The organism is Sphingomonas sp. BK235 (genome assembly GCF_004345855.1).
Taxonomy (GTDB): domain Bacteria; phylum Pseudomonadota; class Alphaproteobacteria; order Sphingomonadales; family Sphingomonadaceae; genus Sphingomonas.
In genome coordinates, this window is sequence record NZ_SLXN01000001.1 from 54243 (window position 1) to 110792 (window position 56550).

52 protein-coding genes (2 of these 52 running past the window's edge) are annotated in these 56550 nt (G+C 69.8%); 19 read left to right on the plus strand and 33 right to left on the minus strand.

From position 1 onward, the window contains the following. A protein-coding gene (locus EV292_RS00305; protein WP_165926980.1) for a hypothetical protein crosses the window boundary here: on the minus strand, positions 1 to 184 show its 5' portion. 89 nt of this gene lie to the left of the window's left edge; only the first 184 of its 273 coding nucleotides appear in the window; it begins with the start codon at positions 182 to 184; its stop codon lies off the left edge, out of view. A gap of 112 nt (positions 185 to 296) precedes the next feature. Here EV292_RS00305 and EV292_RS00310 point away from each other — a divergent pair, with 112 nt between their 5' ends. Then, complete coding sequence (locus EV292_RS00310; protein ID WP_132907212.1) at positions 297 to 758, plus strand: hypothetical protein; 462 nt, start codon at positions 297 to 299, stop codon at positions 756 to 758. A 35-nt stretch (positions 759 to 793) separates the two neighbouring features. On the opposite strand, the gene EV292_RS00315 is transcribed toward EV292_RS00310, so the two are convergent. Together EV292_RS00315 and EV292_RS00320 are read right to left on the minus strand one after the other, a co-directional pair. Then, a complete protein-coding gene (locus EV292_RS00315; RefSeq protein ID WP_132907213.1) occupies positions 794 to 1435 on the minus strand; it encodes a hypothetical protein in 642 nt (213 codons plus the stop codon). Beyond that, positions 1435 to 1674, minus strand: a complete 240-nt coding sequence (locus EV292_RS00320; RefSeq protein ID WP_132907214.1) for a hypothetical protein — start codon at positions 1672 to 1674, stop codon at positions 1435 to 1437. Before EV292_RS00320 ends, EV292_RS00315 begins: the two co-directional genes overlap by 1 nt. 396 nt (positions 1675 to 2070) lie before the next feature. Here EV292_RS00320 and EV292_RS00325 point away from each other — a divergent pair, with 396 nt between their 5' ends. Then, positions 2071 to 2709 carry a helix-turn-helix domain-containing protein gene (locus tag EV292_RS00325; RefSeq protein ID WP_132907215.1) on the plus strand — a complete coding sequence of 213 codons (639 nt, stop codon included), beginning with the start codon at positions 2071 to 2073 and terminating at the stop codon, positions 2707 to 2709. 325 nt (positions 2710 to 3034) lie between these two features. Here EV292_RS00325 and EV292_RS00330 read toward each other — a convergent pair whose 3' ends face one another. The 5 genes from EV292_RS00330 to EV292_RS00350 form a co-directional block, all read right to left on the minus strand. Further along, positions 3035 to 3490 carry a carboxymuconolactone decarboxylase family protein gene (locus tag EV292_RS00330; RefSeq protein WP_132908096.1) on the minus strand — a complete coding sequence of 152 codons (456 nt, stop codon included), beginning with the start codon at positions 3488 to 3490 and terminating at the stop codon, positions 3035 to 3037. A 129-nt stretch (positions 3491 to 3619) separates the two neighbouring features. Then, a complete protein-coding gene (gene sigJ / locus EV292_RS00335) occupies positions 3620 to 4513 on the minus strand; it encodes an RNA polymerase sigma factor SigJ (RefSeq protein WP_132907216.1) in 894 nt (297 codons plus the stop codon). Then, the gene (locus EV292_RS00340) at positions 4510 to 4935 is read right to left on the minus strand and encodes a hypothetical protein (protein WP_132907217.1); all 426 of its coding nucleotides are present in this window, start codon (positions 4933 to 4935) and stop codon (positions 4510 to 4512) included. Before EV292_RS00340 ends, sigJ begins: the two co-directional genes overlap by 4 nt. Beyond that, complete coding sequence (locus EV292_RS00345; protein ID WP_132907218.1) at positions 4935 to 5696, minus strand: NAD(P)H-binding protein; 762 nt, start codon at positions 5694 to 5696, stop codon at positions 4935 to 4937. Before EV292_RS00345 ends, EV292_RS00340 begins: the two co-directional genes overlap by 1 nt. A 167-nt stretch (positions 5697 to 5863) precedes the next feature. Further along, positions 5864 to 6748 (minus strand): LysR family transcriptional regulator, encoded by an 885-nt coding sequence (locus tag EV292_RS00350; protein ID WP_132907219.1) that lies wholly within the window; start codon positions 6746 to 6748, stop codon positions 5864 to 5866. Positions 6749 to 6843: 95 nt separating this feature from the next. Between EV292_RS00350 and EV292_RS00355 the strand changes: the two genes are divergently transcribed. Then, positions 6844 to 7980 carry an aldo/keto reductase gene (locus EV292_RS00355; protein ID WP_132907220.1) on the plus strand — a complete coding sequence of 379 codons (1137 nt, stop codon included), beginning with the start codon at positions 6844 to 6846 and terminating at the stop codon, positions 7978 to 7980. A 129-nt stretch (positions 7981 to 8109) separates the two neighbouring features. On the opposite strand, the gene EV292_RS00360 is transcribed toward EV292_RS00355, so the two are convergent. The 5 genes from EV292_RS00360 to EV292_RS00380 form a co-directional block, all read right to left on the minus strand. Further along, the gene (locus EV292_RS00360) at positions 8110 to 9630 is read right to left on the minus strand and encodes an alpha/beta hydrolase (protein ID WP_132907221.1); all 1521 of its coding nucleotides are present in this window, start codon (positions 9628 to 9630) and stop codon (positions 8110 to 8112) included. A 112-nt stretch (positions 9631 to 9742) separates the two neighbouring features. Then, complete coding sequence (locus EV292_RS00365) at positions 9743 to 10390, minus strand: hypothetical protein (protein ID WP_132907222.1); 648 nt, start codon at positions 10388 to 10390, stop codon at positions 9743 to 9745. Continuing rightward, on the minus strand, positions 10387 to 10704 hold the full coding sequence (locus EV292_RS00370) for a PadR family transcriptional regulator (protein ID WP_347812568.1): 318 nt from the start codon (positions 10702 to 10704) through the stop codon (positions 10387 to 10389). Before EV292_RS00370 ends, EV292_RS00365 begins: the two co-directional genes overlap by 4 nt. Positions 10705 to 10712: 8 nt before the next feature. Beyond that, the gene (locus EV292_RS00375; RefSeq protein WP_132907224.1) at positions 10713 to 11096 is read right to left on the minus strand and encodes a hypothetical protein; all 384 of its coding nucleotides are present in this window, start codon (positions 11094 to 11096) and stop codon (positions 10713 to 10715) included. Positions 11097 to 11172: 76 nt separating this feature from the next. Further along, entirely contained in the window at positions 11173 to 11676 is a 504-nt protein-coding gene (locus tag EV292_RS00380; protein ID WP_132907225.1) for a hypothetical protein, read from the minus strand. Between the two features lie 15 nt (positions 11677 to 11691). On the opposite strand from EV292_RS00380, the gene EV292_RS00385 reads away from it, so the two are divergent. The 4 genes from EV292_RS00385 to EV292_RS00400 are packed head-to-tail and all read left to right on the plus strand — an operon-like array spanning position 11692 to position 14399. Then, complete coding sequence (locus EV292_RS00385) at positions 11692 to 12522, plus strand: hypothetical protein (RefSeq protein WP_132907226.1); 831 nt, start codon at positions 11692 to 11694, stop codon at positions 12520 to 12522. Continuing rightward, positions 12509 to 12988, plus strand: coding sequence for a hypothetical protein (locus EV292_RS00390; protein ID WP_165926981.1), 480 nt, complete (start codon positions 12509 to 12511; stop codon positions 12986 to 12988). Before EV292_RS00385 ends, EV292_RS00390 begins: the two co-directional genes overlap by 14 nt. A 35-nt stretch (positions 12989 to 13023) precedes the next feature. Next, on the plus strand, positions 13024 to 13419 hold the full coding sequence (locus tag EV292_RS00395; protein ID WP_132907228.1) for a hypothetical protein: 396 nt from the start codon (positions 13024 to 13026) through the stop codon (positions 13417 to 13419). Further along, the gene (locus EV292_RS00400) at positions 13416 to 14399 is read left to right on the plus strand and encodes a hypothetical protein (RefSeq protein WP_132907229.1); all 984 of its coding nucleotides are present in this window, start codon (positions 13416 to 13418) and stop codon (positions 14397 to 14399) included. The genes EV292_RS00395 and EV292_RS00400 overlap by 4 nt, the downstream gene beginning before the upstream one ends. 80 nt (positions 14400 to 14479) lie before the next feature. Here the strand turns inward: EV292_RS00400 and EV292_RS00405 are convergent, their stop codons facing one another. The 5 genes from EV292_RS00405 to rhmD are packed head-to-tail and all read right to left on the minus strand — an operon-like array spanning position 14480 to position 19268. Continuing rightward, positions 14480 to 15523, minus strand: coding sequence for an L-rhamnose/proton symporter RhaT (locus tag EV292_RS00405; RefSeq protein ID WP_132907230.1), 1044 nt, complete (start codon positions 15521 to 15523; stop codon positions 14480 to 14482). Between the two features lie 3 nt (positions 15524 to 15526). After that, positions 15527 to 16471, minus strand: coding sequence for an amidohydrolase family protein (locus EV292_RS00410; RefSeq protein ID WP_243693527.1), 945 nt, complete (start codon positions 16469 to 16471; stop codon positions 15527 to 15529). Positions 16472 to 16474: 3 nt separating this feature from the next. Beyond that, positions 16475 to 17224 (minus strand): SDR family oxidoreductase, encoded by a 750-nt coding sequence (locus tag EV292_RS00415; RefSeq protein ID WP_132907231.1) that lies wholly within the window; start codon positions 17222 to 17224, stop codon positions 16475 to 16477. Continuing rightward, positions 17221 to 18069: a fumarylacetoacetate hydrolase family protein gene (locus tag EV292_RS00420; protein WP_132907232.1), complete on the minus strand. Its 849-nt coding sequence runs from the start codon at positions 18067 to 18069 to the stop codon at positions 17221 to 17223. The genes EV292_RS00415 and EV292_RS00420 overlap by 4 nt, the downstream gene beginning before the upstream one ends. Before the next feature lie 11 nt (positions 18070 to 18080). After that, entirely contained in the window at positions 18081 to 19268 is a 1188-nt protein-coding gene (gene rhmD / locus EV292_RS00425; protein WP_132907233.1) for an L-rhamnonate dehydratase, read from the minus strand. Between the two features lie 113 nt (positions 19269 to 19381). Here rhmD and EV292_RS00430 point away from each other — a divergent pair, with 113 nt between their 5' ends. The 4 genes from EV292_RS00430 to EV292_RS00445 all read left to right on the plus strand — a co-directional run bounded on the left by EV292_RS00430 (position 19382) and on the right by EV292_RS00445 (position 26925). Then, positions 19382 to 20149 (plus strand): SDR family NAD(P)-dependent oxidoreductase, encoded by a 768-nt coding sequence (locus EV292_RS00430; RefSeq protein ID WP_132907234.1) that lies wholly within the window; start codon positions 19382 to 19384, stop codon positions 20147 to 20149. Between the two features lie 77 nt (positions 20150 to 20226). Next, positions 20227 to 21081 (plus strand): IclR family transcriptional regulator, encoded by an 855-nt coding sequence (locus EV292_RS00435; protein WP_132907235.1) that lies wholly within the window; start codon positions 20227 to 20229, stop codon positions 21079 to 21081. Positions 21082 to 21178: 97 nt separating this feature from the next. Then, positions 21179 to 23833 (plus strand): TonB-dependent receptor, encoded by a 2655-nt coding sequence (locus tag EV292_RS00440; RefSeq protein WP_165926982.1) that lies wholly within the window; start codon positions 21179 to 21181, stop codon positions 23831 to 23833. Positions 23834 to 23853: 20 nt separating this feature from the next. Beyond that, a complete protein-coding gene (locus EV292_RS00445; RefSeq protein ID WP_132907237.1) occupies positions 23854 to 26925 on the plus strand; it encodes an alpha-L-rhamnosidase in 3072 nt (1023 codons plus the stop codon). Positions 26926 to 27081: 156 nt separating this feature from the next. Here the strand turns inward: EV292_RS00445 and EV292_RS00450 are convergent, their stop codons facing one another. Then, complete coding sequence (locus EV292_RS00450; RefSeq protein ID WP_132907238.1) at positions 27082 to 27480, minus strand: RidA family protein; 399 nt, start codon at positions 27478 to 27480, stop codon at positions 27082 to 27084. Positions 27481 to 27613: 133 nt separating this feature from the next. Between EV292_RS00450 and EV292_RS00455 the strand changes: the two genes are divergently transcribed. The 4 genes from EV292_RS00455 (at position 27614) to EV292_RS00470 (ending at position 33966) form a co-directional block, all read left to right on the plus strand. Then, positions 27614 to 28507: a LysR substrate-binding domain-containing protein gene (locus EV292_RS00455; protein ID WP_132907239.1), complete on the plus strand. Its 894-nt coding sequence runs from the start codon at positions 27614 to 27616 to the stop codon at positions 28505 to 28507. A 303-nt stretch (positions 28508 to 28810) separates the two neighbouring features. Beyond that, entirely contained in the window at positions 28811 to 31366 is a 2556-nt protein-coding gene (locus tag EV292_RS00460; RefSeq protein WP_207913306.1) for a TonB-dependent receptor, read from the plus strand. Beyond that, complete coding sequence (locus EV292_RS00465; protein WP_132907241.1) at positions 31366 to 32151, plus strand: hypothetical protein; 786 nt, start codon at positions 31366 to 31368, stop codon at positions 32149 to 32151. The genes EV292_RS00460 and EV292_RS00465 overlap by 1 nt, the downstream gene beginning before the upstream one ends. A gap of 207 nt (positions 32152 to 32358) precedes the next feature. Beyond that, a complete protein-coding gene (locus EV292_RS00470; protein WP_132907242.1) occupies positions 32359 to 33966 on the plus strand; it encodes an alpha-L-arabinofuranosidase C-terminal domain-containing protein in 1608 nt (535 codons plus the stop codon). 120 nt (positions 33967 to 34086) lie between these two features. Here the strand turns inward: EV292_RS00470 and EV292_RS00475 are convergent, their stop codons facing one another. Next, positions 34087 to 34521, minus strand: coding sequence for a pyridoxamine 5'-phosphate oxidase family protein (locus EV292_RS00475; protein WP_132907243.1), 435 nt, complete (start codon positions 34519 to 34521; stop codon positions 34087 to 34089). A gap of 218 nt (positions 34522 to 34739) precedes the next feature. Between EV292_RS00475 and EV292_RS22450 the strand changes: the two genes are divergently transcribed. Continuing rightward, positions 34740 to 34895, plus strand: coding sequence for a hypothetical protein (locus EV292_RS22450; RefSeq protein WP_165926983.1), 156 nt, complete (start codon positions 34740 to 34742; stop codon positions 34893 to 34895). A 143-nt stretch (positions 34896 to 35038) separates the two neighbouring features. Next, positions 35039 to 35374 (plus strand): hypothetical protein, encoded by a 336-nt coding sequence (locus EV292_RS00480; protein ID WP_132907244.1) that lies wholly within the window; start codon positions 35039 to 35041, stop codon positions 35372 to 35374. 259 nt (positions 35375 to 35633) lie between these two features. Here the strand turns inward: EV292_RS00480 and EV292_RS00485 are convergent, their stop codons facing one another. Genes EV292_RS00485 through EV292_RS00510 form a run of 6 tightly spaced genes read right to left on the minus strand, consistent with a single transcriptional unit; the run spans position 35634 to position 44390 of the window. Continuing rightward, positions 35634 to 36440 carry an SGNH/GDSL hydrolase family protein gene (locus EV292_RS00485; RefSeq protein WP_132907245.1) on the minus strand — a complete coding sequence of 269 codons (807 nt, stop codon included), beginning with the start codon at positions 36438 to 36440 and terminating at the stop codon, positions 35634 to 35636. Further along, positions 36440 to 37591 (minus strand): glycoside hydrolase family 76 protein, encoded by a 1152-nt coding sequence (locus EV292_RS00490; protein ID WP_132907246.1) that lies wholly within the window; start codon positions 37589 to 37591, stop codon positions 36440 to 36442. The genes EV292_RS00485 and EV292_RS00490 overlap by 1 nt, the downstream gene beginning before the upstream one ends. Beyond that, a complete protein-coding gene (locus EV292_RS00495; RefSeq protein ID WP_132907247.1) occupies positions 37591 to 40377 on the minus strand; it encodes a TonB-dependent receptor in 2787 nt (928 codons plus the stop codon). Before EV292_RS00495 ends, EV292_RS00490 begins: the two co-directional genes overlap by 1 nt. A 38-nt stretch (positions 40378 to 40415) precedes the next feature. Then, positions 40416 to 42140 (minus strand): class I mannose-6-phosphate isomerase, encoded by a 1725-nt coding sequence (locus EV292_RS00500; RefSeq protein ID WP_132907248.1) that lies wholly within the window; start codon positions 42138 to 42140, stop codon positions 40416 to 40418. After that, positions 42127 to 43056, minus strand: coding sequence for an ROK family protein (locus EV292_RS00505; protein ID WP_132907249.1), 930 nt, complete (start codon positions 43054 to 43056; stop codon positions 42127 to 42129). Before EV292_RS00505 ends, EV292_RS00500 begins: the two co-directional genes overlap by 14 nt. Continuing rightward, a complete protein-coding gene (locus EV292_RS00510) occupies positions 43053 to 44390 on the minus strand; it encodes a sugar porter family MFS transporter (RefSeq protein ID WP_132907250.1) in 1338 nt (445 codons plus the stop codon). Before EV292_RS00510 ends, EV292_RS00505 begins: the two co-directional genes overlap by 4 nt. 261 nt (positions 44391 to 44651) lie before the next feature. On the opposite strand from EV292_RS00510, the gene EV292_RS00515 reads away from it, so the two are divergent. Continuing rightward, positions 44652 to 45839, plus strand: coding sequence for an ROK family transcriptional regulator (locus EV292_RS00515; protein ID WP_165926984.1), 1188 nt, complete (start codon positions 44652 to 44654; stop codon positions 45837 to 45839). Positions 45840 to 46083: 244 nt separating this feature from the next. Here the strand turns inward: EV292_RS00515 and EV292_RS00520 are convergent, their stop codons facing one another. Further along, positions 46084 to 47514 carry a glycoside hydrolase family 125 protein gene (locus EV292_RS00520; protein WP_132907252.1) on the minus strand — a complete coding sequence of 477 codons (1431 nt, stop codon included), beginning with the start codon at positions 47512 to 47514 and terminating at the stop codon, positions 46084 to 46086. A 175-nt stretch (positions 47515 to 47689) separates the two neighbouring features. Between EV292_RS00520 and EV292_RS00525 the strand changes: the two genes are divergently transcribed. Next, positions 47690 to 49141, plus strand: coding sequence for a glycoside hydrolase family 125 protein (locus EV292_RS00525; protein WP_132907253.1), 1452 nt, complete (start codon positions 47690 to 47692; stop codon positions 49139 to 49141). Positions 49142 to 49259: 118 nt separating this feature from the next. Here the strand turns inward: EV292_RS00525 and rlmJ are convergent, their stop codons facing one another. The 6 genes from rlmJ to EV292_RS00560 form a co-directional block, all read right to left on the minus strand. Further along, positions 49260 to 50096: a 23S rRNA (adenine(2030)-N(6))-methyltransferase RlmJ gene (gene rlmJ / locus EV292_RS00530; RefSeq protein ID WP_132907254.1), complete on the minus strand. Its 837-nt coding sequence runs from the start codon at positions 50094 to 50096 to the stop codon at positions 49260 to 49262. Between the two features lie 6 nt (positions 50097 to 50102). Further along, the gene (locus tag EV292_RS00535; protein ID WP_132907255.1) at positions 50103 to 50663 is read right to left on the minus strand and encodes a pseudouridine synthase; all 561 of its coding nucleotides are present in this window, start codon (positions 50661 to 50663) and stop codon (positions 50103 to 50105) included. Positions 50664 to 50928: 265 nt separating this feature from the next. Beyond that, a complete protein-coding gene (locus EV292_RS00540; RefSeq protein ID WP_132907256.1) occupies positions 50929 to 52245 on the minus strand; it encodes a chloride channel protein in 1317 nt (438 codons plus the stop codon). A gap of 81 nt (positions 52246 to 52326) precedes the next feature. Next, positions 52327 to 53427, minus strand: a complete 1101-nt coding sequence (locus EV292_RS00545) for a Gfo/Idh/MocA family oxidoreductase (RefSeq protein WP_132907257.1) — start codon at positions 53425 to 53427, stop codon at positions 52327 to 52329. A 246-nt stretch (positions 53428 to 53673) separates the two neighbouring features. After that, positions 53674 to 54510 carry a 5-dehydro-4-deoxy-D-glucuronate isomerase gene (gene kduI, locus EV292_RS00555; RefSeq protein ID WP_132907259.1) on the minus strand — a complete coding sequence of 279 codons (837 nt, stop codon included), beginning with the start codon at positions 54508 to 54510 and terminating at the stop codon, positions 53674 to 53676. A gap of 43 nt (positions 54511 to 54553) precedes the next feature. Further along, positions 54554 to 56550 carry the 3' portion of a hypothetical protein gene (locus tag EV292_RS00560; RefSeq protein WP_132907260.1) on the minus strand. The gene runs 157 nt beyond the window's last position, so 1997 of the gene's 2154 nt are visible here — the last part of the coding sequence; its start codon lies off the right edge, out of view; it ends in the stop codon at positions 54554 to 54556.

A 56550-nucleotide genomic window follows, 5' to 3' on the forward strand; every position in this document is an offset into this window, starting at 1 on the left:
AGCGGCGCGCCCACTGGGTGTCGTCTTGCCGGCTCTCCCACAGCTCCTCAGCGAGCAGCTCCACCAAGCCGTCGGGATCGGTCGAGCTGCATAGCGTGCAGGCGGCCGAGTTGTGGCCGACGCTCGGCGCATGGCCGACTCGGTCGAGGTTCTCGCGGGCACTCATCGCCCCGAGATGACGCAAGCCGACGAGCGATGCCAGTCTTTTTGTTCTCGCTACGTTCCGGCATTATCGCGACATGGTCGGGCCACCCAAGACGTTACAGGATCTACGCCGAGTCGAAGGCGCAGTGCGCGTGACATGCCGCGCGTGCAAGGCGGTGAAGCAATATGACCTCGAGGAGCTGATCCTCGATCGCCGCTTCCGCCGGCTGTCGATGGAGTGGGAAGCCGTGCGGCATGGTCTGCCGTGCCGTAAGTGCGAAGCGACCGACACGCGCGTCGACGGCGTGCCATTCGGCCGGACAGATCCGGAGGTTCGCGCGATCCGATCACGTGCGCTGCTGATGAACTTGGCGCTCGCGGTGCTCGACGATGCCAGTCGACGCGCGCGTGACGAGGACGTCTGTGTGCCCGCGACCCGCCTCGCCCTGCGCGTGCTGCGGCCCTATCTACCCGACCGCGAGCTGCTGGTGACCTTCTGGACCGCGGCGGAGACCGGCCGCGGGAAGCCGCACGGGCCGGCGCTCCAGGCGATGCGGTGGATCGTCACCAAGCTGGTCGACGCTGGCCACCCGGTGTGGGCGGAGTTTCGATGAGGTAAGCTGATCGCTGCGGGTGGCAACCCTCACAATCAACTTGAGGCGGATCCTGGCGGTGCAGTATCGCCCGGCGCTGTCGCCTCCTCCTTGATTACATAACCAGCCTTTGTGACCACGCCGCGCAGCTCTGTTTGCATAGGAATTAGTTTTATCATACGATTAAATAGATGAAACTCGTCCTCGGCATAGAAATACACGCCTACATAAATTGTCTTAACATCGTCTTCTGCTCGCGTGAACATGCCCTTGCTGCTGACGCCCAGCCACTTCAATTCGAAGTTCTTTGGCTTGGACCTGAGCTCATTTAAGTAGTATTCGTCGTAATGGGCTAAAGCATTGCGAATACCGCGATCCCTAAGATTTGGAAGGTCTTCATTGCCCAATGCCGCCTTGACCTTTCGCACTCGCTCAAGGCGAGCATCTTTGTTGGCTTTGCTTTCCGTTGGACCTCTACTGCCCTCGTCAAATAGGCAGCCGTATGCTCTGGCTTGCATATTGCAGATTGTTTGCAGGGCATCTCTAATTACGTTCTCACCGTGCATGCCAAACTTATGCCCTTTCAGATCGGGCTTGTGGGCGAGAACTTCGTTAATCGCGGTGTCTAGCTCAACGAGCGCGTCGAACCCGTCCTCGACGATCCTGCTTTGATCTATAGGTTGATGGAGCATTTTCATCAGATATCCAGCCCGCGCCGCTCAACCTCGGCCGCCAGCGCATCGATCGCCGGGTCGCCCGAATTATCTCTGAAGCCAGGTAGCGGCGGATTGCGCTCGACTCGACTGTTCTCGGCGCTCGCTTGCTGTTCACGCTTGTCGGCGGCTATCCGAGCCTCAAGCAGAGCCTTGTTAGATTTCTCCATCGCTGATGATTTTTGCTGCGCGTTGGGCGTGAGCGGGGGCGAGTCGTCGGGCATGGGGCGAGGCTAGCGCGTTTGGCGCATCTGCATAGAGCTCGACGCGCTATTAGCTCAACGTGCCGCTTCGATCTGGCATGCAGCATCAGGCGATGAGACCTTGTGGGACATGGCAACCGGAGTCGGACCGCCATGACCAAAGCTGAGACTGCTGCGAGGCTCGCAGAACGACGGCGACTGTACGACAGCGGCTTATTAGATAGCGAAATATGCGCAGTCGAAGGTAAGCCACAGTCGACGATCCGGAGCTGGCGTGCGCGAGGCGGGCTGCCGACCCATCTCCCTGTCGGCCGAAATAGGCGAGCAATTAGCAGAACGCCACCTACGCCTGATATGAAGCGGCGGTGCTTAGCTTTGCTCGAGCGAGGCGTAAACGGTGCCCTAATCGCTCGTGAGATGGGTCTCGCGACATCAACAGTCGATCTGTGGCGTAACATTATGTTGGCTGAGCGTCCGAGTCTCTGCCTGCCGAAGTACAAACGCCGCCCTACCCGCCGGCACGGTAACGGCAATGCGTTTTCAAAGCTGCGCTCCGATCGGCGTCAGGCGGCCTTTCTGCTTTACGCCGACGGATCCGACGACGGCGAAATCGCACGCGCGATTGGCATAAGTAAAGAGCAGGTGTGGAAATGGCGACAGGCGCTCTACTTGCCTGCCGTACGTCCTAGAGGTGGCGTAAGTCGCGGCCTCACGCTGAAGCGCGCCAAGAAGCCCCCTGGTCCGGCCATCTCGCCGCTTACCAACCCGACCCACGCCAGGATCATGAGCGCGATCGGGCGCGCGTTGCCGCCGGACCTCACCGATGATGCAGCCTCAGACATGTGGCTGGCTATGCTCGAGGGGCGATTGTCAGTGGAGCAGATCGAAGCGCAGGCACGTCGTTTCCGCGGGCGGGTTATCGCCGATTACGCCAGCCGATACGGGCCGACCTCGATGGATGAGGATCTCACTGGTGACGGCTTCCGGCTGCTCGACGTGCTCCGCGACGATCGCTCATCGGATTGGTTGGAGCGTAGCGGCGCCACTGTCTGGTAGGGATCTACCTATCGCCTCGTTCGGGCGGTGGAGAGGGTTTGGCGGAGCGTGACGGACTCGTGTGCGTGCCAAAAGGGGAGTGGGGTATCTAGTGGGGTATCGGCGGCGGCGCCGTATGCGGAAGGCGCAGAAAAGCGCCACTTTCCTGCTATGTTGCGACGGGCTCCCGCTCCGCCAATCCCATTCCAAACGTCCCAACCAATTGCCGAGAGCCGCTGAATAGCGTGCGCTCTCTAGTGATGGTTCTTCCGACTGATCTAAGCTGATCCCATCCAAGCGGGGTCTCGGGAAGTTTCCGTGAACGCGTCGGCCGGTCGGAGGCCGATCAGGGTTGCGCCTTGACGGGCAGCCGGAACGGGGCGCCCAGGCGATTGAAGGCGTTCATCGCCGCGATCGCGATCGTGAGGTCGACCAGATCCTTCGGCGCGAACGCGGCGGCGGCAGCCGCGTAGGCCGCGTCCGAGGCATGCGTCTCGCTCACGCACGTCACTTCCTCGGCCCAGGCCAGCGCGGCGCGATATCGATCCGGGAACAGGTGCGGCACCTCGGCCCAGACCGGCAGCAGCGTGACCTTGTCGGCCGGCATGGTCTTGAGCAGGTCGCGGGTGTGCAGGTCGATGCAATGGGCGCACCCGTTGATCTGCGATACGCGCAGGAACACGAGGTGGATCATCTCCTCGGGCAGGGTCGTGCCCGTGGTGACGTAATGGTGTACGCCGAAGAGGGCCTTGGCACCCTGCGGCGCGACCTCGTGCCAGACCAGCCGCTTGTTCCCCGTCATGATGGTGTCCTTCGCTGCGGGCGCCGATCGGTGGCGCCCGCCGGATTGACGAGACGGCGGAGACAGGTGTGACACGCCACACGAGCTTCTCGTCGTATCAGGGCGCCGCCTGGCAACGGTCGACACGTCTCACGGCAGGAGCAGCGCGTCCCGCACATGGCGCAGCTTGTCGGGATTGCGGACGATATAGATCGCCGCGATGCGCCCGTCGCGCAGCTCCAGCGCGGTGGTCTGGAGCACGTCACCGCGATCGATGCTGACATAGCCGGGCAGGCCGTCGATCGTCACCGTTTGCAGCAGGCGGGGCTGATAGGCGTGCTTGCGCCGGATGCCCTGGAACAGCCGGATCGCACGATCGAGACCGCGCACGATGTTGAGGAAGGCGATGACCTTGCCGCCGCCATCCGAGTGGATCGCCACGTCCTCGGCCAGCAGCGCGGTCAAGGCGGCGGCGTCGCCGCTGGCGGCGGCGGCGAAGAAGGCGCGGGTGATCGCCTCGGCCTCCGTCGGCGGCACGGCAAAGCGCGGTCTGGCGGCCTGCACGTGGCGGCGGGCGCGCGAGGCGAGCTGGCGCACCGCGGCCGGCTCCCGGCCCAGCGTGGCGGCGACCTCCGGCAAAGGCGTGTCGAACACGTCATGGAGCAGGAAGGCGGCGCGCTCGAGCGGGGAGAGGCGCTCCATCGCCAGCATCAGCGTGAGCGTGATGTCGTCAGCGCGTGCTTCTTCCTGCTCGGTCGTGCCCACCAGCGGATCGGGCAGCCAGGCGCCGACATAGGTTTCCCGCCGCACCCGGGCGGACTTGAGCTGGTCGAGGCACAGCCGGGTCACGATCCGCGTCAGATAGGCGGCCGGGCGGTCCACACCACCGCTCACATCTTGCCAGCGCAGCCATGCGTCCTGCACCACGTCCTCGGCCTCGCTGACCGAGCCGAGCATGCGATAGCCGAGGCGCAGCAGCCGCGGCCGTTCCGTCTCGAAGTCGGCGAGGCGCAGCGCCCGCGGCGTATCGGAGCGAGGGGTCATAAGAACGCATCCTGCGCCTTGTCGCGGCGCGCGTCACGCCAGGCCCAGCAGGCGAGGGTGATCGCCAGGATCGCTGGCAGCGTCACGGCGGGGAAGTCGCGCGCTATCGCATCCGAGCCGCAGATCCCCACCGACACCTCCCAGAGATGAAACAGCGCATGTCCCGTCAGCCACAACGCCGACCCGCTCCAGAGTGTCACCCGCTGGGCCGCGAGCATCGCGCCACCCAGCATCGCGGCACCGATCAGCGCGAAGATCAGCCCGATGTCGCGAATGAAATGCTGGTTGAACGGTCCCGTGGTCGTCACGCCGGGCACCGCGAGATACCAGTTCGCGGGGTCCACGAGCATGAACACGCCGTTGGCGACGCCACCGACGCCGAGAAGGGCGGCGAGACCCAGGATGAGCGATCGGCCCTGCATCACGCCTGCTCCCCGGCGGGCTGCGCGGCGAGCCATGCCTCGAAGCGGGTCGGCAGAAGTCGGGCACCGTCGGCCGGCACGAGCGTGCGGTCGTTCGCCGGCGCGCCGAAATAGCCGGCCTTCTCGTCGGCCACGATCGCGCGCGGATCGTCGCGGTGGCCGAGCCACGTGCCGGCGAACTCGATCACCGGCGCGCGCTCCGGTCCGGCAATCTCGATGATGCCGCGCAAGGGGCTGGATAGCGCGATATCGGCCAGGGCCGCCGCAACATCCGCCGCAGCGACCGGCTGGAGCGCGAAGGTCGGCAGATGGGCGACGCCATCGCGGGTATGACCGTCCGCTATGGTGCCCAGGAACTCGAAGAACTGCGTGGCCCGAACGATGGTGAAGGCAACGCCGCTCTGCGTGTAGGCGCTTTCCTGCGCCTGCTTGCCGCGGAAGTAACCGGAGATCTGCAACCGGTCGGTGCCGACGATCGAGAGAGCGACGATATGCGCGACGCCCGCCTCCCTGGCAGCTTTGGCGATGGTGGTTGCGGAGGTCTGGAAGAAGGTGAGCACCTCGTCATCGGCGAAGGACGGTGGGTTGCTCACGTCCACGACGACCTGAGCCCCTGCGAAGGCGCCCGCGAGCCCTATGCCGGTGACGCTGTCCACGCCCCTGCTGGGCGAGGCGGCGACCACCTCATGCCCGCGATGAGCCAAATCGCTGACGAGCTGGCGGCCGATCAGCCCGGTTCCGCCGATGACGACGATCTTCATGCTTCGTCTCCCACATGATCTGCCGGTATGACGAGGTGCGAGCCGAGATGTGACATGGCGGCGCGCTTCCAGCGCGAGAGGCGGGCGGGGTTGAAGCTCGTGCTGCGACAGGAACGAACGGCAGGATGCACGGAGCGAACAGGGGCTCCCGAGCGAACGCCTCCCGGTCACACGCGAAGCGCGTCGATCAGCGCCCGCAACGCCGGAGAGACCCGACGATCGGGATAGTAGAGACGACAGCCCGGATAGCGTGGGCACCAGGACGCCAGCACCTGGACCAGCCGTCCGTCGGCGATCTCGTCGGCGACGTCGTGCTCCATCATATAGCCCAGGCCAGCCCCAGCGCGCACCGCCGCGGCTGCCAGCACCTCGTCATTGACGATCAGCTGCCCGGGCACCTTGAGTCTGACGTCGCGCTCTGCCTCCTCGAACTCCCACGGCAGCAGACCACCTCCACCGAGCAGGCGGTAGTTGACGCAGACGTGACGCTCGAGCTCGGCGAGCGTCTCGGGCGGCGAGTGACGCGCGAAATACGCGGGGGTGCCGACCACGACGGTGCGGAGGTCCGGGCCTACCGGCACCGCCACCATGTCCTTCTCGACCGCCTCGCTGAGGCGGATGCCGGCGTCGAAGCCGCCGGCGACGAGGTCGATCAGTCGATCCTCGACGATCACCTCCACCGACACGTCCGGATGGTCGAGCAGGAACTGCGGCAGGCGCGGCGCCAGGATCGTGCGCGCGGCATAGCCGAAGGTCGCCAACCGCACCGTGCCGGACGGCGCGCCGCGCCAGTCCGCCAGCGATGCGAGGCCGTGCATCACCTGCGCCAGCGCCGGATCGAGCGATTGCAGCAGCTGCTGCCCGGCGGCGGTGGGCGCCACCGAGCGTGTCGTACGGGCGAGCAGCCGCACGCCGAGCCGACGCTCGAGCGCCGCCATCGCGTGGCTCAGCGCGGAGGGAGAGAGGCCCAGCTCGGCCGCCGCGCGGGTGAAGCTGCGTGCCCTCGCGACGCTGGCGAAGGCCGCGAGATCGTCGAGGTCGCCGCGCCGCATTGATGCAATGTGCTCACAAGCCCTTGCGACGGGCAACGGCTAATCGGGCGGACGATCGCCGCTTACCTGTGTCCGGGAACGAGGAGTGACGCACCATGGACCTGACCTCTTACCGCACGCTGGGCCGCTCGGGACTGGCGGTAAGCCCGCTGGCGCTCGGCACGATGACCTTCGGCGCAGGAAGATGGGGCGCCGAGGAGGACGGATCGCGAGCCATCTTCGATGCCTATGTGGAGGCGGGCGGCAACTTCATCGATACCGCCGACGTCTATTCGGGCGGCGAGAGCGAGGCGATGATCGGCCGCTTCCTCCAGGAGCGCGGCGGCCGCGACCGTCTGGTGATCGCCACCAAGTCGGGCTTCCCGCGCGGCGAGGGCAACCCGCTGGCGGGCGGCAACTCGGCACGCAACATCCGCGACGGCCTCGAGGGCTCGTTGCGGCGGCTCGGCTGCGGCCACGTCGACATGTACTGGACGCATGTGTGGGATCGCACGACGCCGCCCGAGGAGGTGCTGCGCGCGCTGACCGATGCGGTGCGACGCGGCGACATCCTCTACTACGGCTTCTCCAACGCGCCCGCCTGGTATGCCGCACAGGTGGCGACCCTGGCCCGCGCGCACGGGCTGCCTGAGCCGATCGGGCTGCAGTACAGCTATTCGCTGATCGATCGCGGCGTCGAGCTGGACCTGGTGCCGGCGGGGCGGGCGCTCGGGCTGGGGCTCGTGGCGTGGAGCCCGCTCGCCTTCGGCATGCTGACGGGCAAGTACGGCCGCGACAAGCTCGCGGACTTCGGCCCGCCGGGTGGCGTACCGAACAAGCGGGGCGAGCCGAGCGGCGGCAGCGATGGCCGGCTGAACGGCGAGAACCCCTATGGCGGAATGCTGTTCACGGAGGCGAACTTCGGGATCGTCGACGTGTTGCGTGCGGTGGCGGAGGAAGTCGGCCGGCCGATGGCGCAGGTCGCGCTCGCCTGGGTGACGGGTCGCCCTTGTGTCTGCTCCGTCTTGCTCGGCGCGAGCCGACCCGAGCAGATCCACCAGAATGTCGCGTCGCTCGACATCCTGCTGTCGGCGGAGCAGCGGCAGCGGCTCGAGACGGTGAGCGCGCTGCCGACGCTCAACCCCTATTTCATCTTCGATCTGCCACGCGAGAGCCTGTTCGGCGGCACCGCCGTCCAACGGTGGGGTGAGGCTATCGGCGGATATGACGACGCTGTCGGCGCGGTCGCCTGATACGTGGGGCGGGCACGTGGACGCTTGTTCCCGCAGAGGAACGAGCGTCCGTTCTTGGCGGCGGCATCGAACCGCGCGGATAACGGTTGATGGGTCTGTCGTCGGCGCGGTCGCGATGCGCCGTCAACGTCACAGGTCTTTGCCACCTGCCGGTGCGAGTATCGCGCGCAACCAGTCAACGGCCAGCGACACCGCGCGGGGCGAGCCCAAGTTCGCCCCGAGCTTCGGCACTTCCTCTGCGGCGCCGGTCTGGGCACCCTCTTGGAACCAGTGGCTGAGCCCTTCCAGCACCACCACCCGTGCTCGCGGGTTGTTGGCCAGCGCGCGCTGCGCCTCCGGCGCCTCTTCGGACGCGATGACAAGCGGGTCCTTGGAGCCGAACACGGCGAGAACCGGCATATGCAGCGCGCGCAGGTCGGAGGCGGAGCGCATCTCGTCCGCGTGCCACGCTTCCTTGACGTCGATCAATGACAGCGCCTCCTGCGCTTCGCGATGCGAGAAACCTGCGGCCTCGAACCGGTCCGTCAATGCCTTGCGTAGCCGGACGATCGTCCCGGCCTCGTCACCGTCCGATCGCGCCTGAAGCAACGTGCCGGCGGCGTCCACGACCGGGGCGACCACAGTCTCCGACAACCCGGCGGCGATCATCTGATGATGGATCGCTCGGCGAAGGTAAGGGAGCCCGTCTCCGACCGATCCTGCCAGTGTGACGACCGCCGTGATGCTCGGATCGGAGGCGGCGACAGCTGGCGCGATGACGCCGCCCTGGCTGTGACCGACCAGAGCGATCCGGCGGCCATCGATCGCCGCCCGGTGGCGCATGGCGGTGACCCAGGCGGTGGCGTCGCGGGTCAGCGCGGGAAGGTCCTCGTCATATGTGCCGGTCGAGGCGCCGATCCCGCGCTTGTCGTACTCCAAGGTGGCGATGCCATACGCCAGCAGCCGGTCCGACAGCTCGGTGTAGCCGCCCCGGCCGTTGGGGCCATGTCCCTGGATCAGGATCGCGAGCGGGAAGGGGCCGGTTCCATGGCCCGTCGGTGTGCGGAGCGTGCCTGCCAGCACCACGCCGGCATCGGACGGTACCCGCACGTCCTCCGCGACGGAGCGCGCGCGAAAGCCAGCGAACACGTCCCGCACGGACGCTGCATCTGGTTGGCCCTGCAGGAAGGCGACGGGGCCGAGCGACACCGCTGCGGCGGCTCGACCCGCCTGCACCGCCAGCGACTGGGAATATGCAGCTAGGTCGCGCGGCGTCACGCCCGCGATCGTGTAGCGCCGCCAGCGGGGCGTGAGGTCGATATGGCTGACCGACAACGCGCGATAGGCCGGTGCGCCACCCTGGATGGTGGCGGTGACCCGGACTGGCCGTTCGGCGCGCGCCCAGAAGGTGGCCGAGATGCGCGCGCCCGCGCGCAAGGGCGCGGGGATCACCAGGCCGGCGCCGCTCGACCAGGTTTCGCCCGGCGTGTCCCGCGGCTCGATGCGCAGCGCGTTGTCGCCGGGCACGCGGGCATCACGCTGGTAGGTGAACCGCGCACCATAAGGCTGCCACCGCCCCACCTCGATCGCCGAGGATGGCGCCACGATGGGAGCGGGTAACGCGGCGAGCAGCGCGCAGCACAGGGTATAACGGCTGGCCGAGAAGATCATGGACGGTCCTTTCTCGATGAGGCGTGGCGGGGATCCGGGCGCGACTGCCCGATCCGGTCGATGCGCTCGGCCGGTCAGGTGGGTCGGTGGCGTGAATCTGCTCGGCCGGTCGCTAGCCGTCGGTCACCGCGGCGCGCACGTCCTCGCCGGCGTCACCGAATGCGTGCGCGAGCGCCATCACGGCGAGTGTCTCCGTCACGAGCGCCGCCAGCGGCAGCAGCATCGGCCTGACGTCGAGCCCAAGCAGCGCGCTCACGCCGGCCAAGCTGGTCAGCGCAGCGGCATTGAAGCGGCCAACAGCATGCGCGCGCGTCCAGTCGCGTTCCAGCAGGAACCAGGCCAGCGCGATCTGCCCGGCCGCCAGCCCGAGCACCAGCAGCGTCAGGGGCGGGGCCGCGCACCAAGTGCCGGCGTTGAGCAGCGGGAACTGCTCGCTGGTACCCGCCACCAGCCCACGAAGGCCCGCACGTCCCACGCCGAGATAAGGAAATCCGTACCACGCGCTCAGCAGCGACATCGCCGCCGCCGGCAGGATGACGCCAACGGCCAGGGCATGCGCAGCGAGGATGGCGCGCCCCTCATGCTCGGCAGCGAGCGTCAGCCAGGCGGTGAACAGGCATCCGAGCGCGAAACCTAGCGGCCGTCCGTCCTCGATCGCGGCGTCGAGTTCCGCTTCCATCGCCGCCGCCCATCCGCTGCGCCGTGCGCCGAGCGACCGCGCCGCCAGCGCCACGACGAGGCGGGACAGCGCGACGATCACGCCGGCAGTGCCTTGCTGTCCAGCGGGTCCCGCGCCTCCGCGACTTGCCTCGCCAGCGCAAGACCCGTCGCGGTCAGACGATAGGCGTGGCGGGCAGGTCGTCCGGGCTGCTCGGGGGCTTGCCACTCTGCCTCGACCAGCGCCTGATCGCTCATCCGCATCAGCAGCGGGTAGAGCGTGCCGGACAGGATGCCGGTCGACTTCATCAGGTCGTAACCGTGGCTCCACCGTGGCGCAGCTTCATGCAGCGCGCGAAGAAGCGCCAGCATCTGCCTGGACGGTCGCCGATCACGTGCCATGAACTTATTCAACATATGTAGACTTAAGAGTCAAGGCACATCATGTCGAGCACGCCATGGATCGCCTCGTCGCCACCGGTGCCGAGGATCGCCGCGCCGAACACGCGGCGCGTCTCCGCATCGACGACGATCTTCATGAAGCCCTGCGTCTCGCCCTTCTCGACCGCACGGCCGACGCGCGTCATCGGTCGCATCGCGCGCAGCATCGGCCTACCGGTCGCGAGTGCCTGCGCGTCGGTCAGACTGACGCGGGCGACCAGGGGATCGATGTAGAATGAATAGCCGGGCAGACGCTGGCTGACGCGCCGGCCGGCCCGCCGCCACCAGCACGTGGCTGCCGAGCGATGGCGACGCGCTGCGCCTCTCCTCCGCCATCGGTTCGGCGCCTGTGTCCTGCGCCCGATCATCGTCGATGACACGAGCGCCTATCCCGGCGTCGACGTCGCGATCCTCATCGGCACGCGCCGACGCGAGGTTGTCCGATCAGTCGGCGCAGACCGGGACCATTCCCATCGTCATCGCGCCGCCGCCGACGTTGGCGGTCGGCCGGTTCTCCAACCGCGTGTGCGTGCAGCGTTTGCCGTTCTTGTCGAGCACCGGCTTGGCGGCTCGGCGGGCGTCGCTGGCGACCCGCTTGCCGGGGGCGGGGCATTTGCCTTCGGCGACCAGCTTCGCGTGGAAACGGCGACCCTGTTCGTTGACCCAGGCGTCCGCGCTTGCCTTTCCGTCCTCCTTCAGGCGGCGCATGTACTGAACCTCCATCGCGCGACGGTCGGCGGCCGGCAGCGCATCGGCGGAACAGGCTTTCGTCGGACCCTTTCGGGATCTGATGCCGCTGGCGCGGTCTGCGTTGTCATAGGCGCTTCGCAGTGCCTGCTGGCCGAGGATGCCGTTGCTCCAGATCGGAATATCGACCATCTGCTGCGCATCGGCCGGGACCGATACGGCCAAGATCGATCCAGCGAAGATCGAAAGGCTCACACGCATAGCTTTTCTCCCGCGATGCCCGGCCATAACACCCATCCGGGGCTGAATACGCCCTGTCGCCACGCGGCGTCGGTCTCGATCGATCGTGTGAGAGGCTCGGCCTGTCCTGAAACACTTGGCAAGCGGTTCTTTCTGCGCGGCGGGCCGCGCTACCCCTCCGCGATGGATGTTCGATGGCCGGGCCAGCTGACCCTTGCGATAGCGCTGCTGCTGTCCCTAGGCTGTTCGAGAGCATCCGAAGATGCTGGTCAAACCGCCGGGGTCGCGGTCGAAGCAGCGTCGCTGTTCGAAAGCGGGTTTGCCGAAGCGCGCCGCGCCGGCATCGACGCGGCGAAAGCACGCGACACGTCTTATGAAGCGGTGGGGAGCGTTCGACGCGCGATGGGCCGGGAAACAGCCACGAATCTCCGGAGGAATCTCTCTCTCCCTTTCGCCATTCCGAACCCCGAAGAGTTCGTCCGGTCGGGTGCGGCCGCCGAGGCGGCGGATCGCAAGCTTGAAGGGCTCGGACTACCGCTCAACGATTTGGCCTCGGCTTCGGTGCTGCTGTTCGGCGTCGCCTGGGAACTCGCGAACGCGCAGCCACTCACCGAGGCGCAACAGCGGGCGCTGATCCGGCAGGTCGATGCCGACCTGAAACAATCGCGCGACCCGGGCGTCCGTAGGCGAGAGGCCGAGACCCGATTGGCGATCGCCGGGCTCTGGCTTGAAGAGAGCCGGCTGCGGCAGGGTTCTGCCGAACAGATGCGGGCGCTGTCCGACGCGGTACAGCGCGACATGAAAGGGATGAGCGGCAACGACATGCGCGCGCACGACCTGACGGAGGAGGGCTTTGTCGAACGATAGCGCGGCGATGACGGCGACTGACCGGGCGGACCTTGAAGCGGCGATCGTGCGCACGGTGGCGGGCGGTGTCACCGACGTCATGGACGGTGACTGGGGCGAGCGCGAGTGGCTGCATCTCTTCGTCGATATCGAGGTTTCCGCCCAGGGAGGCCGTTCGAGCAGCATCGCCTTCGCCTTCGCGCGGCTTCCCGGGCAGGCGGTTGAGAAAGTGGCGTTCCGGTTGCCGCAAGACGCGAAGTGCATGTTCCGGCAATTGGCCGATGCCATGGAAACCTCGCCTGCCGGCCGGTGGAGCAGCGCCCGGCTGCGGGTGTCGCGTGACGGGCGATATACGCTGGCATTCTCCTACGATCGACCGTGGCGACTCAGCGGCAAGCTGATCGACGATCGCTTCAAGGGCGCGCTCGAGCTCTGGCTGGCGAGCGACGAAGGCGCAGCGTACCGGCCTCCGCGAGCGACGAGGTAGGCTGACGCAGGACATGCCAGACAGGAGGAGCCGCAATGGTCTTCGCACTCGCTAGCCTCGCGCTGGTCGCATCGGCGGTGCAGATGGCGCCGCCGGGGCCGCTCGTCGCTACGCCGGAGGACTCGGCGGCCATGCGGATGCATGTCGGCGATACCGGGATCCGCTGCGTCAGATTGCCTTGCGCGTCGCGCGGCGTCTTCCTGCCCGACGAGACCGGGAGGGCGCGAACGGAACTGCTGTACGCCGATCGCGATGGCGCGACTCCGCCGCCACCCATGGTCGGCCGGCCAGAGGTGCAGGCCGCCGTCGCTCGGGCGTGGGAGGACCGCGCCTGCCTCGCGATCGACGCGCGATTGATCGGGGGCGTGGACGACAAACCGGTGTTGCGGGTCGACCGGATCGTCGGACCCTGCCCAGGTACCGGAGAATGAAGCGCGCCGGATGGCTGGGGGCAATATTGCCGGGACTGATCCTGTCCGGTTGTGGCGACCGACAGGGATCGATCGATGCCGCGATGGCGCTGGCCGAGGCGGTGTATCCCGGCCAGCTCGAACTGCTCGATAGCCATCTCAAGAAGGGTCAATATGCGGTCACGATGGGGATCAAGGGCGACCCGCTGACGCGCATCGGCTTCGACATCGATCCCGACCCCGCGCACTGTCGGATCGGCACGCGCTGCGAGGAACGACTTCGCCGCGCCTATGCCGCGGGGGTGGCGGCCGGGGTCAAGATGAAGGTGCTCAACGCCGTCCTGCCGGCCTGCGGCGTCAGGATGCTGGGCGTGCAGGAGTCCGAGATCACGCCGGCGTTCCGCACCATCGTCGAACTCGACCTCGATCCCGCCGACCCCCAGCCCGGGCTCAATCGCGTGACGCCGTGCATCGCCGCCTATCGCGCGGCCATGCCGGCCGATGCCAGAGACGATCACCTCGCCTTCCGGATCCTGCTGCCCAACGGCGCGCCCGCGAAAAGCGCGCCGCTCACGTTCGAGCGTCAGCTGGAAGGCGCACGCAACGACGAACCAAGTTATATGATCAGCGTCGCCCCGGACGCGGCGTCGCTCTCGGCCAGTCAGTTGCGCCTTTACGCGTGGTTTCTGTCTGCCCCGGAGCGGCGTGATCGCCTGGCCGACGCGGCACGCGCCGCGCTCGCCGCCGAGCGACGTCAAGGACACGTCCCCCGACTGGCTCAGTTCCACGGGACGCGGCTCGATCCGCGACGGCTCGATGTGGTGCGCACCTATGTGCTGGCGTGCAGCGTGCGGGAACGAGGCAAGGGGCCATGCCGGACGGACATGGCCGTCCGCCTGCGCTATGATCTGCGAACCGGCGCGACCTCCGAGCCGGCCATCCTGCACGACATCCGCGACGCCAAGGGACAGATCGTGCTGCCGGAGCTTCCCGGACGTTGAGCGGTGCCCGCCGCCGGCTTGGTCGAAGCTGACGCGCCTGCGGTGCTCGCGGGGTAGGTCGCGACGATGCCATAAGCAGATCAGCCCAGCATGTTCCCATAGCCGATGATCCCCGTGGCGAGCACCAGCGCGGCGACTCCCGCATAGGCGGTCCGGCGCACGGGCGGGGCGGCGCCGCGCCACTCGCCGAGCGACAGGCCCCAGAGAAAGCCGAAGATGATGATCGAGGCCATGTGCAGCGTCCAGGACGTGAAGCCGAAGCGACCCATCTGGCTCTCGCCCATCGAGTAGAAGAAGAATTGCAGGTACCACAAGGCGCCGCCCACCGCCGCCAGCGCATAGTTGCGCGCCAGTCCGTCGGCGCCGGCGCGCCCGAACCACTGCCCCGCCGAGCGATGCTTGGCGATCAGGATCGCGCACCAGCCCGCGTTGGTGACGAGCCCGCCCGCCATGACCAGGCACAGCACCGGCAGACCGGTCCATAGCGCATCGGTTCCCGCCGCGGCGGACAGCGCGCGCACGGGCGCGCCCGCGGCCAGCCCGAAGGCGAAGCAGGACGACATCACACCCGAGAAGATGGCGGTCGCCACGCCGCGGCCGAACCGCGCGTCACGCACCGCGTCGGCGGCGTCGACCCGCGCCGCACGGTCGCGTCGCGCCCCCGCATGGGCGACCACCACGATCCCCGCCAGCGTCACCGCGAGACCCAGCAGCACCGCGCGGCCGCCCGGCCGGTCGATCAGCGTCGCCGCGACACTCCCCGTCACGATCGGCGGCAGCAGCGTGCCGAACACGGTACACAGGCCCAGCACCACCGCCATCCCGAGCGACAGGCCGAGATAGCGCATCGTCAGCCCGTAGGTCAGCCCGCCGAAACCCCAGAGCATGCCGAACAGCACGCACAGGCCGCTCACCGCGGGCGGGGTGCGCAGCAGCACGCCGACGAGGTCGTGCGTCAGCGTGCCCGCGAACAGCCACGGCATGACCAGCCAGGAGACCAGCCCGCCGGTCAGCCAGAGGATCTCCCAATTCCACCCGCGGACGCCGCGATAGGGCACGTAGAAGCTCGCCGAGGCGGCGCCGCCGAGCCAGTGATAGATCACGCCGATGAGGGGGTTGGGCATCGGCTACTCCTGGAGATCGAGGCCGAGCCGATAGAGCCGGTCGGCGTTGCGCCCCCACAGGTCACGTTGCTCGTCGAGCGACAGCCCCGCGGTGAGGCGCTGGTACGCGTCGCGGTAGCGCTCCGGCGGGGCGAACAGCGCGTCGGTGGGCAGGTCGCTCGCGATCAGGCAGCGGCGGGTGCCGAACAGCGCGATCGCCTCCTCGAGCAGCGGGCGCACGCGCTCGAAGGTCCAGTCGCGCGCGACGAAGCCCAGCCCGGAGAGCTTGATCGCGGTGTGCGGCAGCGCGGCGAGCGCGCGCAGCCCGCGCCGCCACTCGCCCAGCCCATCGGGATCGTCGAGCACCGGCATGCCGAGATGGTTGACGATCACCGTGATCGCGGGGTGGCGCGCCGCGAGCGCGGCCAGCGCCGGCATCTGCGCGGGATAGCATTGCAGGTCGAAGGACAGGCCGTGATCGGCGAGCCGCGCGAAGCCCGCCTGCCAGCGCGCGTCACGGCTGAGGTCGACCGCGGCGTAGCGCCGCCGCGGGTCCGGATGCCAGTTGAGGATCTGGCGGACGCCGCGGACGCGCGGCAGCGCCGCCTGCGCGTGCAGCCGTGCGGCGACGTCGGGCGCGTCGAGCCGCGCGAAGGCGACGATGGCGTCGGGGCCGTCGCCCGCCTGCGCCAGCGCGTCGAGCCAGTGCGTCTCGTCCAGCGCCTGGTCGGCGCGCGCGCCCGCCTCGACATGGACGGTGGCGACGAGCCCCCAGTCCGCCACCGCGGCGCGATGGTCGCGTGGCAGGTAATCGTGCGCGATCGCGGCGACGTCGCCGTTGGGGCCGTCGTCGTCGAACGGTGGCGCGAGCCAGGGATAGACGATCGCGCCGCGCTGCCAGTGATGCACGTGCGCGTCGACGAAGCGGATCGGGGCGTCGGCTCGCTCGGACGGGGGCGCGGCGGTCACGGCTCAGAAGGTGGTGCGGCCGCCCGACGTGTCGAACGTCGCCGCGGTGGTGAAGCTGCATTCCTCCGAGGCCATGAAACAGACCATCGCGGCGGACTCGGCGACGTCGCCCAGCCGCCCCATCGGGATGCGCGCGCGCATATAGTCGACCTGGCTCGGCGGCAGCTGCGCCAGGATCGGGCTGTCGAAGGTGGCGGGTGTCAGCGCGTTGGCGATCACGCCTTTGCCGGCCAGTTCCTTGCCGAGGCTCTTGGTGAAGCCGATCACGCCGGCCTTGGAGGCGGAATAGGCCGAGGCGCTGGGATTGCCCTCCTTGCCCGCGACCGAGGCGACGTTGACGATGCGGCCATAGCCGCGCGCCAGCATCGCGGGCACCACCGCGCGGTTGCAGTAGAACAGCCCGGAGAGGTTGATCGCCAGCACGCGGTCCCAGCTGTCGAGCGGGAATTCATGGACCGGCGCGGTGGCGCCGGTGATCCCCGCGGAGCAGACGAGAACGTCGATATGGCCGAGCGCGTCGAGCGTGGCGGCGGCGGCGCGCGCCACCGCGCCCGCGTCGGCGACGTCGAGCGTCTCGACGTGATCCGCGCCCACCGACGCGGCGGCGTCGCGCAGCGCCGCGGCGTCATTGTCCCACAGGGCGACGCTGGCGCCCTCGGCGGCGAGGCGCTGCGCGGTGGCGAGCCCGAGTCCCGAGGCGCCGCCGGTGACCAGCGCGGCGCGCCCGGCGAAGCGGCCGGCGAAGACGCTCACGACAGCAGCGCCCGGTCGAAGGCGCGGACGTGCTGGCGCTGCTGCCCAAGTCCGGTGATGCCCAGCTCCATCACGTCGCCGGGACGAAGGAAGATCTTGTCCGGCCGGCGCCCCTCGCCGACGCCGGGGGGCGTGCCGGTGATCAGCAGGTCGCCGGGCAGCAACGTGACGAAGCGGCTGACATAGGCGATCAGCTCGGCCACCGTGAAGATCATCGTGCGCGTGTTGCCGGTCTGCATCCGGACTCCGTTGTGATCGAGATGGAGGTCGAGCGCCTGCGGGTCCGCGATCTCGTCGGGCGTGACCAGCCACGGACCGACCGGGCAGAAGGTGTCATGCCCCTTGCCCTTGGACCATTGCGAGCCGCGCTCCTTCTGATTGAAGCGCTCCGACACGTCGTTGACCAGCACATAGCCTGCGACATGGTCGAGCGCCGCCGCCTCCGCGACGTAGCGGCACGTGGCGCCGATCACGACGCCGAGCTCCACTTCCCAGTCGCCGTGGGTCGCGCCCTCGGGCAGGACGACGGGGTCGTCGGGGCCGTTGAGGCTGGTCACCGCCTTCATGAACATCATCGGCTCGGTCGGGATCGGCAGGTTCGACTCGATCGCATGGTCGCGGTAGTTGAGCCCGATCGCGACGATCTTGCCGATGCCCGCGACCGGCACGCCGTAGCGCGTCGCGCCGGCGACGGGCGGCAGGGCGGCGGTGTCCAGCCCGCGCAACCGGGCGAGCGCGTCGACGGTGACGTCGGCGATCACGCCGGACAGGTCGCGCAGCCCGCCGTCGCGGTCGATCATCCCGGGCTTCTCGTTGCCCTTGTCGCCCCAGCGGCACAGTCTCATCGTCGCGATCCTCAGTGGGTATAGGGCCGGCGCAGCGGCACGTCGGGGTTGAGCGTCACGCCGAAGCCGGGCGCGTCGAGCGCGGACACCGCCAGCCGCCCGCGCTCGGGCACGGGCTCGCCGAGCAGCTGGGGCGCGAACATCGGCACCACCTCGCTCGCGTCGGGGTGCATCATCAGGAATTCGGCGAAGGGCGAGTGGTGGCGCGTCGCGACGAAATGATAGCTGTACACGCTCGACCCGTGCGGGATCACCAGCACGCCGCGGCTCTCGGCATAGGCCGAGATCTTGAGCAGCTCGGTCAGCCCGCCGCACCAGCCCACGTCGGGCTGGATGATGTCGCAGCAGCCCATGTCGATCAGCAGGCGGAAGCCCCAGCGCGTCGCCTCATGCTCGCCGGTGGTGACCAGCATCCCCGGCGGCACCTTGCGCTTCAGCTCGGCATAGCCCCAGTAATCGTCGGGTGAGAGCGCTTCCTCGATCCACTTGAGCCCGCATTCGTCCCACGCGCGCCGCGCCAACCGGGTGGCATAGTCCAGGTCCAGCGACATCCAGCAATCGTACATCAGCCAGAAATCGTCGCCGCAACGCTTGCGCATGTCGGCCAGCAGCGCGAGGTTGCGCGCCATGCCTTCCTCGCCCTCGGCGGGGCCGTGATGCAGCGGCAGCTTGCCGCCGATGAAGCCGAGCGACTGGGCGATGTCGGGGCGTGCGCCGGTGGCGTAGAAGCTCAGCTCGTCGCGCACCGCGCCGCCGATCATCTGGTAGACCGGCTCGTCGCGCAATTGGCCGAGCAGGTCCCACAGCGCCAGGTCGACACCGGAGATGGCGTTCACCACCAGTCCCTTGCGGCCGTAGAACTGGCTAGCATGGTACATCTGGTCCCAGATCTTCTCGATCTCGCTGGGATCGCGGCCCTCGAGGAAACGCGCGAGATGGCGCTCGACGATATAGCAAGCCGGCTCGCCCCCGGTGGTCACCGCGAAGCCGACCGTGCCGTCCTCCGCCTCGATCTCCACCACCAGCGTCCCCAGCACGTTGATGCCGAACGACCGTCGCGACGACCGATATTCGGGGTAGCGGCTCATCGGCGTGGCGATATGATCGTCGATCCAGTGCGCACCCGCCTGATCGTGATAATCGGCGCCCGCGCCGGTGGCGGTGAAGGCGCGGACGTGACGGATACGCGGTAGCGGCAAAAGGTCCTCCCCGTGGCCATGCGTCGACACAGATGGCTTCACATTATGGGATGACATGCTAATTTGTGGGACAGGGTGCGTCAAGCGGACGTGCCACAGGAGGGGAACCGGCGATGATATCGCCACTTCTGGCGGCGAGGACGGTGCTGGTCACCGGCGGGGCGGCGGGTATCGGCCGCGCGGTGGCGCTCGGCTGCGCGCGCCACGGCGCGGATGTCGCGGTCAACGACCTCGATGCGGCCGCGGCGGAGGGGGTGGCAGCAGAGATCACCGCGATGGGGCGGCGCGCCGTCGCGATCGGCGGGGACGTGGCCGAGCCGGCGACCGCCGCGCGCTGCGTCGCCGCGGCGGTCGCGGCGCTGGGTCGGCTCGACGTGCTGGTGAGCAACGCCGGTATCTGCCCGTTCCACGCCTTCCTCGACCTGCCCGCGCCGCTGCTCGAGCGTACCACCGCGGTGAACCTGCACGGCGCCTTCTACATGGCGCAGGCCGCGGCCAATCAGATGGTGCGCCAGGGCCATGGCGGCGCGATCGTGGCGATGTCGTCGATCTCGGCGCTGGTCGGTGGGGCGATGCAGACGCATTACACCCCGACCAAGGCCGGCGTGCTGTCGTTGATGCAGTCGGCGGCGATCGCGCTCGGCCCGCACGGCATCCGCTGCAACGCGCTGCTGCCCGGCACGATCGCGACCGAGATCAACCGCGACGATCTCGCGCAGCCGGGCAAGCGCGAGCAGATGGCGGCGCGCGTGCCGCTGGGCCGGCTCGGCGAGCCGGAGGATCTCGTCGGGCCCGCGGTGTTCCTGGCGTCCGACCTGGCCGGCTATGTCACCGGTGCGGCGCTGCTGGTCGACGGCGGCGCGTTCGTGAACCTCCAGTAGCGCCGCGCTGCTGAGAACGGTATCGCAGGATGGTGCGGCGGGACGACGGATCGTCCACCGACGAGAGGAAGGATGCCATGCCGAAGGTCGCCACGCCGAGGCGAGACGAGGACGACACACCGGCGAGCGTGGGGGCGGGCAGCCAGACGCTGATGCGCGGGCTCGACCTGATCGAGGCGGTCGCGCAGGGCAGCCTGAACATCGCCGAGATCGCCGAGCGGCTCGGGCTGACGAAGAGCACCGCCTATCGACTCGCCTCCGCGCTGGTGGACCGCGGCTATCTCGGCGCGGCGCCGCGCGCGGGCTATCGGCTCGGGCCCAAGCTGCTGGAACTCGGCTTCGTGGCGCAGGGGCAGGTGGACATCATCCAGGCGGCGCGGCCGCATATCGAGGCGCTGTCGGCGCGAAGCGAGGACACGGTCCACCTCGGCGTGCTCGACGCGCACCAGGCGCTCTATCTCGACAAGGTGTCGGGGCAGCGCCGCGTCACCGTCTCCAGCCGCGTCGGCGACCGCCATCCGCTGACCTCGACCGGGCTCGGCAAGGCGCTGATGCTCGACCATGACGCCGCTTATTGGCAGCAGCGGTTCGACGCCGAGCAGATCGCGCACGCGGGTCGCGACTGGGCGGTGTGGCTCGCGCGGATGCGCGACTATGCCGCGGCGGGGCGCGCCTTCGATCTCGAGGAGAATGAGGACCAGATCCGCTGCGTCGCGGCCCCGGTGCGGGACGCGCGCGGCGTGATCGTGGGGGCGATCAGCGTCTCGAGCGCGGCGCATTACATGAGTGACGCGCGCATGGCGGACCTCGCCGAGGAGGTGGTGCGCACCGCCAGCGCGATCAGCGCCGAGATCGGCTGGACCGGGCCGCGCCGCGACAGTGACGACGCCGCCGGGTCAAACCAGCATGTGCAACAGCCTATCACTTATTGAAAAAATTTAGTCCCACAGTATGGACAGATGATCATGATGTGATACCCCTCTGTCATGGTGACCGGGCGACATGCCCCGGCCCTTGGGGAGGAATGTCATGGATCGCCGTAGCCGTCGTCTGCGTTACCTGGCCTCGGTGGCGCTGCTGCCGTTCACCTGTGCCGTCGCGCCCGCACTCGCGCAGGACGCCCCGGCCGCGCCCGCGACCGCCGAGGCGGACGTGCGGCAGAGCGAAGCCGAGGCGGCCGACGACATCGTCGTCACCGGCACGCTGGTGCGCGGGATCGCGCCGGTCGGCACCAACGTGATCGGCATCGGCAGCCGCGACGTCGAGCGCTCGGGCGCGGTGAACGCGCAGCAGCTGCTCGCGCAGGTCCCGCAGGTCAGCAACTTCTTCAACGGCACGCCCGCGCCCAACGGCGATGTCGGCTATCCCGTGGCGGTGCCGGTGATCCGCAACCTGCCGGGCTACAATTCGACGCTGACGCTGCTCAACGGCCGGCGGCTGGTGAACCTCGGGATCATCCAGGCGGCGGGCGATCCCGGCGTGCTGCCCGTCTCGGTGATCGAGCGCGTCGAGGTGGTGCCCGACGGCGGCTCGGCGACCTACGGGTCCGACGCGGTGGGCGGCACGATCAACTTCATCCCGCGCACCCGCTTCGACGGTGTGCAGGTGGACGCCAGCTACGGCCTCGCCGCGGATTACCGGCAGCGCTACGTCAGCGCGATCGCGGGCAAGGCGTGGGACGGCGGCTCGCTCTACGCCGCTTATTCCTTCGCCAACAACGACGCGCTGCTCGGCCGCGAGCGCGACTATGTCTCGCAATATCGCGTCGACGAGGGCGGTGCCGATTACCGCAGCAGCAATTGCGCGCTGCCCAACGTGATCGCGAACGGCGTGTCCTACGCGCTGCCCGGGCGGACTCCCGGCGCCAACCGCTGCGACACGTCCGACGCCGGCTCGATCTTCCCCGAGCAGCGCCGCCACAGCGCCTTCGTGTTCCTGACGCAGCAGCTCGCGCCGTGGCTGCGCTTCGAGAACCAGGTCTATTATTCGAGCATGGTGTCGCGCAGCTATCGCAGCCAGATCGGCTCGACCGTCTCGATCGACGCGACCAACCCCTTCTTCCAGCCGATCGCGGGGGAGACGTCGCAGACGGTCCAGCTCGCCTATGATCCGGTATGGGGCAGCGACCGCTACTCGCGCATCTTCACCAGCCAATGGGGCGTGTCGCCGAAGCTCACCGCGTCGCTGCCGGGCGATTTCCAGCTCGAGCTGCGCGGCAGCTACGGGCGCGGCTATATCCGGCTGACCGAGCAGACGTTCAATGCCGCGCTCGAATCGGCGGCGCTGCAGGGCACGACGCGCGACACCGCGCTCAACCCCTATGACCTGACGCAGACCAACCCCGCGCTGCTCGCCGCGATCCACGATTACGGCAATTACGCGGTCTCGGGCACCGAGATGAGCGAGGGCCGCGCGGTGATCAACGGCTCGCTGCTGACGCTGCCGGGCGGCGCGGTGCGCGTCGCGCTGGGCGGTGAGGTGCGGCACGAGCGGCAGGACGTGCGCAACACCCAGGCGCGGCTCGGCGAGGGCCAATATGGCGAGCTGTTCGTCGGCCAGCGCGACATCGGCTCGGCCTTCGCCGAGGCGGTGGTGCCGGTGTTCGGCGAGGAGAACGGCTTCGCCGGCATGCGCCGGCTGACGCTGTCGGGCGCGGTGCGCTACGACCATTACAGCGACGCCGGCAGCGCGTGGAATCCCAAGGTCGGCGTCACCTGGCTGCCGTTCGAGGCGCTGACGCTGCGCGGCAATTACGGCACCTCGTTCAGCGCGCCGCAGCTCGGCGACACCAGCGCCGCGGCGGACACGCGCGCGCAGGTGTTCAACAACAGCTTCAACATCGCGCCGGACGCGGCGATCACCGAGGCGCAGCGGCGCACCGTGCTGATCGCCGGCGGCAACCTCGACCTGCGGCCGCAGACCGCCAAGACCTTCTCGGTCGGCGCCGACCTGCGCCCCGCCGCGATCCCGGGGCTGACCGTCAGCGGCACCTATTACTGGGTCAAGTTCGAGAATCTCATCTCGATCACGCCGGTGTTCGACAGCGCGATCTATCTGCCCGCGTTCGCGCGCTACATCACGATCAACCCGACGCTGGAGCAGGCGCGCGAACTGCTCGCGGGCTTCCGGCTCGACGGCGTCGCCAGCGTCGACGCGCTCTACGCCAACGGCCAGAGCCCCTATCTGATCGCCGACGCGCGCCGCTACAATCTCGGCATCCAGCGCACGCAGGGGATCGACTATAACATCAGCTATGAGCGGACCACCGGCTTCGGCGCGATCAACGCCTCGGTGGCGGGCTCGTACACGCTGGTGCGCGACAGCCGGCCGTTCGCCGACGGGCCGCGCAGCAGCGCCTTCGACTCGGGCGCGCCGCGGCTGACGCTGGTCGGCACGCTCGGCGCCAAGGCGGGCAACGTCTCCGGGCAGGTGCAATATTTCCGCACCGACGGGTTCGACCTGGGCAACAGCACGCGCCAGACACGCGTCGCCGCCTTCGACCCGGTCAACCTGTTCCTCGCGATCGACCTGCCGAGCGTCTCGGCCAAGCGGCCGCCGCAGCTCAGCCTGACGGTGCAGAACCTGTTCGACAAGGATCCGCCCTTCTTCAACGGCGGCAGCGGCTATACCAACGGCAGCACCTACGGGCGGCTCGTCTTGCTCGGCGTGCGCGCGGGCTTCTGACGGCGGGAGACGAACGACCGATGACCGCGCGACCGACGATCGACCGCCGCACCCTGATCGCCGGCGCCGGCGCCGGCGCCGGCGCGGGCGCGCTCGCCACGCCCGCCGCCCGCGCCGCGCCGCGCTCACGCGTCAGCGCGGTGGAGCTGCGCACCGCCGGGCTGCGCGATCCGCTCGGGATCGACGACCCGCGTCCGACGCTCGCCTGGCAGCTGCGCGGGCCGGACGGGACGATGCAGCGGGCGTGGCAGGTGCGCGTCGCGCGCGATCGCGCCGCGCTCGCCGCCGGGCGCGCCGACCTGTGGGACAGCGGGCGCGTCGAAGGCGGCGACACCGCGATCGGCTATGCCGGCGCCGCGCTGGCGTCGCGCCAGACCTGCCACTGGCAGGTGCGCGTCTGGGCGGAGGACGGCGCCGCCTCGGCGTGGAGCGCGCCGGCGCGCTGGGAGATGGGGCTGCTCGCCGCGTCCGACTGGGCGGGCGACTGGCTCGCCGCCGAGAGTGCCGAGGAGCGCGACGACCGGCTGGTCGCGCCGCGCTGGTTCGGCGGGCCGAGCGACGCGGCGGCGCCGCTGACGCTGTTCCGGCTGCGCTTCGACAGCGTCGCCGGCGCGGCGCGGCTCGCGCTCCACGTCGAGGGGCGGCTGCGCCAGGTCACGCTCGACGGTGCCGCGGTGACGCTGCCCTCGCAGGCGACCGGCTACGGCGACCCGCCCGCGGTGTCGCTCGCGTTTCCGGTAGCGGCGGGCGCGCACGAGCTGATCGTCGGCGTGGCGCCGCGCGGGCAGGGCACCGCCGCTAGCGCGGCGATCGCCGCGCAGTTGCGGCTGCCGCGCGACGGCGTGACGGTGCGACGCATCGTCGACGGCTGGGAATGGCGCCGCGCCGCGCGCTGGGTGCCGGCGCCCGCGAGCGACGCCGGACGCGGCCACTTCCCCTGGCCGCCGACTCCCGCGCGGCTGTTCCGTCGCGACCTCACGCTCCCCGCCGTGCCGCGGCGCGCGCGCGTCTATGTCGCGGCGCTCGGCGGCTATCGCCTGTGGATCAACGGCCGGCGCGTAAGCGACGACGAACTCCAGTCCGAGCCGTCCGAATACCGCCGTCATATCCCCTATCGCAGCTATGACGTCACCGCGCTGCTGCGCGCCGGCGCCAACACGATCGCCGCGATCGTGGGCGACGGCTTCTACGCCAGCTATCAGGCACCCGACGGCCGTTGGGCCTATGGCCCCGCGCCGCGGCGGCTGCGCCTTATGCTCGAGGCGGACGGGACGGGCGTGGCGACCGACACTGATTGGCGCCACGCCACCGCGCCGATCACTGTGTCCGAGATCTACACGGGCGAGGACCACGACCGCCGCGCCTGGCCGAACGGGTGGGACTCGCCCGGCTTCGACGATCGCGCCTGGGACCGCGCCTGGACCGCACCCGCGCCCACGGCCGCGCTGGTCGCGCCGCTGGCGCCGCCGATCCGCGCGACCCGGACGCTCCGCGCGGCGTCGATCCGGCGGCTCGGCGCGCGCGCGCACCTGATCGACTTCGGGCAGAATTTCGCCGGTCGCGTGCGGCTGCGCCTCAGCGGCGCGCGCGGTGACGCGGTGGTCGTCCGCCACGCCGAGATCCTCACCGCGGACGGCGGGCTCGACCGCCGTAACCTGCGCGTCGCGCGCGCCGAGGATCGTTACGTGCTGGCGGGCGGCGGCGAGGAGCTGCTGGAACCCGTCTTCACCTATCAGGGCTTCCGCTACGCCCAGGTCGACGGCCCCGCCGAGCTCACCCCCGCGATGGTCGAGGGCGTGGTGATCGCGAGCGACCTGCCCGAGATCGGCACGTTCGAGATCGGTGTGCCGCTGATCCAGAAATTATGGCTCAACACCTTGTGGAGCCAGCGCTCGAACTTTCGCGGCAATCCCACCGACTGCCCGCAGCGCGACGAGCGGTTGGGCTGGACCGGGGACGCGCAGGTGTTCTGGGACACCGCCGCCTTCAACATGGACGTCGGCGGCTTCACCCGATCGTTCACGCGGATGCTGCGCGACGACCAAGCCGCCAACGGCGCCTTCCCGATGTGGTCGCCCGCGCCGCAGGGACTGGGCTGGGGCACCGACACGGCGACCCCCGGCTGGGCCGACGCCGGGGTGATGCTGCCCTATGTCGCCTATCTCCACGGCGGCGACCGCGCGGTGGTGGACGACAATTGGGCGGCGATGCACGCGTATCTGGCGGGGATCGTCGCGGCCAATCCGGACGGATCGTGGCGGGAGGGGCGCGGCGCGGATCTGGGCGACTGGCTCGCGCTCGATGCCAAGGAGCCGGGCGACGAAACCACGCCCAAGGACCTGATCGCCACCGCGATGCTGGCGCGCTCGCTCGACCAGATGGCGACGATGGCGGGCTGGACCGGGCGCGGGGGCGAGGCGGCTGTGTGGCGCCGCCACGCCGCCACCACGCGCGCCGCCTTCGCGCGCGCCTTCGTCGGCGCGGACGGTCGCGTCGGCAACGGCAGCCACAGTTCGTACATCCTCGCGCTGCGGCTCGGGCTGGTGCCGGCGGAGCGCCGCGCCGCGGCCGGGGAGCGGCTGGTGGCGGCGGTGCGCGCGCGCGGCACGCTGCTGACGACGGGTTTCCTCGGCACCCCGCTCGCGCTCGACGCCCTCGCCGACGTGGGCGCCACCGGGCTGGTCTACGACCTGCTGCTGCGCACGGCCTATCCGTCCTGGGGCTATATGGTGGCGCGGGGAGCGACCACGACCTGGGAGCGATGGAACGGCGACGTCGGCGACCCGTCGATGAACTCGTTCAATCATTATGCCTTCGGCGCGGTGTGCTCGTTTCTGTACCGCCGTGTCGCGGGGGTGGAGCCGCTCGCGCCGGGGTTCCGCCGCTTCCGCGTCGCGCCGCTGCTCGACCCGCGGGTGCCGTCGGCACGGGTCGCACTGAACAGCGCGGCGGGGCCGATCCGCTGCGAATGGCGGCAAGAGAGCGGGCGGACCGTCTATGAGCTGGAGGTACCGGCGAACGCGGAGTGCGAGCTGGTGATGAAGGGCGGCCGTCGCGTGGTCCGGCCGGGTCACCACCGATGGGTCGACTAGGTGCGATCGACAGTGGCGTGTCCCGCTTCAGGGTCGCCGACGCCGGTCATGGGTGCCATCGCCAGCCGATCGCGCCTCTCAACCGTGCCGATCCGCCACGGCGCGAAGGGGCGCGCCGCGTCAGCGCGCTTCTCGGTCAGAGCGTCGGTGCCCGAGTCACTTGACGACCGCGTCGCGGACCGCGGCGATCGCTTCGATCTCGATCATCGCCTCGGGGGAATAGAGCGCCCGGACCTCGGCGATCGTGTCAGCGGGATAGGGCGCCGAGAAGAATTGGCGGCGTAGTTCCACGACGTCCTGGAAGTTGGCCATATCGGTGACGAAGATGGTCACCTTGATGACGTCGGCGAGGCTCGAGCCGCCGGCCTCCAGCACGCGCCGGAGATTGGCGAACGCCTGATCACCCTGGCTCCGGAAACCGCCCTCGACGATCCTGCCCTGTCGATCATAACCCGCCTGACCGGAAACGAAGAGCAAGTTGCCGAACCTGATGCCCTGCGAGAGCAGGAACGGCTCATAGATGTCGGGGGTGGTGTGGACGCGCTCCAGGGGCATCGTCTTGCTCCTTCGATGATGCGAGCGACGCCAGAAAGCCAAAATATGCCCGCGTTGACGGCCGCTAGATCGCGCTTGAAGCGGCACGCGACAAACGCCAAATCGTCACCCGACAGATGAGCGGAGATCATCCATGCACCGGCGCCTGCCACCGCTCTCCGCGATCCGCGCGTTCGAGGCGGCGGCGCGGCATGGCAGCTTCAAACAGGCTGCGCAGGAGCTCGGCGTCACCCCCACCGCGATCAGCCACCAGGTCCGCGCCCTGGAAGCGCATACCGGACTCCAATTGTTCGAACGCCGCACCCGGAAGGTCGTCCTCACCGAGGCGGGCGAACAGCTTTATCCCGTGCTGCGCGAGGGCTTCGACAGCTTGGCGGCCGTGCTCGAGCGGCTGACGCGTCGCCGACGCCGCGCGCAGGTGACGATATCCGCCACGATCGCCTTCACCGCGCGCTGGCTCATCCCCCGCGTCGCCGCCTTTCGCGCGGTGCATCCCACCGTCGATCTCCAGCTTCAGGCAACGGATGACGTGGTCGATCTGACCACGAGCGACGTCGACATCGCCATCCGCTACGGCGATGGCCCCTACCCGGATCTCGACGTCACGCCCTTGCTGGCGGACCGTTTCGCCCCCGTGTTCAACCCGATCATGGCGGTGACGTTTCCCGCCGACCTGCTGGATCGGCCGCGCATCGAATTCCAGTGGCGCAGTCGATTGGCCAACATCCCGACCTGGTCGCGCTGGTTCGCCGCAGCGGGTCTGGCGGAACCAGAGGAGGCACCGCTGTTGCGCTTCTCGGACGAGAGCCACGCCATCCAGGCCGCCGTCGCCGGACAGGGCGTGGCCCTCGTCAGCCTCGCCTTGGTGAAGGGCGAACTGGAGGCGGGACAGCTTGTTGCGCCGTTCGGCGTGTCGATCCCAGGGTATCAGCATCACCTGCTGAGGCGCAGAGGGGAGGTGGACGCGTCAGTGACCGCCGTCTCGCGATGGCTGCTTTCCGAGGCCGCGGGTCGACCGGTCCGCTGAGGCAGCCGCGCCGGTCGCCGGTAGCCCAACATCGCGTCATTGATCCGCCAGACGCGTTGTACGCCGCGATGAGGGAACGACCGCGTCCCGGTCCTCGCCGTGAGAGAGGAGGGGGCGTGCATGCGCCGGCCCGCGCCGGCAGTCCTGCGGCGCGATCATCTGATCGTCATCATCTCGTAAGAAGACCGACGCCAAGCGGTCATCAGGCCGCCCTAGCTGCCCCGTGCGATCGGGGGAGCAACGATGGGAATGTCAACGAGCGGCGTCAGGCCCGTGGCTCTGCTACTGTGCGGTGTCGCCACGATGCCGGCCGCCGCTGCGCAGGATCTGACCTCGCGCGACGCGACACCGGGCGAACCGCAGCTCGGCGCCGACGCCGAGATCGTCGTGACCGGACAACGGCGCGCGCAGCGGGAATCCATCGCGACGAAGCGCGACTCGTTCGCGGTGGTCGATGCGATCTCGTCGGACGACATCGGCAAGCTGCCCGATCACAATACCGCCGCGGCGCTTCGCCGGATCCCCGGCGTGTCGGTGCAGGAGGATCAGGGCGAACCGCGCTTCCCGGTGCTGCGCGGACTGCGCTCGACGTATAACCGCACGACGGTGGATGGTGCGATCGTCGCGGGCGTGGATGAGGAGGGGCGCACCGTGCCACTCGACATCATCCCCTCGGTGATGGCGGGGCGTGTCGAGGTCATCAAGACGGTGACGCCGGAGAATGATGCCAACGCGATCGGTGGCATCATCAACATCGAGACACGCAGCGCCTTTCAGGCCAAGCGCCCCTTCTTCAACGGCCTCGCCTCTTATGGCGTCTACGAGCAGCATGGCGAGGTGCGGAACGATCGTCCGTCGCTGCGGCTCGCTTTCGCGACCGGCCGAACGTTCGGCGCCTCCGACCAATGGGGCATCGTCGTCGGTGGCAGCTACGAACAGCTGGACTATGACATCCCGCAGGTCGAGGTGGCGTCGCCCTCGGTGCGCGAGTACACACCGACAGGCACGCCGGTGGATTCCGGCAACCCGCGCGGCAACGGCATCCAGGTGCCGACGCAGCTGCGCCTGTTCTGGTACAACAACAGCAAGAAGCGGTACGGCGCCAATGCCAAGCTCGAGTATCGCGTCGCCGACGCCTTCCACTGGGAGCTGAGCGGCATCTACGCCAAGACCCAGGACGACGAGGAGCGCATCGAGTTTCGCACCGAACCCCTCGGCAACGTCTCCGGCCAGACGCCCACCAGCGGCAGCTTCGCGCGCGGCCGCAACATCATCCAGCTCAACCAGCCGATCACCAATCGCGAGATCGTCGTCGGGCGCACGGCGTTCGACTGGACGGCGACCGATACATGGACGCTCGACGGTGACGCCATCTACTCGCAAGGGCGGCTCTACACGCCGAACACGTCGGCCGAGTTCCGCACCCGCGACGCGCAGGGGGCCAACTACGCCTTCAGCTACGACACCTCGGGCTTTTACCCGACCTTCACGCCGGCCAACGCGACGCAGAACCGGAGCCCCGCCAACTTCTTCCTCCAGCAGCAGCGTGACGCGACGGTGCGCACGTTCGAGAAGAGCGGTCAGCTTCGGCTGAACGCGACGTTCGACGACGGCGAGGCGATCAGGCTCAAGGCGGGCGGCGTGGCCCGGACGACGCGGCGACGCTATCGCAACAGCCAGACCAACTATACGGCCGCCAGCGGCTTCACCTACACACTGGACGAGGTGGACGCGGATGGTCCCGACACGCTGATCCGCGGCCGCTACCTGCTCACGCCACGGATCGACGCCGACAAGGCGATGGACTTCTTCGCGGCCCATCGCGACCGTTTCGTCACGTCCGCCGCGCTGCCGACGGGCGACTATCGCGTGCGGGAGGACGTCTATGCGGGTTACCTTCAGGCCAGCTACAAGCTGGACACGCTGACCCTGCTCGCGGGATTGCGCTACGAACGCACCGATGTGTCCTCCCGTGCCGTTCGCGCGGTCGGGCAGGCGCTGACGCCGGTCGCGAACGAGGGCGGCTATGGCAATTGGCTCCCCGGCGTGCATCTGCGTTGGGACGCCTTGCCGGCTGTCGTCGTCCGCGCCGCCTACACGAACACCATCGGTCGGCCTGATTATGCCCAGCTGGCAGCCAGCGAGAATCTGTCGTTCGACGGCAGCCAGCCGACCCTCACGCGTGGCAATCCGGGGCTGCGCCCGCGCAAGAGCCGCGGCTTCGACGGCTCGCTGGAATGGTACCCGCGCGACGGCGTGGTCTCGGTCGCGCTTTTCTCGAAGGACATCGATGACGAGATCTTCTCGCTCACCAGCGTGCAGACGCTCGATGTCGGGCGGGGCGCGGAGCCGGTGATCGTGACCACGCCGCGCAACGCCAACACGGCCACGATCCGCGGGGTCGAGCTCAACGTGCAGCAGGCGCTGACCTTCCTGCCGGGGGCGCTGTCCGGCCTCGGCGTTGCCGCGAACGCCACGTTCCTCGACACGAAGTTCACTTTCCTGACGAGCGCTGGGCCGCGCGAGACGGGGCTCTACCTCCAGCCGGACGCGACCGCGAACGCGACGGTCTATTATCAGCGGGGGCGGTTCGAAGGGCGCGTCTCGTGGAACTACATCGGCGGGTTCCTCGAGACGATCAACGACTTGATCCCCAACGCCGATCAATATTGGAAGGAGCGCTCAACCTTCGATGCCAATATCAGCTTCCGCATCACTCCCAGGCTGACGCTCTACGCCGAAGGGCAGAACCTCTCGGACGCGGGCCGGCGCGAGCTGACGGGGCCCGGTCGAACGTATCTGCAGGAGTCGGCCGAGTACGGCCGGACCTTCTGGGCCGGCGTGACGGCGAGCTTCTGATGCGCGTCCTTCTCTGCCTCGCGGCGGCGAGCGCCATCATCGCCGGCAGTGCCACCACCGTGCGCCGGATCGCCGCACCGGAGGCGCGACAGGGCGTGGCGGCCGGACCGCGCGACCTCTACGCGATCGCCAACTATCGCATCGCGCGGTACGACAAGAGCTCCGGCGAGAAGCGCGCCAGCTGGGAGGGGGACAAGGCGCGGTTCCCCCACCTCAACAGCTGCGCGGTGATCGGCCGTGACCTCGTCTGCGCGCTGTCGAACTTCCCAGCGGTGCCGCAGTGGAGTTCCGTCGAGTTCTTCGATCCCGTCACGCTGGCGCACCGACGCACCGTGTCGCTGGGGCAGGGGATCGGGTCGCTGACCTGGGTCGACCGTCATGCCGGTGCCTGGTGGGCGATGTTCGCCCATTACGACGGCAAGGGCGCGGAGCCCGGTCACGATCATCGTCACACCCTCCTCGTCCGTTTCGACGACGATTGGCGACGGACGCAGAGCTGGACCCTGCCGCCCTCGATCCTTGAGCGGATCGCGCCCATGAGCATCTCCGGCGGTGGCTGGGGCCCGGACGGTCGATTGTACCTGACGGGTCATGATCGGCCCGAACTCTATGCCGTGCAGCTGCCCGCGGGTGGGGCGGTGCTCGACCATGTCGACACGATCGGCATCGAAGCCGCCGGGCAGGCCATCGACTGGGATGAGTCCGCCCCCGGTACGCTCTACGGGATCGATCGCGGGGGAAGCAGTATTCTCGAAATGAAGGTGGCTACCGGCATCGCTCGATGAGCGCAGGAGCGGCCGCCGCGACAGCCTCGGGCGCTGCAGCGTGACTCCGGTTGAGGCGCCGGCTTGTCGTCGGCGGGGGCGCGGTGCGAAGGCTCGTCGGACATCGGCCCACCTCCGGTACGCCGCGCGCGGCTGGCGTTGTCAGACCTCTGTTTGTATCCGACAAGCGCATCGATGCCGTAGACGGCGATCACGGGAGGGGACGGCATGAGGACGCTTTTCGGCGTGGCGGTGATCGCCGCGATGACGGTTGGCACGGCTGCACCGGCGCAGCAGGCACCGGTCAAAGTGACGATCGCGGCCGATGGCACCGGGCCGCGGATCGATCGCAACATCTTCGGTCAGTTCGCCGAGAATCTCGGCACCGGCATCTACGGCGGAGTCTGGGTCGGCGAGGACTCGCCCATCCCGAACGTTCGCGGCATCCGCACCGACGTCGTCACGGCCTTGAAGGCGCTGAAGGTACCGAGCGTCCGTTGGCCCGGCGGTTGCTTCGCCGATGAATATCACTGGCGCGACGGCATTGGCCCGCGCGCCAAACGCGCGGTCACCGTCAACGGCAGCTGGGGCAATGCGCTCGAGAAGAACGACTTCGGCACCGACGAGTTCTTCGACTTCATCGGCCAGATCGGGTCCGAGGCCTATCTCTCGGTCAACATGGGATCGGGCAGCGTCAAGGAGGCCGCCGAGTGGATGGCCTATATGACCGCCGATCCGGGCACCACGGCGGGCGCGGAGCGGGCCGCCAACGGCCATCGCGCGCCCTATCGGGTCAAGTTCCTGGGGCTCGGCAACGAGAGCTGGAGCTGCGGCGGCGCTTACACCCCGGACTATTATGTCGACGAGATGAAGCGGTACGCCCGCTTCGCGCGCAACCTGAATCTCGCGCAGAACGGCACCGACAATCCGGCGGGCGGATCGGTGGCGGGCTCGGACCCGATGCAGCGGATCGCGGTCGGGCCGGGCGGCCCCGACACCGCTTATACCGAAGCGGTCATGCGCGCCTGGAAGGGGCATGACTGGGCGTGGAGCATCGAGGGGCTGTCGATGCACCAATATACCTGGGTCGCCTGGCCGCCGTCATTTGCCAGCACCGGCTTCGGCGAGCGCGAATATGCCACGCTCGTCAAGGATACGCTGAAGATGGAGGACATGATCCGCATCCATTCGGCGGTGATGGACAAATACGATCCCGAGAAGAAGGTGCCGCTGGTCATTGACGAATGGGGCGTCTGGCTGGCGAAGCTGCCGGGCAGCCGCGACGGCTTCCTCCATCAGCAGAATTCGATCCGCGACGCGATCATCGCCTCGATCAACCTCAACATGTTCACGCGCCATGCCGACCGCGTCCGGATGACCGCGATCGCGCAGATGGTCAACGTGCTGCAGGCGATGATCCTGACCGACGGGCCGAAGATGGTGCTGACGCCCACCTATCACCTGTTCAAGATGTACGTGCCGTTCCAGGATGCGACGCGGTTGCCGATCACGTTCGATGCCGGGACCTATCGCTTCGGCGACATCACCCTGCCACGCGTCGACGGCATCGCCGCGCGGGGGCGCGACGGCAAGGTCTGGCTGGCGCTGACGAACGTCGATCCCAACCAGCCCGTCCAAATCGACGCGCGGATCGATGGGATCGATGCGCGTGCAGCGAGCGGGACGGTGCTGACGGCCGACCACGTCGACGCGATCAACAGCTATGATCGGCCCGACACGGTCGTCCCGCGGCCGCTCGCCGCGCGCGTCGACCGCGGCCGGATCGCGCTGACGCTGCCGCCCAAGTCGGTCGCTGTCCTGTCAATCTCGCGGTAGCGCCCGCTGGAGACCGGCGCGGCCGTCCTCACCTGAGAAGTCGGGAGAGTTGGCAGGGAAGCTTACGAGCAAGGCCGCTCGACGATGCGCGCGGTCGAGCGTCGGCCCCAGCGGCGTGGCTCAGGCCGCGATCTCGCCCTCGTCGGCGCCGTCCCAGTAGCGGATGCGGTCGGCGCGGACGACGATCATGATGACGCCGGGGGTCTCGATGCCTTGCGGGAAATAGCGGTCGAGGTCCTTGGTCCAATGCGCGTCGAACTGCGCCTTGTCCTCGATCAGCGTGGCGCGGCCCTCGACCGCGACGAACAGCGGTGGCCCGCCGAGCATCCCCGCGGCGCCGGTGTAGCTCAGCGTCACCGCGGGATCAGCGCGGATGTCGGACACCTTGCGCGAGTCGGCGTAGGCGAAGAAATAGCTGTCGCCGTGATATTCGACGTCGCCGTTGTTGCTCATCGGCCGTGCGGTGAGCACGCCCGCGGCGGATCGCGTGGCGAGCATGGCGAAATCCAGCTTCGCCATCTTTCGTGACAGCTCGTGCAACGTCAGCTCGGCCATGTAACCCCTCCCGCGACCCGCGATGCACGTCGGCGACCATCGCCAACTCACTGATTTGCCGCGGCCTTCTCAACGAGGCGCGCGCCATCTGGTTCATCGGTCCCGATCGTCCGTCCGGCCAAGGGGTGCGCTCGTCGCCGGTCGACATGCCGGTGCCTGTCCCAACGCGGGACCGCGGTGGCGCTACCATCGCCGGCGCGGCGGGGTAAGCAGGCAATGTGTCAGAACATGTCCGCTACCTCGCCGCGCGCCGCCCCTCTTCGGACGAAGAGGAACAATGGGGCCTCTACCTGCCGAGCGAGGATCGTTGGATCGACATCGTCTTCCGCTCCAAGCGCGAGGTGGAGCGGCTCATCGACGAGATGCGCCAGTAAGCGGGACCGGCTGGCTTGCCCGTGGCGGTCGCCGGTGCGGATCGGCGGTCTCGGCCTTTGGAAGTTCGCGCCGGCAGCTTTCGATTGGATGCGCCGGACCGCTTGGCTACAGGCCGGCGACCGCGGTGGAGGCGGATCGAGCGATGGCCAGACGTTCCAAACACGATCCCTACGATCATCTTCCGCAGGAGGATGAGGTCGCGGCCGCGCCGGTGCCGTGCTGGCTCTGCGGGCGGCCGACCGGCAAGACGATCGTCTGGCACCATCCCGTGCCGAAGAGCCGCGGTGGCCGCGACGTCGTGCCGATGCATCCGATCTGCCAGCAGACGCTGATCGCGAACTTCACCAACTCCGAACTACAGCGGCACGGCATGGACGTGAGCGGTCTGCTCGATCATCCGAACGTGCGCAAATTCGTCGATTGGGTGGCGAAGAAGGACCCGGATTTCACCGCGACCATCACGAAGAAGCAGCGCTGAGGTCCGCAACCGGCGGCGTCACCCGTTCTGGTGTCTGCTCCACGTGGGCCGCGAGGTGCTCCGGCGCACGCCGGAGCCTAGAGCCAACAACGCCGCCGCTCGCCGCTCTGGGCTCCTGCCTGCGCAGGAGCACGTCGGGGTTCGCGCGCGCTGTTGCCTACTCTATCGCTCGAGGCCCGCTCACGTTGAAAGGCGAGCGCCGGCTGCGATCGAACCTTCGCACCCGAGGCAGCGGACGATCCCGACGTCCGCGCGTGCGTCAGCCCGCTTCGCCCAACAGGCGGACGAGCGCCGCCGCGATCGCGGCATGTCCCGCGGCCGTCGGGTGCCACGACGCTCCCGTGTCCGAGCGCCCCACCGCATAGGGCTCGGCGGAGCAGGAGTCGTGGCCGCGTGACAGCGCGCCGGCGCGCAGCAGCGTCGCGCGCTCCCGCCGCGCGACCGCCGCGGTGACGCGCGCGAGCCGGCGAACGGTCGCGTGCGCCCCCGCCAGTCCCGCCGCGTCATAAGGGACGGAGGCGCAGGGCCGCGCCGGCAGCATGTCGAGATAGTCGACGAACACGAGCCGGGCGCGCGGCGCGCGACGGCGTACCTCGCGCGCGACCTCGGCGAGGTTGCGCTCCAGCCGCGTCCATTCCGCCGCGGTCGGGGCGGGCGGCGGGCCGCAGCGCGGAGGCGCAAAGTCGCGCGCGGGCGCGCACTCGGCGCGGGCGAGATCGCCGACGAGGTGCACGTCATTGCCCCCGATCGTCACCGTCACCAGCCGGGTCGCGGGGGTGAGATGGTCGAGCTGCGCGGGCAGCTCGTCCCAGGCGCGGAGGAGGTGCTCGGTGGTCGCGCCGCCGCAACTCGCGTCGACGAGTTCAAGGTGGAGCCGCGCCGCGACCAGCCGGGGATAGTTGTTGACGGTCTGGCCGCAGCGCACCGGCGTGGCGGGCGCCGGTGCGCCGATCCGCGCGCCCGCCGCATAGGAGCTGCCCAGCGCCACATAGCTCGATCCCGGCGGCAGCGCGGCGGGGGACGCCGGCGCGGCGGCGAGTGCGAGCAGTGCGACCGCGCCGCGCATCAGTACAGCAGTGCCCAGTCAGCCGGGCGCCACGCCGACACCGCCTCCACCTGCACCAGCGCGGCGGTGTCGATCAGCTCGGCGCGGCGACCGGCGAATTGGACGAGCCCGGCGGCGTTGCGCCGGCGCCGCCACATGCGGTCGGCGTAACCGCGCATCGCGTCGAGGCCGCGGCGGTCGCGCGTCGCGTCGGCGAGCAGCAGGATGTTCTTAAAGTAGATCGCGTTGAAGGGTGGGGGCTGGTCGTCGATCTGACCGCCCGCGACGAGCTGCGCGCGGCTCGCCGCGGCGATGCGGCGCGCTTCGACGAGGTAGCGCGCCTCGCCGGTGGCGCGCCACAGCAGTACGTTGACGCCGACCGGCACGCCCTGGTTGTAGCTCCACACGCGTGGCTCGATCGTGCCGTCGCGATTGATATGGTCGGCGTAGAGTCCGTCGCGGCGCTGCAACGTCGCATTGGTCCATCGATAGTATCGCAGCGCATCGTCGAGATAGGCGCGCTCGCGCGTGATCAGGTACAGCCGCACGCCGAGCTCGGCCGCGGGCATGTTCGACACGGTGTTGCGATCGCCGTTGTCGCTTTTCTGCGTCCACACCACGCCGCCGGGCGAGGGCAACCCCTTCTCCTCGGACCAGCCCGAGCGGATCAGCGCGAAGATCGCGCGCGCCCGCCGCAGCGACTCGGCGTCGCGGCGGAAGAGGTGGTGCTGCACCTCGGCGAGCCCGACCCACATATTGTCGTCGTAATAGAGGTCGTCGCCGTGACCGAGCGGCGCCACTACCTTGGCGAGATGGCCCGCGACGCCAGTGGTCGATGTCGTCGACCAATAACGCTGCTGCGCGGCGCGCACCTTGGCGAGCGCGGGCGCGAAGCGGCGGCCCGCCGCGCCCGGCATCATCGCGAGGTCCAGCAGCGCGATATGCGCCTGCGAGAAGGGCCATTCGGTCGAGTAACGCTCGTCCCCCGCGCGCGGCGGGTGGTACTCGCGGTAGAGCCCGGTGCCGTCGCCCACCGCGAACGCCTTCTCCAGCGCGGCGTGCCAGGCGAGCGCGCGCGCATCGGGGGCGGGGAGGGTCGCCGCCCTCCCGCGCGCGCCGGCGAGCGCCAGCGCGCCGCCGACGACCGCGCGGCGCGTAGGATGCGCCGCCATCAGAAGCGGAACCGCGCGCCGAGCGCGAAGACGCGGCTCTCGTAGCGGACGTCGCGCGGGTAGCTCGCGTTGGCCAGCCCCGGTACCGCGCGCAGCGCGCGATAGGGCGAGCCGGTGATGTTGCTGACGTCGAAGGTCAGCGTCACCGCCTCGATCGCGGCGACCGACAGCGAGAAGTCGAGCCGCTCGATCGGCCGGTTGAACTCGGCGCCGATCAGCTGGCCGGCATTGTCCGTGGCGAAGAAATTCGTCACGCGCGAGCGCCAGTTGTACGCCAGCCGCGCCGACACCGGCCCCTTCTCGTAGATGCCGACCGCGTTGTAGCTCCACTTCGACACGCCGGGGATGTCGCTGTCCTGCCCGGCCTCGCCGAGCCTGACGGGTAGCGCCTGCGACGCGTCGATATAGGTGGCGTTGAGCTGCGTGCCGAAGCCGCTCAGCACGCCCGGCAGGAAGTCGAAGAAGGTCTGGAACGCCACCTCGGCGCCCTGCAACCGGCCCTTGCCGCCGTTCTCGGGCCGGTTGACCGTCACGAGTGTGGGATAGCCGAGATCGACCTGGCTGTTGAGGTTGGTGATGAAGCCCTGCACGTCGCGGCGGAAGATCGCGCCGGTCAGCGAGCCGGTCTTGGAGAAATACCATTCCAGCGACGCGTCATAGTTGGTCGACAGGATCGGCTGCAGGTTGATGTTGCCGCTGTTGCCGGTGATCGGCGTCACGCCGGGGCTGCCGATCGTCACTGCCGGGTTGAGCTGGTTATACTCGGGCCGGGTGCGCGTCTCGGTGGCGGAGAGGCGGAGCTGGAGCTGATCGGTGAACTTGGCGCGGAACGACGCGCTGGGCAGCACGTCGACATAGTTCTGCCGCGAGGTGGTGGTCTCAAGCACACCGCCGACCAAGGCGTTGCCGGTCAGCTGCGCCTTGGTGTTGACGATGCGCGTGCCGACCACGCCATCGATCGGCACGCCGCCGACGTCGAAGCCATAGTGAAACTGGCCGTAGAAGGCGTAGGATTTCTCCAGTGCGTCGAGCCGCTCGTTCTGGACGTAGGCAGGAATATCGGAGTTCCACAGAGCGCGCTCGGCCTGCGCGTTGGCGGTGCCGATCTGGTCGAGGCCGCTGCGCGCGAGGTCACGCAGCGCCTCGATGTTGTCGACGATTCCCGCGCGCGTCGGCGCGTACCACTGGCTCAGCCCGGGCGCTTGCCCGCCGCGGAAGCCGCGGTCGATCGGCGTGCCGGTGTCGCCGCCGGGGATGTCGGAGAGGCGCAGCCCGAGCGGGCGCAGCGTCGCGTAGCGCCCGCCGCTCTGCAGCCGCGCGTCGCGGTCGGTCAGGCGGAAGCCGACGTCGAGCTGGGTGATGACGGGCAGCTCGGTGTCGAGCTTGAGGTCGACGCGCCACTGGATGCCCTTGCCGGTCGCCAGCGAGCGGCGGTCGTAGATGCCGCGCAGGATATAGCTGTTGGGGTCGTTGGCGGCGAAGCCGGGCAGGCCGAACTGGGCGCCACCGTCCTGCCCGCCGATGTCGAACACGAGGTCGGCCGACTGCGCGGTCGCTGGCGCGAAGTCGACGTTATAGTCGGTATATTCGGCCTTGGAGTCGGTATAGGCGAAGTCGGTCGTCAGCGTCGCGCGGCCGGTCTTCCACGATCCGCCGATCGCGCCCTGATAGGCGTTGGTGCGCCCCGCGCGCGTGCTGCGCGAGAAGTCGATGCCACGGCCGTTGGCGAAATCGGGCGTGACGGTGACGCTCTCGAGCGTGCCGGGCTCGGCGGCGTTGCGCACGATGTTGGTCAGCGCCGGGTTGTTGTTGACGAGGTCGAAGCCGGCGAAGTCGTTGGCCACGTCCGTCCGCGCGCCCTGGAACAGCCCGTCGACGTAGAATTCGAGGTTGGGGGCAGGGCGCCACTGGAGCGTGCCGTTGACCGACGGCCGCCAGCGCTTGCCGCGGTCGTAATAGACGCCGGCGCTCTCGGGCAGCACGAAGTCGCGCGGGCCGTCGACCGGCTGGTTCGCGCCCGGGCTGACGATGTTGCCGTTGATGTAGCGCGACGAGGTCAGATAGTGGAGCTGGGTGTAGGACACGTTGACCAGCGCGCCCAGCTCGCCGATCGGCGTGTCCCAGCGGTCGGTCACGAGCACGTTGAAATTGGGGTCGTACTTGCGCGCCTGGTCGCCGTAGGTGCCGCGCACCGCGCCCGCGATCTGGAAACCGTCGAAGTCGAACGGGCGGCGCGAGCGCACGTTGATCAGGCCGGCGATGCCGCCCTCGATCAGGTCGGCGCTGGTCGTCTTGTACACCTCCAGCCCGGCGAGCGCGCCCGCGGGGAAGTCCTGCAGCGCGACGTTGCGCAGCTCGGCGGTGAACATCTCGCGGCCGTTGTAGGTGGTGGTCAGGTTGGGCAGGCCGCGCACCTGCACGCCACCGGCCTCGTCGCTGCTGCGGTTGACCTGCACGCCGGTGATCCGCGCCAGCGCCTCGGAGGCGTTGTTGTCGGGCAGCTTGCCGATGTCCTCGGCCACCACCGCGTCGACGATCTGGTCGGAGTCACGCTTGAGCGCCTGCGCGGTCTGGAGGCTGCGGCGCAGCCCGGTGACGACGATGTCGTCCGAGCCCGGCGCCGCGGCGACCGCGCCGTCCGCCGCGGCCGGCGGCCCGGCCTCGGCGGGTGCCTGGCCCTGCGGTGCGGCGGGCGGCGCGTCCTGCGCCACGGCAGCGGCGGGCCACAGCGAGGCCGCGGCGAGCGCGAGCGCGGAGGTCCGCGCGAGCTGGTTCAACTGGATCATGGTCACTCTCCCCTGCGTTCTTGTCGTCGCTGTCGTTCTCACTGGCCGATCGGTCGCACCCAGGCGCGCATCACCGCGCAGGCCGCGCCCGGCGGCGCGAGCGAGCGCAGCCGGTAGCGGCCGAGCGCCGCCGGGATCACGAAGGTCTCGGCGTAATGCACCTCGAAGGGTGCGAAGACGTCGCTCGGGCTCTCCACCACGGCGGCCGTGCCGGCGACGAGGTTGAGGACGTTGAGCGTGCCCGCGGTGTCGAGCTCGACACTCGTCTCGAACCAGGCGCGCTCGGTCTCGATGAACTCGAGCGGGTGCAGCCCGGTGCGCTCGCGGCGCCAGTCGCTGCCGCTGGCGACGGGCGTGACCTGATTGACCAGCTCGGTGCGCGTCACCGTCTCGCGGCGGGTCCAGTCGACGTTGGCGAGGCCGTGCTCGAGGTGGATCGGGCGCGGGCGACCGTCGAGTCCGAGCCGCCCCCAGTCCCACAGCTTGAAGGTGAAAATGTACGGCGTGGCGCTGATCTCGAGCACCATCGCGTCGCGCCCGGAACAGTGGATCGTGCCCGCCGGGATCAGGAAATGGTCGTGCGCGCGTGCGGGCAGGCGGTTGACCAGCGCGTCGACGTCGGGCGCCGGCCCGCCCGCCTGCGCCGCGGTCAGCGCTTCGGCGACCGCGGCGGGCTCGGCCGCGTCGGTGAGCCCGAGATAGACGCACGCGTCCGCGCCGGCGTCGAGCAGGTAATAGCTCTCGTCCTGGGTGTAGGGCAGGCCGAAGGCGGTGCGCGCGTAATCGGCGCGCGGGTGGACCTGGAGCGACAGGTTGCCGCCCTCCATCGTGTCGAGCAGGTCGAAGCGGATCGGGAATTCGGCGCCGAAGCGCGCGACGATGTCGCCGCCGAGCAGCGCGTCGGGGCGGAGTCGCACGAGGTCGAGCGCGGGGAGCTCGAAGACCTCCTCGCCGAAGCCGAGCAGCAGGCTGTTCTCCTCGGGCACGCAGTCGAAGCACCAGGCGTAATTGGGTGGACCCTCGGGCAGATCGAAGGTCCGCCGCATCCACTGCCCGCCCCACGGCCCCGCGTCGAAGAAGGGTACGACGCGGAACGGGCGCGCAGCGACCGCGTCGAGCGCGCGATGATAGGTCGCGCCCGCGATCATCCGCGGCACCGGCCCGTTCGCCTCCACCACGAAGTCGGCCTCGGGCAGCAGCGCGTATTTGACCGCGTCGCCGACGCGCCAGTCGACGAAGAAGGCGCGGCGGTAGAGCGCCGCCGCGCGCGCGGAGCGGTCGCTCCCGCCGAGGCTGGCGATCTCGCCGCGGCGCTGGCGCTGCTGGAGCTCCCAGCGCGCCATCGCGACATAGACCAGCCGGTCGCGCGCGGGCAGCACGGCCGCGGCACCCGGACCGACGACGACCGTCCGGCGTCCCGGCACGCGCCGCGCGCGCCACGCCGCGACCTTGGCCGCGTCGAGGAAGTCGGCGATGCCGATCGCGGGGAAGCGAGCGAATACCGGGTCGTCGCCGAGCAACGCGTCGATCTCGGCGTCGAGCACCGCGGGGTCGCGGAACAGCGCGGCGGTGTCCACCACCTCCGCCTCGGGCCACGCCTGCCGCAGCACCGCGACGATCGCCGCGACCGGCGCACCGGGGTAGCATTCGACGCAGAGGTCGCGCGCCGCGGCGAGCTGCGGCAGGATCGCGTCCCACCCAATTAGGCAGGCGTCCGCCGCGTCGTCGACGCGGACGACGGGCCGCTTGTCATAGTTGGTCACGGTGGCTCTCCCACAGCGGCGTGGCGGCGAGCAGCGCGGCGTCGGCGCCGAGCGTGCCGCGCAGCACCAGCGGCGGCTCGCCCAGGCACCAGGCGTGGCGCCGCACATGCGCCTGGATGTAGGGCACCACCTCCGCCGCCGCGGCGACCCCGCCGGTGACGAGCACGCGCGTCGCGTCATAGGCGTGGACCAGGTTGAGCGCGGCAGTGGCCCAGGCGGCGAGGCAGGCGGTGCGCACCGCCGCGGCGCCATCGTCGCCGCCGCGCGCGAGGTCGAACACCGCCTTGAGGTCGGGCGCGGCGAGGTCGTGGAGCGCGCCGCGCCGCGGCAGCGCCGCGATCAGCCGCGGCAGCGCCCAGCTCGACGCCAGCGCCTCGGCGCAGCCGAGGTTGCCGCACAGGCACGCCGGCCCGTCGATCGCGACGGTGAGATGGCCGCCGAGCACCGAGGCATGCCCGCTGCGCCCGCGCACCACCGCGCCCTGCATCAGCGCGGCCGAGCCGATCCCGGTGCCGAGGCTGAGCAGCACCGCGTCGTCGGCGTCGCGCAGCGCGCCGTAGCGATGCTCGCCGAGCAGCGCCATGCGCCCGTCAACCTCTAGCATCAGTGGCAGGCCGAGCCGCTCGCGCGCCCAGCCGGCGAAATCGAAGCCGACCGCGTCCTCGAACTTGCCCGCCGGGGTCGAGACCACGCGACCCGAGCGCGGGTCGACCAGACCGGGGAAGGCGATCGACACGCCGACGGCGGGTTCGCTCCCGCGCAGCGCCGCCAGATGCGCCTCCAGCGCCGGCAGCACCGCCGCGAGCGAGGACGGCGCGGTCAACTTTAGCTCGCGCCGTCCCTCCACCGTGCCGCCACGGACACGCGCGCAGGCGATGTGCGAGCCGCCGACGTCGACCGCGAGATAGGCGGTCATCGCGCCGGCTCCGCCGCGCCGCGCATCTGCCGCTCGATCTGCTCGAGCGAGGCGCCGCGCGTCTCGGGGAACCAGCGGAACACCAGCACGCACTGCGCCGCCATGCACGCCGCGAAGAACAGGAACGGCGCGGCCGGCGACGCGGCGGCGGCGACGGGGAAGATCGCGGCGACCAACGCGTCGAACAGCCAGATCGTGCCCGCGCCCAGCGCCTGGCCGGCGGCGCGCGCGTGCGCGGGGAAGATCTCGCTGAGATAGACCCAGATCACCGCGCCCTGCGAGGTGGCGAAGGCGGCGATGAAGCCGACCAGCACCGCCAGCATCAGCGCGCGCGGCAGGACACCGAGCATGATCGCGGTCGCGGCGCACAGCAGCACCGCCATGGCCGCGCCGCCGGCGAGGAGGAGCGGGCGGCGGCCGAGCCGGTCGATCAGCGCCATGCCGACCAGCGTGAAGACGAGATTGGCCGCGCCCACCGCGATCGACTGCAGGTCGGCGGAGACCTGGCGGAACCCGGCCGCGGCGAAGATGTCGTTGAGATAATAGAGGATGGCGTTGATGCCGGTGAGCTGGTTGAGCGCGCCCAGCACGATCGCCAGGATCATCGGTCGCGGTGCCTCGCGCCACAGCGACGCCAGCGACACCGCGCGCGACGCTGGGGCAGGGGGCACCTCGACCGCGGGATCGCCGTGGAGCCGCAGCGCCGCCGCCGCGGCCTCGTCGCGCCGGCCGCGCAGCATCAGCCAGCGCGGGCTGTCGGGCACCGCGACGAGCAGCAGCTGGAACAGCGCCGCGGGCAACGCCGTCAGGCCGAGCTTCCACCGCCACGCCGCCGCCGCGCCCGCCAGCAGCGCGCCGACCGCGGCGTTGCTGGCATAAGCGAGCAGGATGCCGGTGACGATGCTGACCTGGAAGCTGCCGACGATCGCGCCGCGGCGCGCGGGCGGCGCCACTTCGGCGAGATAGACCGGCGCGAGCACCGAGGAGGCGCCGATCGCGACGCCGGCCATGACGCGGAACAGGATCAGCGCGCCCCAGTCCCACGCCAGCGCGCAGCCGAGGCCGGAGACGAGGTACAGCGCGGCGGCGAGCCGCAGGCCGGCCCGTGCGCCGCGGCGGTCGCCGTACACGCCGGCCAGTGCGGCGCCGACCATGGTCCCGAGCAGCGCGGACGAGACCGTCGCGCCCAGCGCGGCGGGCGACAGGCCGAACTGCGCGCGCAACGCGCCGGTCACGCCCGCGATCACCGCGGTGTCGAAGCCGAAGAGCAGCCCGGAGAGCGACACCGCGAAGGCGGTGAACAACAGGCGCGCGCGCGGTGCTGCACTGCCCATGGCACGCTCCTCCCGACCGGAGGCGACGCGATGCGATCGCGCCACCCTCTCCCTCCTGCCTCACCGTGTCGCGCTCTGTGTCACGCCCTCGCAGAGGCGCGCCGCGATCGGGGCAGTCGCCGTTCTTTCCCGCGAACCGGCGAGCGCGTCAATTAAAAAAGAAAGTAGGTGTAAGTTTGATGCAGAGCAGTAGTTGTGCCTGATGCGCGCGGCGTTTACCTGTGAAAGACCGTTTCCCCGCACCCATTCCGGAGACCCTTGTTGCCCCTGCCACCTCATGCGACGGGAGCGAGCGGAAATGGCCAGCGGACGCTGCACGGCACCAACCCGGCGCGCGCGGGCGAGCGCAACGAGCGGCTCGTGCTCGAAGCGATCCTGCGCGCCGGCGAGTCGACGCGGCTCCAGCTCGCGGAGCAGACCGGCCTGTCGCCCGCGGCGATCGCGAACATCACCCAGCGGCTGACTGACCGCGGCTTCGTGTTCGAGAAGGGCCGGCGCACCGGCGTGCGCGGCATGCCCGCGATCCGCTTCGCGGTGAACCCCGACGGCTGCTTCAGCTACGGCGTCAACATCGACCGTGACCATATCACGTTGGTCGCGCTCGATCTCACCGGCGCGGTGCGCGCGCGCTACACGCAGGAGATCGACTTCGCCGCGCCGCGCGCGGTCTCCGCCTTCATCGGCGACGCCCTCGCCACGTTACTCGGCGAGGGGCTGATCGAGCGCGACCGCGTGCTCGGCATGGGCGTCGCGCTGCCGGGCGGGCTCGGGCACGTCGACCTGCCGGGCCTGCCGCGCGCTTATGCCGAGTGGGACAGCGTCGACCTGCCCGCGCTGCTCGCGCCACTCGGGACGTGGCCGGTGATCACCGAGAATGACGCGGCGGCGGCGGCGATCGGTGAGGCGCGTTTCGGCAGCGGGCTGACGCACCGCAGCTTCTTCTACGTCCTGCTCTCGGCGGGACTGGGCGGCGGGCTGGTCGTCGCCGGCAACTATCACCATGGCGCGACCGGCCGCGCCGGGCGGATCGGCTTCCTGACCGATCGCGCCGGCGCGCCGCTCCAGTCGATCGTCTCGCTCTCGGCGCTCAAGGCCGATCTCGCCGCGCACGGCCTCGCGCCGATCGCGCCCGCCGCGCTGGCGAGCGCCGACGCCGCCGCGAGCGCGGTGATCCGCGGCTGGATCGAGCGCGCCGCCGCGGCGCTGGCGGGGCCGATCGCGACGATCAGCTGCCTGATCGATCCGGGCGCGATCGTGATCGGCGGGCGGCTGCCGGTGCCACTGATCGACGAACTCACCGCCGCGATCGAGCGGCACCGCGACGCGGTGGACGATCCGGTGGTACCCGCCGCGCCCGTGCTGACCGCGCAGCTCGCCGCCGACGCGCCAGCGATCGGCGCGGCGATCCTGCCCTTCAACGACCTCGTCTTCCTGTCAGCGGACGACTGAGCCGCGTGGACCGTCGAGGCTGATCCACCTCATCCTCTCCCTTCAGCATCCCTCTGCGAAGCACCGGGACATTCTTCACCTGCCGTCATCCCGGACTTGGTCCGGGATCCACTCTTCCGCAAAACCAACGCTTTGAGGAGTTTGCGGGACGGTGGATCCCGGACCAAGTCCGGGATGACGGTAGAGGCAGGAAGCATTCATTCCACGAAGGATCGTCCAGCCTCTTCTTGACCTCCGATCCGCCTCAGAACCGCTCGGCGAGCAGCCGCGGGTAGCGCGCGTCGACCGCGCCGATCATCTGCCCGAACATGCCGTTGACCCAGGCGAACCACGCGCGGGTGAAGCGCGCCGGATCGTCCTTGTGGAAAGATTCATGCATGAAGCCGGTACCGGCGTGGGTCGCCTTGAGCGTGCGCAGGCAGTCGCGCACCACGCCCTCTTCGCGCGTCACCATCGCGCGCGCGATGAGCGCCATCGGCCACACCTTGTCGAGCCCCATATGCGGGCTGCCGATGCCGCTCGCGGCGCTGCCCTGCACGAAGAACGGATTGCGCGGACTCCACGCCAGCGCGGCGGTGCGCTGGTAGAGCGGGTCATCGACCGACGCCGCCTCGATCAGCGGCAGGCCGTAGAGGCTCGGGATCCCGGCGTCGTCGGCGAACAGCCAGTTGCCGAAGCCGTCCACCTCATAGGCCCAGACCTGTCCGCCGCGCCCGTCGGGCACGATCGCGTGCGCGCGGAGCGCGGCCTCGACCTCGTCCGCCAGCGCCTCCGCCTCGCGCGCGGCGGCGGCGTCGCCGCGCGCCTCGCGGTGGACGCGCGCGACCTGGCGCAGGCTCGACACCGCGAACAAATTGGCGGGGACGAGGAAGGGGTAGACGCAGGCGTCGTCCGAGGGGCGGAAGGCCGAGTGGATCAGGCCGACCTTGTTCGAGGGCGGGCCATAGCCGTCCAGCATCAGGCTGTCGGTCGGGATCTTGGTGAGCCGCTGGTAGCGATACGGCCCCGGCGCCTCCTTGCGCTGCTGCACCCGCAACGTCTCGACGATCAGCGCGGCTGAGCGGCGCCACAGCTCGTCGAAGGGAGCGCGGTCGCGCGTGATCGCCCAGTAATCGTGCGCCAGCCGCATCGGGTAGCACAGCGAGTCGATCTCCCATTTGCGCTGCGCCACGCCCGGCCGCATCTCGGTGTCGTCGAGCGTGGCGGAGTCGAGGTTGGAGCGCGCGCCGGGGTCGCGGACGAACGCGTTGGCATAGGGATCGATCAGGATGCAGCGCGCCTGGCGCTGGATCAGCCCGTGCAGCATCGCGCGCAGCCGCGCGTCGCTTCGGGCGAGATGCAGATAGGGTTCGACCTGCACCGCGCTGTCGCGCAGCCACATCGCGTCGATGTCGCCGGTGATCACGAACGTGTCGGGCTTGCCGTCGATCGTGCCGGTGAAGACGGTGGTGTCGAGCGTGTTAGGATAGCAATTCTCGAACATCCAGGCGAGCTCTGGGTCGGCGATCCGGGCCTTGAGGCGGCTGAGCTCGCGCTCCACCGCCGCGCTGACGAAGCGGCGCTTCGCCACCGGTGGGCGCTGGCTGACGAAGCCGCCGGGGGCGGCGGCAGCGACGGGTGCGCCGATCGTCAGCGCGGCGGCGGCGCCCATCACGGCGCGTCGCGTCGGGTGCATGTCTCTCTCCTGCTCTGCCCCGGTGCTGCCGGTGATCGAGGGCGATGTGACACGAGGACGGGAACACAGCAATCAAAAAGAAAGTAGGTGGAAGATTAAGGCGCGGCTATGCTAATCACGCGGATGAGAGGCGCGCGCCGATGCAGTGCGGTCTGGCAGACGAGGAGGGTTGAGCATGGACGGTCGACACGGCGCCGGAGCGGGCGCGACGCTGGGGCTCGACCGACGCACCCTGCTGGCGGCGCCGGCAGCGCTCGCCGCCACCCGCCCGGCCTGGGCAGCGACGGCGGCGCGACCGTCGAAGCGCCCGCCGCTGTCCGAGCGCCGCTTCCACAGCGCCGCGGTGGAGCGCGAGATCGTGCGGGTGAAGCGGCGGATCGCGGACCCGAAGCTCGCGTGGATGTTCGAGAATTGCTACCCGAACACGCTCGACACGACGGTGTTGTCGGTCACCGACGACGATGCCTTCGTCATCACCGGCGACATCCCGTGCCTGTGGCTGCGCGACTCCTCGGCACAGCTCCGCCCCTATCTCCATCTCGCCAAAGGCGACCCGGCGCTGACCCGGCTGTTCCGCGGGCTGATCGCGCGGCAGGCGCGCTGCGTGCTGATCGATCCCTATGCCAACGCCTTCCTGCAGGATCCGGGCGGGCGCACCGACCTCGACTCGTCGCAGCACGACCAGACGGAGATGAAGCCCGGCGTGGCGGAGCGGAAGTGGGAGGTGGACTCGCTCTGCTACGTCCTCCGGCTCGCGTCGAGCTATTGGGGCGCGACCAAGGACCGCGCGCCCTTCACCGCGGAATGGGCGGAGTCGGCGCGCGCGATCGTCCGCACCTTCCGCGAGCAGCAGCGCCGCGACGGGTCCGGCCCGTATCACTTCCAGCGCAGCAGCGTGCAGCCGACCGAGACGCAATTGTGGAGCGTCGGCAATCCGACGCGCAAGGTCGGCCTGATCCACTCGAGCTTCCGCCCGTCCGACGACGCGACGATCCTGCCGTTCCTGATCCCCGCCAACATCTTCGCCGCGCGCACGCTGCGTGAGCTCGCCACGGTCGCGACCGAGGCGCGCGGCGACACCGCGCTCGCCGCCGACGCCGCCGCGCTGGCGGCGGAGATCGAGGCCGCGCTCGCCGCGCACGGCCGCATGCGGCTGGCGGACGGGAGCGAGGTCTGGGCGTTCGAGGTCGACGGCTTCGGCAACGCGCTGTTCATGGACGATTGCTGCGAGCTCTCGCTCTCGGGCCTGGCGTTCCTCGGCTGCGCGTCGCTCGACGATCCGCTCTGGCGCCGCACCGAGGCGGCGGCGTGGAGCGAGCGCAATCCGTGGTTCGTGCGCGGTCGTGCCGGCGAGGGGCTGGGCGGGCCGCACGCTGGCTTCGACCTGATCTGGCCGATGGCGACGCTGGTGCGCGGGGCCTCCAGCCGTGACGACGCGCTGACTCGCGCGTGCCTCAAGTCGATCCGCGATACGGACGCCGACACCGGCTTCGTCCACGAGACCTTCCACAAGGACGATCCCGCGCGGTTCACGCGACCGTGGTTCGCTTGGGCCAACGGGTTGCTGGGGGAGACGCTCGTCTCGCTGGCGCGCGATCGGCCGCACATCTTGAAGCAACCATTCTGAGCGTACCCGATCCCCCGGCCCGATCGCGCGCCACGTCAACGATCGCAGCCGGCCCGCCGATCACACCAGAGCGGACCAGCCGCACGGTCAGCACCGGGCGCCCCACCCGGTGCGAGGCTCATCCCTGACCGTCTAACCAGTCGGCGGTGATCGTGCCGCGATGCCCTTCCGGCGCCAGCGCCCCGCGGAGGGCCTCCAACAACGGCGGCAGCCCCTGCGTGAAGGCATAGGGCGGATTGATGATGAAGAGACCCGAGCCGTTATAGATACCGGGCTGATCGGCGTCATACAGCCAATGCTCGATAGACATGAACTTCGCTATGCGGAGCTGGCGCAGATGGGCTTTCCATCGCTGATGCGTCGCCCGGTCTTTCAGCGGATACCAGATCACCGTCACGCCATGCGCCCATTTGCGGTGTGCGGCGGCGAGGGTGGCGGTGACGCGTGCCCGCTCGTCCGTCTGCTCATAGGGCGGATCCACCAGCACGACACCGCGACCGGTGCGGGTCGGCAGCATCGCCAGCCAGAGCTCGTAGGCGTCGCGCTGATGCACGGCCGCACCGGTGGCGCGCATCACGCCGCGCAGCACGTCGGCGTCCTCAGGATGCTTCTCGTTCAGGATCAGCACGTCCTGCGGGCGCACCAGCTGCGCCAGGACCTGCGGCGAGCCCGGATAGAGACGCGGCTCCGCCCCGACATTCACCGCGCGCACGATGGCGCGATAGTCGTCGAACGCGGCGTTCGGGTCGGCGAACATCCGCAGCACGCCGTGAGCGGCCTCCCCCGTGCGCTGGGCCTGCTCGCCGCCGAGGTCGTAGAGCCCGGAGCCGGCATGCGTGTCGATGAGGGTCAGCGCGCCCTGCTTCTGCTGCAAGGCCCGGACGAGGGCGATCAACACGCTGTGCTTCACGACATCGGCGCTGTTGCCGGCGTGGAACGAGTGGCGGTAATTCACTGAAGCTCAGAACCCTGACGATTGAACATATTCTTCGAACTGGCCCGGCGCGATCCGGGCGACCGACCAGTCGCCCACCGACCAGCGGACCAGACGCAGGCAGGGCAGGCCCACGGCCGCCGTCATCCGGCGCACTTGCCGGTTGCGGCCCTCGCGGATGGTGATCTGCAGCCAATGGTCGGGGATGGCCTTTCGCTGGCGGATCGGCGGATCACGCGGCCATAGGTCGGGCGCCGCGATCTGAGCGACGGCAGCGGGCAGGGTCATGCCATCGTTCAGCCGGACGCCCTGCCGCAAGCGCTCCAGCTCGCTTTCCTGCGGGTCGCCTTCGACCTGCACCAGATAGGTCTTGGGCATCTTGAAGCGCGGATCGGCGATCCGCGCCTGCAACCGCCCGTCGTCGCACAGCAGCAGCAGGCCCTCGCTGTCCCGATCGAGCCGTCCGGCAGGGTAGACGCCTTTCGCCGCGATGTAGTCCGACAGGGTCGAGCGAGCCACCGGCGTTCCGCGATCGGTGAATTGCGACAAGACCCCATAGGGTTTGTTGAACAGGAGCAGCCGGGCCATCCCGGGCTCATAACGATTGGAAGCGGCCGTGTCCTCAGGTGCCTGCCGACATCACATGAACGAGCGACCGTCTCCGCGATCGCCTGTAGTCGCGGCGCGGCGAGAGGGGCTCGTCACCGAGGGGAGAGAGCGCGAGAGTCCACTCCCGCCGTCGCGGCAAGGTTCAGGCCCGGCCCGATGTGGAGCGGGCGACGCGCCGCCTCAGCATGACAGCGGAAAAGGTGACGCGCGACGCGCGAGCAGCAGACGGGCGAACGACGACGCGTCATGGCCGATCGAAGGCTCTCGACAGGCCGTGATAGAGCTTCTCGCGACAGACCAGGCTGCTGGCCCCGTCGGCGAGGAAGGCGGCGGCGAACATCGGCAGCATCAGGCCGCGGCTGGCGGTCGTCTCGGAGAGGATGATCACCGCGGTCAGCGGCGCGCGCACGACTCCGGCGAAGTATCCGACCATGCCCAGGATCACGATCGCGGAGGCGGGCGCGTCCGGGAACAGCGGGCGCAGCAGGTTGCCGAGCCCCGCCCCGACCGCCAGCGACGGCGCGAAGATGCCGCCGGGCAGTCCCGCGACCGCGGTGGCGAGGGTGGCGAGGAATTTGGCGGGACCGAACCAGAGCGGCGCGTCCACCCCGATGATCATCGTGCGCGCCGCCTCATAGCCGGTGCCCCAGGTCAGGCCGGTCGCCACGCCGAGCGCGCCGACGACCAAGCCGCACGCACCCGCGAACAGGACGGGCCGCCGCTTCGACCAGCCCGCCACGCGCCCACCGCCCACGGCGAGCGCCAGCATCAGCCGGGCGAACAGTCCGCCCGCGAGCCCGCCCGCGATCCCGGCGACGGGGACCGCCAGCAGCGCCGGGCCGAGCGCCAGATGCGCGCCGATCACGCCGAAATAGACGTAATCCCCCTGCACCGACTGCGCGACCATGCCCGCGATCACGATCGCGGCGATCACCAGCAGCGTCACCCGCTGCTCATAGGCGGAGGCAAGCTCCTCGATCGCGAACAGCAGCCCGGCGAGCGGCGTGTTGAAGGCCGCCGCCACGCCCGCCGCACCGCCCGCGATCAGCACCGCCCCCCTGAGCGGCACGCGCAGCAGCCGATGGGTCAGCCCCATCACCGCGGCGGCGATCTGCACCGTCGGCCCCTCGCGGCCGACCGAGGCGCCGCCGAGCACCGCCGCCAGCGTCAGCAGCGCCTTGCCCGCGACGGTGCGGATCGACACCAGCGAGCCGGTGGCGCGTTCCGGATCCTGCTGCGCGACGATCACCTGCGGGATCCCCGAGCCACGCGCCAGCGGCACCAGCCGCCGCGTCAGCCACACCAGGGCGGCGAACAGCAGCGGCGTGGTCAGCAGCGGCGCGTAGCGAAACTGCCGCGCCGAGGAAGCGAACAACCCGCCGGCCCAGTCGGCGGCGAGCGCGAACAACGTGGCCGCGGCCCCGATCGCCACCGCGCCGGCCAGGATCGCGAGGCGCGCGCGGAAGCGCACCGAGCGCGGCCCTTGCGCCCGCAGCAGCGCGCGGTAGCGCCGCGCGGTCCAGCGGCGCGGACCGGCGGCGGGAAGATGGGGCGGGGCCATGGGGCGTCCCTACCGCATCGTGGCCAGAACGCCAGCACGGGTCGCGGCGCGCGCCGGCGGGCCTCTCTCCCGCTCTCCGCGTCAGTCGCGACCGAGGGTCACCGTTCGTCCGGTCGCGGCCGAGCGTCGCGCGGCATCGAGGATGCGCGCCACGACGAGCGCGTTGGCGAGCGAGGAGGGGTCCGTGTCGGCCACCGTGGCGCGTCCGCGCACGACGGCCGCGAGAAAGGCGAACGGGTCGGCGAACGCGGGTGCCGGCGTAGCGAGCGGGCGGTCCGCCGTCTCGCCGCGCCGCCGCAGCACCAGCGTCCTCGCATCGGGTGTCGACAACACGCCGGTGTCGCCGAAGAGCTGGATGTCCTTGCGATGGTCGGGCCAGTTCCACGACGCCTGCAGGATCGCCGTGGCGTCGGGATAGGTCAGCACGATCGTCGCCTCGTCGTCGACCCGCGCATAGGTCGGGTCGCGCTTGAGCCGCTGCGTCACGGCGGTGACGCTGGTCGGTGTCCTCCCCTTCATCAGCCAGGTCATCAGGTTCGCGCCGTAGCAGCCGAAATCGACGATCGCGCCACCGCCATTGGCGCTCGGGTCGACCAGCCAGGAGAGGAACTCGCGCTGTACGCCGATCTCCTTGGGGCCATAATGACCGTCGCGGAACACGGCCTTGCGGATCGCGCCGACGCTGCCCGCGGCGAGCGCTCGGCCCAGCGCCGAGCGGCTTGGATACCAGCTCGTCTCATAATTGGTGAGCAGCTGGATGCCGTGCCGCCTAGCCTGCGCTGCCATCGCATCGGCCTCGGCCGCGTCGAAGCTCAGCGGCTTCTCGACCATGACGTGGACCCGCCGCGGCGCCGCCGCCTCGACCACGGCGCGATGCTCCGCCACCGAGCCGAAGGCCAGCACGGCGTCGGGGCGTACCCGGTCCAGCATGGGGGCGAGCCGATCATGGACCAGCGCGGAATCGAGATGATAGTCGCGGACATAGCGCGCGGCGACGGCTCGCTCAGGCTCGTAGATGCCGACGATCTCGATGTCGCCGCTGGCACGCCGATCGAGCAGCCCGGCGACGTGGCCGTGGGTCAATCGGGCGATCGCCACGCGCACCGGTCGGTCGGTTCGCGGCGGCGCGCTCGCCGCGGTCGCGGCGAACATGATCATCAGCAGGCCGATCAGACGGTACATCTCACCCCCAGCGGCGTGCGCGCTCACGCCTCCGATCAAATGGTCCGTGGAGGCTCCCACAAGCGCGGACGTCGCGCCAGCGAGATCGTCCGCTCAGCGCGACAGCTAGCCGCCATCCACGGCGAGCACATGCCCGTCTCGGCGACGATGCGCCCGACCGGCGCGAGCGCCGACGCGACCGCCCGGCCGATCCCGGTGTTCGCGCCCGTCACCGCCGCCACCTTGCCGCTGCGGTCGAACGGTGGCTCATCGCAGCTGGCACAGGTCGCACACGTCCATGTCATTGTAATCCTGGTTCTCGCCCGCCATCGCCCAGATGAAGGTATAGTTGCTGGTGCCCGCGCCCATGTGGACCGACCAGGGCGGGCTGATCACCGCCTCACCGTCGCCGACCACGATGTGGCGCAGGTCGTCGGGCTGGCCCATGTAGTGGAACACACGCTGGTCCTCCGCCAGGTCGAAGTAGAGGTAGATCTCGCTGCGGCGCTCATGGACGTGCGGCGGCATCGTGTTCCACACCGACCCCGGCTTGAGCTGGGTGAGCCCGAGGCACAGCGAGGCGCTGGCGCACAGATGCGGCAGCACCAGTTGGTAGATCGTGCGGTCGTTGGAGCCTTCGAGGCTGCCGCGCTGCATCGGGTTGGCCTCGGCCAGGGTCACCTTGCGCAGCGGGAAGGGCGCGTGCGCGGGCACGCTGAGCAGGTAGAAGCGCGCGCCCTCGCCGGCGAAGCTGACCGCGCGCGTGCCCATCGGCACGTACAGCGCCTCATAGCGGTCGAGTTCGACGACCTCGCCGTCGACCGTGACCCGGCCGGGCCGCGGCCCGATGTTGACGACGCCGAGCTCGCGCCGCTCGAGCAGCGGGTGGCCTGCCGCGCTGGCGGGCTCGGTCTGCACCGGCAGGTCGAGCGGCGTCTCGCCGGGCATGGCCCCGCCGATGACGAAGCGTTCCCCGTGCGAGTAAGTCAGCACGATCTCGCCGGCGCGGAAGAGGCCGGGCACGAGGTAGCGGTCGCGCAGCTGCGCGTTGGTGGCGCCCTCCATCATGTCGGGGTGGGTGGCGTAATAAGTGCGTTCGAACATGGTCGTCCGTCCGGTGATCGAGGGAGGAGAAGGCGAGCCGGGGTCAGCGCCCGCGCAGGAACACCGGCTGCGTGTACGCGCCGTTCGCGGCGACGTCCCACACCTCCAGCCGCACCCAGCGACGACCGGCGACGTTCACCCGCCGCTCGATCGTGCGCTGTGCGAAGCCGCCCGCGTCGGTCAGGTCGACGCGCTCGCGGTAGACCTTCTCGCCGTCGCCGCTGACGATGAGCGCATAGGCGAGCGGGAAGGTGCCCTCCACCGTGGCGCGCAAGGTCGCGCGGCCACGTGACGCGACCTCGTCACCGCTGCGCGCGCCGTCGAGCGTGAAGTCGCTCACCAGCACCTCGCCCGTGGTCGTGAAGAAGTGGCCCGCGCGCAGCGCCTCGGTTACCGCGGACCAGCCGCCCGCGTGCGTCGGCAGCGCGCCGGGCAGGCGCAGGTAGTTGATGTTCATATGGGCGTATAGCTCGCTGTCGCGGGTCAGCTGGAACACGTCGACCTCACCGGGGGCGAACTTGCGTTCGCTCGCATCGGCGGCCCAATTGTTCATGTCATCCAGCAGACCCAGCACGCGCGCGCCGAGATAGGGCTGGGAATAATCCGCCGGCATCGCCTTCCACGCGCCGCCGAGGAAGCGATCGCTGCGGAAGAAGGGCTCGGCGCGATATTTGTCGGGGAAGCCGAGCGAGCCCTTGATCCGCGGGTGTGCGGTCCACATCAGTCCGTTCTCCGCCTTCATCAGCGCGAGCACGTCCGCGGACGAGCCGACGTGATAGACCTTGCCGCGGACCGGATCGTCCTCGACGAAGGGCTGGCCGGGCTGACGGTCGAGCGTCCAGTTGACCGGTTTGGGGAAGAGGCTGAGCCAATGGCCGCCGAGATGGACGTTGGGCTCCTCGCCCGGCAGCAGCAACAGGCGATCGTCCGAGAGGCGGGCGGTCTCGTCGTGGATCGTCCTCAGCAGCGTCAGGCGGTCACCGGCGCGATCGAGGTCCTCGCGCGACAGATGCAGCTCGGCGAGATGCACGATCTCGACGTTCATGTCCTTGAAGCGGGTGACGAAGGCGGGCGTCTCGAGCCCGGCCGGCACGCCGCGGCTCTGCTGGAAACGCGCCTGGTTGAGGAAATCGGCGGCGTGCTCGACGTGATAGTGGCTCGAGAAGGTGCGATGGCCGGGCAGCGACTTGAAACGGTCGCCGCGCGTCAGCGCCATCGCCGCGGCGGTGGTGCTGGCGGCGTCGCCGGGATCGGGCAGATAGAAGATGCCCATGTCCTGCACGCTCTTCTCGGGCGCGTTGACCCAGGGCACCCAGCGGCGATCGCCCTCGAGCGTCTGGCGCACGCCCAGCCCGGTACGACCGGTGAGCACGCGATAGTCGCTGCCGTACCAGGCGGCATTGTCATTGTTGGCATAATCGAGCGGGTAGTAATATTGGTGCGGCGGCGGGACGATGCCGATCGCGCCGCCGCCCGCCTGCTCGGCCACGATCATGCGCCCGCGCACCTGTGGCGAGGTGGCGTCGGCGCTCGCCGCCTCTCCCTGGTGGCGGACGATGCGATCCGACAGGTCGGTGTAGGCGACCGACTGCCACGGCGGGGCCGTGCCCGAGGCGACGCTCAACCCCGCGTCGAACGTATAGGCGGTGGCCGGGCGCTCGGTCGACATCACCATGGCGGCACGGATCAGCCGCGAGCCGGGATAGACGGTGAAGGTGAAGCTGCCGGCGAACGGCCCCGCGCGTGCGCCGTCGACGACGATGCGCGTGTGCGCGCCGCTGCGCTCCACCGCGACACGCTCGCGCCCGAGCGTGAGCGGGAACGCCTCGAACGGCTTCTTGCGGGGATTGTCGAAGAAGATCGTCCAGCCCTGTTTCAGGTCGCGCGTGCCGACCGTCACCACGCCGGCGGGATCCACGCCCGCCATCACCACCTTGCCGCCGACCGCGACGCTCTCGATCAGCGGGCGCGCGCGGTCGAGCGAGAGCGTCAGCCGGGTGCGCTCGCCGCGCGCGTCCGAGGGCCAGTCGACGGTCACCG

Bases quoted from the DNA above. Each gene is read 5' to 3' on its own strand.
- EV292_RS00315 (WP_132907213.1), bottom strand. From the start codon at position 1,435: ATGAAAATGCTCCATCAACCTATAGATCAAAGCAGGATCGTCGAGGAC.
- EV292_RS00320 (WP_132907214.1), bottom strand. From the start codon at position 1,674: ATGCCCGACGACTCGCCCCCGCTCACGCCCAACGCGCAGCAAAAATCA.
- EV292_RS00325 (WP_132907215.1), top strand. From the start codon at position 2,071: ATGGGTCTCGCGACATCAACAGTCGATCTGTGGCGTAACATTATGTTG.
- EV292_RS00330 (WP_132908096.1), bottom strand. From the start codon at position 3,490: ATGACGGGGAACAAGCGGCTGGTCTGGCACGAGGTCGCGCCGCAGGGT.
- sigJ (WP_132907216.1), bottom strand. From the start codon at position 4,513: ATGACCCCTCGCTCCGATACGCCGCGGGCGCTGCGCCTCGCCGACTTC.
- EV292_RS00340 (WP_132907217.1), bottom strand. From the start codon at position 4,935: ATGCAGGGCCGATCGCTCATCCTGGGTCTCGCCGCCCTTCTCGGCGTC.
- EV292_RS00345 (WP_132907218.1), bottom strand. From the start codon at position 5,696: ATGAAGATCGTCGTCATCGGCGGAACCGGGCTGATCGGCCGCCAGCTC.
- EV292_RS00350 (WP_132907219.1), bottom strand. From the start codon at position 6,748: ATGCGGCGCGGCGACCTCGACGATCTCGCGGCCTTCGCCAGCGTCGCG.
- EV292_RS00355 (WP_132907220.1), top strand. From the start codon at position 6,844: ATGGACCTGACCTCTTACCGCACGCTGGGCCGCTCGGGACTGGCGGTA.
- EV292_RS00360 (WP_132907221.1), bottom strand. From the start codon at position 9,630: ATGATCTTCTCGGCCAGCCGTTATACCCTGTGCTGCGCGCTGCTCGCC.
- EV292_RS00370 (WP_347812568.1), bottom strand. From the start codon at position 10,704: ATGTTGAATAAGTTCATGGCACGTGATCGGCGACCGTCCAGGCAGATG.
- EV292_RS00375 (WP_132907224.1), bottom strand. From the start codon at position 11,096: ATGATCGGGCGCAGGACACAGGCGCCGAACCGATGGCGGAGGAGAGGC.
- EV292_RS00380 (WP_132907225.1), bottom strand. From the start codon at position 11,676: ATGCGTGTGAGCCTTTCGATCTTCGCTGGATCGATCTTGGCCGTATCG.
- EV292_RS00385 (WP_132907226.1), top strand. From the start codon at position 11,692: ATGCCCGGCCATAACACCCATCCGGGGCTGAATACGCCCTGTCGCCAC.
- EV292_RS00395 (WP_132907228.1), top strand. From the start codon at position 13,024: ATGGTCTTCGCACTCGCTAGCCTCGCGCTGGTCGCATCGGCGGTGCAG.
- EV292_RS00400 (WP_132907229.1), top strand. From the start codon at position 13,416: ATGAAGCGCGCCGGATGGCTGGGGGCAATATTGCCGGGACTGATCCTG.
- EV292_RS00405 (WP_132907230.1), bottom strand. From the start codon at position 15,523: ATGCCCAACCCCCTCATCGGCGTGATCTATCACTGGCTCGGCGGCGCC.
- EV292_RS00420 (WP_132907232.1), bottom strand. From the start codon at position 18,069: ATGAGACTGTGCCGCTGGGGCGACAAGGGCAACGAGAAGCCCGGGATG.
- EV292_RS00430 (WP_132907234.1), top strand. From the start codon at position 19,382: ATGATATCGCCACTTCTGGCGGCGAGGACGGTGCTGGTCACCGGCGGG.
- EV292_RS00435 (WP_132907235.1), top strand. From the start codon at position 20,227: ATGCCGAAGGTCGCCACGCCGAGGCGAGACGAGGACGACACACCGGCG.
- EV292_RS00440 (WP_165926982.1), top strand. From the start codon at position 21,179: ATGGATCGCCGTAGCCGTCGTCTGCGTTACCTGGCCTCGGTGGCGCTG.
- EV292_RS00445 (WP_132907237.1), top strand. From the start codon at position 23,854: ATGACCGCGCGACCGACGATCGACCGCCGCACCCTGATCGCCGGCGCC.
- EV292_RS00450 (WP_132907238.1), bottom strand. From the start codon at position 27,480: ATGCCCCTGGAGCGCGTCCACACCACCCCCGACATCTATGAGCCGTTC.
- EV292_RS00455 (WP_132907239.1), top strand. From the start codon at position 27,614: ATGCACCGGCGCCTGCCACCGCTCTCCGCGATCCGCGCGTTCGAGGCG.
- EV292_RS00460 (WP_207913306.1), top strand. From the start codon at position 28,811: ATGCCGGCCGCCGCTGCGCAGGATCTGACCTCGCGCGACGCGACACCG.
- EV292_RS00465 (WP_132907241.1), top strand. From the start codon at position 31,366: ATGCGCGTCCTTCTCTGCCTCGCGGCGGCGAGCGCCATCATCGCCGGC.
- EV292_RS00470 (WP_132907242.1), top strand. From the start codon at position 32,359: ATGAGGACGCTTTTCGGCGTGGCGGTGATCGCCGCGATGACGGTTGGC.
- EV292_RS00475 (WP_132907243.1), bottom strand. From the start codon at position 34,521: ATGGCCGAGCTGACGTTGCACGAGCTGTCACGAAAGATGGCGAAGCTG.
- EV292_RS00480 (WP_132907244.1), top strand. From the start codon at position 35,039: ATGGCCAGACGTTCCAAACACGATCCCTACGATCATCTTCCGCAGGAG.
- EV292_RS00485 (WP_132907245.1), bottom strand. From the start codon at position 36,440: ATGCGCGGCGCGGTCGCACTGCTCGCACTCGCCGCCGCGCCGGCGTCC.
- EV292_RS00490 (WP_132907246.1), bottom strand. From the start codon at position 37,591: ATGGCGGCGCATCCTACGCGCCGCGCGGTCGTCGGCGGCGCGCTGGCG.
- EV292_RS00495 (WP_132907247.1), bottom strand. From the start codon at position 40,377: ATGATCCAGTTGAACCAGCTCGCGCGGACCTCCGCGCTCGCGCTCGCC.
- EV292_RS00505 (WP_132907249.1), bottom strand. From the start codon at position 43,056: ATGACCGCCTATCTCGCGGTCGACGTCGGCGGCTCGCACATCGCCTGC.
- EV292_RS00510 (WP_132907250.1), bottom strand. From the start codon at position 44,390: ATGGGCAGTGCAGCACCGCGCGCGCGCCTGTTGTTCACCGCCTTCGCG.
- EV292_RS00520 (WP_132907252.1), bottom strand. From the start codon at position 47,514: ATGCACCCGACGCGACGCGCCGTGATGGGCGCCGCCGCCGCGCTGACG.
- EV292_RS00525 (WP_132907253.1), top strand. From the start codon at position 47,690: ATGGACGGTCGACACGGCGCCGGAGCGGGCGCGACGCTGGGGCTCGAC.
- EV292_RS00535 (WP_132907255.1), bottom strand. From the start codon at position 50,663: ATGGCCCGGCTGCTCCTGTTCAACAAACCCTATGGGGTCTTGTCGCAA.
- EV292_RS00540 (WP_132907256.1), bottom strand. From the start codon at position 52,245: ATGGCCCCGCCCCATCTTCCCGCCGCCGGTCCGCGCCGCTGGACCGCG.
- EV292_RS00545 (WP_132907257.1), bottom strand. From the start codon at position 53,427: ATGTACCGTCTGATCGGCCTGCTGATGATCATGTTCGCCGCGACCGCG.
- kduI (WP_132907259.1), bottom strand. From the start codon at position 54,510: ATGTTCGAACGCACTTATTACGCCACCCACCCCGACATGATGGAGGGC.